The 57,162-nt window shown below is 44.7% G+C and carries 48 protein-coding genes and 1 pseudogene; 25 read left to right on the forward strand and 24 right to left on the reverse strand.

Features of this window, described 5'->3' with window-relative positions; translation table 11 throughout:
* Nucleotides 1–189: 189 nt before the first annotated feature.
* Both ACVA58_RS25455 and ACVA58_RS25460 read right to left on the reverse strand, forming a co-directional pair.
* Nucleotides 190–633 carry a YtoQ family protein gene (locus tag ACVA58_RS25455; RefSeq protein ID WP_446513064.1) on the reverse strand — a complete coding sequence of 148 codons (444 nt, stop codon included), beginning with the start codon at nt 631–633 and terminating at the stop codon, nt 190–192.
* A gap of 165 nt (nt 634–798) precedes the next feature.
* Nucleotides 799–1,707: a LysR family transcriptional regulator gene (locus tag ACVA58_RS25460; RefSeq protein WP_446513065.1), complete on the reverse strand. Its 909-nt coding sequence runs from the start codon at nt 1,705–1,707 to the stop codon at nt 799–801.
* A 161-nt stretch (nt 1,708–1,868) separates the two neighbouring features.
* Between ACVA58_RS25460 and ACVA58_RS25465 the strand changes: the two genes are divergently transcribed.
* Nucleotides 1,869–3,125, forward strand: a complete 1,257-nt coding sequence (locus ACVA58_RS25465) for an adenylosuccinate synthase (RefSeq protein WP_446513066.1) — start codon at nt 1,869–1,871, stop codon at nt 3,123–3,125.
* Between the two features lie 86 nt (nt 3,126–3,211).
* On the opposite strand, the gene ACVA58_RS25470 is transcribed toward ACVA58_RS25465, so the two are convergent.
* From ACVA58_RS25470 to ACVA58_RS25485, 4 genes are all read right to left on the reverse strand, one after another.
* The gene (locus tag ACVA58_RS25470) at nt 3,212–4,141 is read right to left on the reverse strand and encodes a universal stress protein (RefSeq protein WP_446513067.1); all 930 of its coding nucleotides are present in this window, start codon (nt 4,139–4,141) and stop codon (nt 3,212–3,214) included.
* A 205-nt stretch (nt 4,142–4,346) separates the two neighbouring features.
* Nucleotides 4,347–4,589, reverse strand: coding sequence for a YdcH family protein (locus tag ACVA58_RS25475; RefSeq protein ID WP_446513068.1), 243 nt, complete (start codon nt 4,587–4,589; stop codon nt 4,347–4,349).
* A 266-nt stretch (nt 4,590–4,855) separates the two neighbouring features.
* Nucleotides 4,856–5,506, reverse strand: coding sequence for a Qnr family pentapeptide repeat protein (locus ACVA58_RS25480; protein WP_446513069.1), 651 nt, complete (start codon nt 5,504–5,506; stop codon nt 4,856–4,858).
* A 353-nt stretch (nt 5,507–5,859) separates the two neighbouring features.
* Nucleotides 5,860–7,905 (reverse strand): metallophosphoesterase, encoded by a 2,046-nt coding sequence (locus tag ACVA58_RS25485; protein ID WP_446513070.1) that lies wholly within the window; start codon nt 7,903–7,905, stop codon nt 5,860–5,862.
* A 356-nt stretch (nt 7,906–8,261) separates the two neighbouring features.
* Here ACVA58_RS25485 and ACVA58_RS25490 point away from each other — a divergent pair.
* A pseudogene (locus ACVA58_RS25490) lies at nt 8,262–8,384 on the forward strand (carbohydrate ABC transporter permease); the annotation flags it as partial.
* 201 nt (nt 8,385–8,585) lie between these two features.
* On the forward strand, nt 8,586–9,734 hold the full coding sequence (gene traF, locus ACVA58_RS25495) for a conjugal transfer protein TraF (protein WP_446513071.1): 1,149 nt from the start codon (nt 8,586–8,588) through the stop codon (nt 9,732–9,734).
* A 103-nt stretch (nt 9,735–9,837) separates the two neighbouring features.
* On the opposite strand, the gene ACVA58_RS25500 is transcribed toward traF, so the two are convergent.
* Nucleotides 9,838–10,620 carry a nitroreductase family protein gene (locus ACVA58_RS25500; protein WP_446513072.1) on the reverse strand — a complete coding sequence of 261 codons (783 nt, stop codon included), beginning with the start codon at nt 10,618–10,620 and terminating at the stop codon, nt 9,838–9,840.
* Nucleotides 10,621–10,723: 103 nt separating this feature from the next.
* A complete protein-coding gene (locus ACVA58_RS25505; protein WP_446513109.1) occupies nt 10,724–11,113 on the reverse strand; it encodes a universal stress protein in 390 nt (129 codons plus the stop codon).
* Nucleotides 11,114–11,434: 321 nt separating this feature from the next.
* Here ACVA58_RS25505 and ACVA58_RS25510 point away from each other — a divergent pair, with 321 nt between their 5' ends.
* Nucleotides 11,435–12,166 (forward strand): glutathione peroxidase, encoded by a 732-nt coding sequence (locus ACVA58_RS25510; protein ID WP_446513073.1) that lies wholly within the window; start codon nt 11,435–11,437, stop codon nt 12,164–12,166.
* A gap of 386 nt (nt 12,167–12,552) precedes the next feature.
* On the opposite strand, the gene ACVA58_RS25515 is transcribed toward ACVA58_RS25510, so the two are convergent.
* Both ACVA58_RS25515 and ACVA58_RS25520 read right to left on the reverse strand, forming a co-directional pair.
* Complete coding sequence (locus tag ACVA58_RS25515) at nt 12,553–13,053, reverse strand: hypothetical protein (RefSeq protein WP_446513074.1); 501 nt, start codon at nt 13,051–13,053, stop codon at nt 12,553–12,555.
* A gap of 54 nt (nt 13,054–13,107) precedes the next feature.
* Entirely contained in the window at nt 13,108–13,968 is an 861-nt protein-coding gene (locus ACVA58_RS25520) for an endonuclease/exonuclease/phosphatase family protein (protein ID WP_446513075.1), read from the reverse strand.
* Nucleotides 13,969–14,233: 265 nt separating this feature from the next.
* On the opposite strand from ACVA58_RS25520, the gene ACVA58_RS25525 reads away from it, so the two are divergent.
* Nucleotides 14,234–17,554: a mechanosensitive ion channel domain-containing protein gene (locus tag ACVA58_RS25525; protein ID WP_446513076.1), complete on the forward strand. Its 3,321-nt coding sequence runs from the start codon at nt 14,234–14,236 to the stop codon at nt 17,552–17,554.
* Between the two features lie 64 nt (nt 17,555–17,618).
* Nucleotides 17,619–18,041, forward strand: a complete 423-nt coding sequence (locus ACVA58_RS25530) for a GFA family protein (RefSeq protein WP_446513077.1) — start codon at nt 17,619–17,621, stop codon at nt 18,039–18,041.
* Here the strand turns inward: ACVA58_RS25530 and ACVA58_RS25535 are convergent.
* Nucleotides 18,038–18,973 carry an endonuclease/exonuclease/phosphatase family protein gene (locus ACVA58_RS25535; RefSeq protein WP_446513078.1) on the reverse strand — a complete coding sequence of 312 codons (936 nt, stop codon included), beginning with the start codon at nt 18,971–18,973 and terminating at the stop codon, nt 18,038–18,040. The genes ACVA58_RS25530 and ACVA58_RS25535 overlap by 4 nt on opposite strands.
* 640 nt (nt 18,974–19,613) lie before the next feature.
* Between ACVA58_RS25535 and ACVA58_RS25540 the strand changes: the two genes are divergently transcribed.
* Nucleotides 19,614–21,230, forward strand: coding sequence for a BCCT family transporter (locus ACVA58_RS25540; protein WP_446513079.1), 1,617 nt, complete (start codon nt 19,614–19,616; stop codon nt 21,228–21,230).
* 136 nt (nt 21,231–21,366) lie between these two features.
* On the opposite strand, the gene ACVA58_RS25545 is transcribed toward ACVA58_RS25540, so the two are convergent.
* From ACVA58_RS25545 to ACVA58_RS25565, 5 genes are all read right to left on the reverse strand, one after another.
* Entirely contained in the window at nt 21,367–22,377 is a 1,011-nt protein-coding gene (locus ACVA58_RS25545) for an acyltransferase (RefSeq protein ID WP_446513080.1), read from the reverse strand.
* A gap of 225 nt (nt 22,378–22,602) precedes the next feature.
* Nucleotides 22,603–23,250: a TorD/DmsD family molecular chaperone gene (locus ACVA58_RS25550; protein WP_446513081.1), complete on the reverse strand. Its 648-nt coding sequence runs from the start codon at nt 23,248–23,250 to the stop codon at nt 22,603–22,605.
* A gap of 87 nt (nt 23,251–23,337) precedes the next feature.
* Complete coding sequence (locus ACVA58_RS25555) at nt 23,338–24,183, reverse strand: dimethyl sulfoxide reductase anchor subunit family protein (RefSeq protein WP_446513082.1); 846 nt, start codon at nt 24,181–24,183, stop codon at nt 23,338–23,340.
* Complete coding sequence (locus ACVA58_RS25560) at nt 24,180–24,806, reverse strand: DMSO/selenate family reductase complex B subunit (protein ID WP_255043371.1); 627 nt, start codon at nt 24,804–24,806, stop codon at nt 24,180–24,182. The genes ACVA58_RS25555 and ACVA58_RS25560 overlap by 4 nt, the downstream gene beginning before the upstream one ends.
* 11 nt (nt 24,807–24,817) lie before the next feature.
* Nucleotides 24,818–27,232, reverse strand: a complete 2,415-nt coding sequence (locus ACVA58_RS25565) for a DMSO/selenate family reductase complex A subunit (RefSeq protein WP_446513083.1) — start codon at nt 27,230–27,232, stop codon at nt 24,818–24,820.
* A 411-nt stretch (nt 27,233–27,643) separates the two neighbouring features.
* On the opposite strand from ACVA58_RS25565, the gene ACVA58_RS25570 reads away from it, so the two are divergent.
* The 8 genes from ACVA58_RS25570 (at nt 27,644) to napC (ending at nt 34,844) form a co-directional block, all read left to right on the forward strand.
* Nucleotides 27,644–28,192, forward strand: a complete 549-nt coding sequence (locus tag ACVA58_RS25570) for a helix-turn-helix domain-containing protein (RefSeq protein WP_255043373.1) — start codon at nt 27,644–27,646, stop codon at nt 28,190–28,192.
* Nucleotides 28,193–28,323: 131 nt separating this feature from the next.
* Nucleotides 28,324–29,160 carry an alpha/beta hydrolase gene (locus ACVA58_RS25575; protein ID WP_446513084.1) on the forward strand — a complete coding sequence of 279 codons (837 nt, stop codon included), beginning with the start codon at nt 28,324–28,326 and terminating at the stop codon, nt 29,158–29,160.
* Between the two features lie 264 nt (nt 29,161–29,424).
* Entirely contained in the window at nt 29,425–29,685 is a 261-nt protein-coding gene (locus tag ACVA58_RS25580; RefSeq protein WP_446513085.1) for a chaperone NapD, read from the forward strand.
* Nucleotide 29,686: 1 nt separating this feature from the next.
* Complete coding sequence (gene napA / locus ACVA58_RS25585; protein ID WP_446513086.1) at nt 29,687–32,173, forward strand: nitrate reductase catalytic subunit NapA; 2,487 nt, start codon at nt 29,687–29,689, stop codon at nt 32,171–32,173.
* Between the two features lie 17 nt (nt 32,174–32,190).
* On the forward strand, nt 32,191–32,958 hold the full coding sequence (gene napG / locus ACVA58_RS25590) for a ferredoxin-type protein NapG (RefSeq protein WP_446513087.1): 768 nt from the start codon (nt 32,191–32,193) through the stop codon (nt 32,956–32,958).
* A complete protein-coding gene (gene napH, locus ACVA58_RS25595; RefSeq protein ID WP_446513088.1) occupies nt 32,958–33,815 on the forward strand; it encodes a quinol dehydrogenase ferredoxin subunit NapH in 858 nt (285 codons plus the stop codon). The genes napG and napH overlap by 1 nt, the downstream gene beginning before the upstream one ends.
* Entirely contained in the window at nt 33,805–34,239 is a 435-nt protein-coding gene (locus ACVA58_RS25600; protein ID WP_446513089.1) for a nitrate reductase cytochrome c-type subunit, read from the forward strand. Before napH ends, ACVA58_RS25600 begins: the two co-directional genes overlap by 11 nt.
* Before the next feature lie 8 nt (nt 34,240–34,247).
* On the forward strand, nt 34,248–34,844 hold the full coding sequence (gene napC, locus ACVA58_RS25605) for a cytochrome c-type protein NapC (RefSeq protein WP_446513090.1): 597 nt from the start codon (nt 34,248–34,250) through the stop codon (nt 34,842–34,844).
* A 63-nt stretch (nt 34,845–34,907) separates the two neighbouring features.
* Here napC and ACVA58_RS25610 read toward each other — a convergent pair whose 3' ends face one another.
* From ACVA58_RS25610 to ACVA58_RS25620, 3 genes are all read right to left on the reverse strand, one after another.
* Nucleotides 34,908–36,041: a DcaP family trimeric outer membrane transporter gene (locus tag ACVA58_RS25610; RefSeq protein WP_446513091.1), complete on the reverse strand. Its 1,134-nt coding sequence runs from the start codon at nt 36,039–36,041 to the stop codon at nt 34,908–34,910.
* 64 nt (nt 36,042–36,105) lie between these two features.
* Nucleotides 36,106–36,885, reverse strand: a complete 780-nt coding sequence (locus ACVA58_RS25615; RefSeq protein ID WP_446513092.1) for a hypothetical protein — start codon at nt 36,883–36,885, stop codon at nt 36,106–36,108.
* A gap of 114 nt (nt 36,886–36,999) precedes the next feature.
* A complete protein-coding gene (locus ACVA58_RS25620; protein ID WP_446513093.1) occupies nt 37,000–38,376 on the reverse strand; it encodes a serine hydrolase domain-containing protein in 1,377 nt (458 codons plus the stop codon).
* A 558-nt stretch (nt 38,377–38,934) separates the two neighbouring features.
* Between ACVA58_RS25620 and ACVA58_RS25625 the strand changes: the two genes are divergently transcribed.
* Complete coding sequence (locus tag ACVA58_RS25625) at nt 38,935–39,906, forward strand: helix-turn-helix domain-containing protein (protein ID WP_446513094.1); 972 nt, start codon at nt 38,935–38,937, stop codon at nt 39,904–39,906.
* 39 nt (nt 39,907–39,945) lie between these two features.
* On the opposite strand, the gene ACVA58_RS25630 is transcribed toward ACVA58_RS25625, so the two are convergent.
* Entirely contained in the window at nt 39,946–41,346 is a 1,401-nt protein-coding gene (locus tag ACVA58_RS25630) for a DUF1254 domain-containing protein (protein WP_446513095.1), read from the reverse strand.
* A gap of 207 nt (nt 41,347–41,553) precedes the next feature.
* Here ACVA58_RS25630 and ACVA58_RS25635 point away from each other — a divergent pair, with 207 nt between their 5' ends.
* From ACVA58_RS25635 to ACVA58_RS25670, 8 genes are all read left to right on the forward strand, one after another.
* A complete protein-coding gene (locus ACVA58_RS25635) occupies nt 41,554–43,104 on the forward strand; it encodes a sulfatase-like hydrolase/transferase (RefSeq protein ID WP_446513096.1) in 1,551 nt (516 codons plus the stop codon).
* 136 nt (nt 43,105–43,240) lie between these two features.
* A complete protein-coding gene (locus ACVA58_RS25640; protein WP_446513097.1) occupies nt 43,241–44,653 on the forward strand; it encodes a DUF1254 domain-containing protein in 1,413 nt (470 codons plus the stop codon).
* A gap of 54 nt (nt 44,654–44,707) precedes the next feature.
* Entirely contained in the window at nt 44,708–45,463 is a 756-nt protein-coding gene (locus ACVA58_RS25645) for a hypothetical protein (RefSeq protein ID WP_446513098.1), read from the forward strand.
* Between the two features lie 15 nt (nt 45,464–45,478).
* Complete coding sequence (locus ACVA58_RS25650; protein WP_446513099.1) at nt 45,479–46,624, forward strand: anaerobic sulfatase maturase; 1,146 nt, start codon at nt 45,479–45,481, stop codon at nt 46,622–46,624.
* Nucleotides 46,625–46,660: 36 nt separating this feature from the next.
* A complete protein-coding gene (locus ACVA58_RS25655) occupies nt 46,661–47,572 on the forward strand; it encodes a LysR family transcriptional regulator (protein ID WP_446513100.1) in 912 nt (303 codons plus the stop codon).
* Nucleotides 47,573–47,788: 216 nt separating this feature from the next.
* On the forward strand, nt 47,789–49,996 hold the full coding sequence (locus ACVA58_RS25660) for a bifunctional metallophosphatase/5'-nucleotidase (RefSeq protein WP_446513101.1): 2,208 nt from the start codon (nt 47,789–47,791) through the stop codon (nt 49,994–49,996).
* A 210-nt stretch (nt 49,997–50,206) separates the two neighbouring features.
* Nucleotides 50,207–50,962: an SDR family NAD(P)-dependent oxidoreductase gene (locus tag ACVA58_RS25665; protein WP_446513102.1), complete on the forward strand. Its 756-nt coding sequence runs from the start codon at nt 50,207–50,209 to the stop codon at nt 50,960–50,962.
* Nucleotides 50,963–51,129: 167 nt separating this feature from the next.
* Nucleotides 51,130–51,942 carry an AAA family ATPase gene (locus ACVA58_RS25670; protein ID WP_446513103.1) on the forward strand — a complete coding sequence of 271 codons (813 nt, stop codon included), beginning with the start codon at nt 51,130–51,132 and terminating at the stop codon, nt 51,940–51,942.
* A 19-nt stretch (nt 51,943–51,961) separates the two neighbouring features.
* On the opposite strand, the gene ACVA58_RS25675 is transcribed toward ACVA58_RS25670, so the two are convergent.
* From ACVA58_RS25675 to ACVA58_RS25690, 4 genes are all read right to left on the reverse strand, one after another.
* Nucleotides 51,962–52,336 (reverse strand): hypothetical protein, encoded by a 375-nt coding sequence (locus tag ACVA58_RS25675; protein WP_446513104.1) that lies wholly within the window; start codon nt 52,334–52,336, stop codon nt 51,962–51,964.
* 265 nt (nt 52,337–52,601) lie between these two features.
* Nucleotides 52,602–54,440, reverse strand: coding sequence for a VWA domain-containing protein (locus ACVA58_RS25680; RefSeq protein ID WP_446513105.1), 1,839 nt, complete (start codon nt 54,438–54,440; stop codon nt 52,602–52,604).
* A gap of 51 nt (nt 54,441–54,491) precedes the next feature.
* Entirely contained in the window at nt 54,492–55,871 is a 1,380-nt protein-coding gene (locus tag ACVA58_RS25685; RefSeq protein ID WP_446513106.1) for a cbb3-type cytochrome c oxidase subunit I, read from the reverse strand.
* Between the two features lie 3 nt (nt 55,872–55,874).
* The gene (locus tag ACVA58_RS25690; RefSeq protein ID WP_446513107.1) at nt 55,875–56,321 is read right to left on the reverse strand and encodes a c-type cytochrome; all 447 of its coding nucleotides are present in this window, start codon (nt 56,319–56,321) and stop codon (nt 55,875–55,877) included.
* 317 nt (nt 56,322–56,638) lie between these two features.
* Here ACVA58_RS25690 and ACVA58_RS25695 point away from each other — a divergent pair.
* Nucleotides 56,639–57,162: cytochrome c oxidase subunit 3 family protein (locus ACVA58_RS25695; RefSeq protein ID WP_446513108.1), on the forward strand; the 524-nt coding region annotated here is incomplete at its 3' end.

The following is a 57,162-nucleotide window of genomic DNA, read 5'->3' on the forward strand; positions in this document are numbered from 1 at the left end:
CGGGTTCGAGTCCCGTCCGCTCCGCCACTACAACGAAGCCTCAGCAGAAATGCTGGGGCTTTTTTGTATGCGTTGAACATAGGCGTCAGTCCTGTGGACTGATGAGTCCCGCAGGGAGGCCTGCCCGACGTTTACGACACCCAGCCCTTCGCCAATAACACTCATTTTGACCGGTATGCTTATATTGGGCTATTTGGTGCCGATGACATAGGTGAGGATCTCGACGATTTGTTCTGGCGTTTTAGCCCAAGCCATTGCAGCTGCGTCGACTTCTTTTAATGGGTGGATAATTTCCTCGCTATGTAAGGTGATATAAGACTTACCTAGCGCTGCGCAGTAGCCGGCATCAAAAGCCGCGTTCCATTGCTTGTATTTGTCGCCAAATCTAATGACAGCAATATCGCATTGTTCAATCATCAGCTTTGTTCGTATCGCATTGACTTTAGAGGATTTGTGATCGCGCCAAAAGCTGTCTGTTTCTTTGCCTAGGACATCACCTGCGGCGTCACTGGCATCGTGATCTGTCACGGCAGAGGTAAATGTTACTGGGAGGTTTTTGGCTTGGGCGCCAGCTATAATTTTCTCTCGCCAGTCGGTATGTATTTCACCTGATAAGTATACGGTGTGTTTCATATTGTTTCCCCTATATCGGTTGTGTTCAGAGGTTGATTAGATAGCTGTTAATAACACCGCTGATGGGCCTTAGACAAGCCAATAATAGTGTCTTCACATTTCTTTATTAATCACTCTCGGATCATTAAATACCATTGCACTATCTCGGCTTTTAAAGATTGGAGGTTAGTTTGCAGGGTTACCGTGGGGTGAATTGGTGATCTCTTCACTCACCCAATTCAATAGCTGTTTGATCGCCCGAGATAGCACTTGGTTCTGGCGCACGATATAGCCCAAGCTGGTGGTTGGGAAATCAGGAAGCGGAGTGATGGTGCTTGTCAGGTTGAGTTTTGGATGGAGTGAAAACGCGGGCACGATGGCAATGCCAAACCCTGCTTCAGCCCAATCGATTTGGGCATCGACACTACCGACTTCCATCACTCGGTATTTAGGTAAGTGGAGGCTAGGCAAAGCCAGATCAATCAGATCTCGGGTGCGGGTATCGTGGCCCAGTAAGATCAGTGTCGGCTCTTCATCCGATGTAGTGATCTTGCCATCCTGTGCCAGCTGCTGCCAATCACTCAGGCCATTTCCCAATGCGCACCAGCGAATTTGACGCAGTTCGGTAAAGTGCAGGGGTTGGCTTTCCTTTTGGGCGATCACAAAGCCTAGATCCGCTCTGGCACTTTTTACCAACTCGGCCGCTTGGGTTGAGGTGGTGTTGAATAGTGAGAGATCGATACCGGGAAATTCCTGTTTGAATAACTGGAAAGGCTTAATCAGTAGTAGGCGAGAGATAATGTCACTTGCCGCAATCGAGAGTGTGCCTTGTGATAAGTCATTGATTGCATTGAGATCTGATTGGCATACCTGCAGTTCTTGCAGTGTTGATTGGGCGCTTTGCAATAAGCGCTCGCCAGCTTGGGTCAGGCGAAACGGGTTGCGCTCAACCAGCTTGACCCGTGTAGCCTGCTCCAAGTGTTTGATATGCAAGCTGACATTGGGTTGGGTCATATGAAGTTCTGATGCCGTTTTACCAAAATGCTCTAACCGAGACAAAGTAACAAAGGTATTAAGCCAATTGAGATCTAACATAAAGGCTCGCTTATTGAACCGCTAACGATAAGTGGGTTTATTCTACGCCCTTTGTCACAAAATCCCATATGAAATCCTTATTGGAGTTATAACGATTATTAATTTTTCTTATTAGCTCAGTCGCCTTAGCATAATCGCATCATTGTTTGGGAGAGTTAATTATGTCGTCTATCGTTGTTGTTGGTGCTAACTGGGGTGATGAAGGTAAGGGCCGAATCGTCGATTTCCTTGCCGAGCAAGCTTCTGCGAGTATTCGTTTCCAAGGTGGTAACAATGCTGGCCACACCGTGGTTAATGATTTGGGAACATTCAAACTGCACCAGCTACCAAGCGGCGTATTTAACCCTGACTGTCTTGCGGTGCTAGGCCCTGGTATGGTGATCAGCCCTGAGCCTCTTACTACCGAGTTAGCAGAAGTTGCAGCTGCAGGGGTTAACGTTAACCTTTGTATCTCTGACCGAGCTACCTTGTGTCTTCCACTCCACGCTCTTGAAGATACTCTAGAAGAAGTGCGCTTGGGTGATGCTGCCTACGGTTCAACCCGTCAGGGCATAGCACCTGCTTACGGCGACCGCGTTATGAAGAAAGGTATTCTGGTTGGTTGGCTGAAGCAGCCTGAAGTATTGTGTGAGCGTATTCAGTTCTGGATGGACTGGAAACTGCCACAGCTTAAAGCCCTATACCCAAGTTTCGAGTTTAGCCAAACAGCACAAGAAATGACTGAGTGGTTGCTAGAAGTGTCGGCGCCATGGCGTGATGCGATTTGTAATGTGACCCTGCCGCTTAAAGCACTGCAGGCTGAAGATAAGAACCTACTATTCGAAGCACAGCTTGGTGCTGGCCGTGACTTAACATACGGTGAATACCCATGGACAACATCATCTAATGTTGTCTCTATGTATGCGGGTATCGGTAGTGGTTTGCCAGCTCTTCGCCCAGAGCGCGTTATTGCCGTAGCGAAAGCATTCAGTTCATCAGTCGGCACAGGAACGCTGATCACTGCGATGGAAGAGCAAGATGCTTTCCGTGAAGCCGCGGGTGAGTTTGGTGCGACAACAGGTCGTCCACGTGACATGGGTTACTTTGATGCCGTTGCGACTAAGAACGGTGTTGAACTTCAGGCGGCGACTGAAATTGCCTTGACTAAGGTGGACTGCCTAAGTGGTCTTAGCGATCTGAAAGTCTGTGTTGCTTACGATGGTGATCACAGCGAAAATCCAATCTGGCCGCAAACCGCTTCTCTAGCACCTGTTTATGAGCAAATGGAAGGTTGGAGCGAAGACATCACCGGTTGCCGTAAGTTTGAAGAGCTACCAGTAGCGGCACAAAATTACGTGCTGCGTATCGAAGAACTAATGGGTGTACCAGTGAAAATGGTTTCTGTCGGCCCAGGCCGTGAACAGATGATCATGCGCTAATTTCGCTTTGAAACTCTATTTATACTGAAAAGCCAGCACCGAGAGGTGTTGGCTTTTTGCTATTTGTTTGTAGTGCTCTATCAGTATTACACTGGCGATTTGAAGGAGTCAGGCTTGAGGGTTAAGACAGAGCAACTAAGTTGGTTGATCATAGACTCTGCGGTGTTGCCCATGAGGAAGCCTGCGATACCTGTACGTGAGAGTGAGCCCAAAATGACCACATCGACGCCTTTTGCCGAGGCATAAAGTGGTAACACTTCCCTCGCTTCCCCTTCGACAATCTCAATTTTGGTATTCACTGAGCTGTTTTGGTGGGGTTCTAACAAAGACTTAAGCCGTTCTATTCGCTCTGCTTTCATCTTTTGTGAGAGTTGCTCGATATCATTATCGTCATAGCCACTCCACTTTCTCAGGTAGCCTTCGGAGTCGAGTCGCCATGCATGGCATAGCGTTAAGTCAGCACCGGTTATTTCGCAATATTCCAACGCAAGCTCAACGAGTTTGGCATTAAAGCCCTGATATTCAATATTGCTAAGATCTATGGCTGCGACAACGTGATCAATAGGTTTGGAGTAAGAGCTGATTGACCAAATAGGGACTTCCGATTTACGGATGATGTTTAAGGTATTACGACCACGTTGGCAGGCTGTTTTTTTATCATCGCGTGTAGAATCAATAACCACCATACTGGCCTGTGATGACTTGGCTTCTTTAACGATTTCTATATGCGGGATACCGATACGTACAAGGGTGTTGAAGGTAATGTTGGGGTATTGAGCATTCAGCACTTCAACATGATGATTCAGCTGCTTATGGTAAAATTTTTCGGCTTCATCAATGATATTGACGGCAGTATTTGAATGCTCGGCCACCTCTTTTAACTCACATAATTCTTCAATAACAGCTAACAGGGTAACTTGCGCAGAACATTGATTAGCAAACCCAAATGCCTGATGAAAGGAATCATTGAGCGGTTGCTCAGGAGCAATGGTAACCAATAGTCGATTGAGTTTCATACGGCCTCCTTAAACACACATAAAATATATGGCTTTTGATTTCAGTGTATATCGGTTGTTTTTCTATTGCCTGCGTGGTTCATGTTTGGTAACAGAAAAGCGCATTTATGAGACGGAATATGAGGTGTGGATCGGACAGAGGCTTCTCGTCGCTTTCATTTGATGTCAGAGGCCACCATGCGGTGGCCTAAAGTGTTTTAGAGGGTTAACTTCCGTTGAGCAAACGGTGGTGAAGCGAGTCCTTCAGTTCAGCCCTCTGATGCTTGAGTTGAAGCATTGCATCATCCTCAATCGGGGAACCATTGAGTTCTAGCACACGGATTTCTTTATCTAACTGATTATATTGCTTGGCATCTTGGGCAAATGCCTCGTTGTTTGCGGATAAAACGGTAATTTTTTCTTTGTATTGCGGAAATTCATGAAGCAGAGAGTGATTTTCTCCTAACATACGACCTCCTAAACCAACCTGAAAAATGTATGTGCACCGGTTTAATTGCACATAATAGGATAGCAGCTTTGGTTATAATGACCTGACTTGCTTCTTAAAAGCCGAGATAAGTGAGATTAAACGTTCTTATTGCAATAACTTGTACCCTGGGTAAAACCAGCTTTCGAGAAGGTGATGCAGCCCTTTGAAAAAGTGATTGGGGTACTGTTTATCCGTTTCGCAGTGGCGATTGTTATTTTACTAGGCCTCTAGAGGGAGGCCTACGGTTAACCCGCTGTCACAATCAGGCCCAAAGGTTCGAGCAGTTGCTCTTGTTGCCAGTCACAGATCATGACGCCTTTGAGGCTGACTCTTCTTATGTCCATTCCAGTTAAATCAACCTGGCACAGATTACACTCTTCAATATCAAATTGTCCCCAACTCTCTGGTGAAAATTCTCCCCGGCTGAGATCTGAGCCTTTGAGTGAAGCACCAAGCAAGTTGGCACCTATCCAGCGGTTTTCAAAGAGCTCACACTTCTCCAGTTTCTGGTTTTCCAGGTTGGCGTAGGCGAGATTGCTTGCCGAAATATAGGCAGAGCAAAAGTAGCTATTTTGAGTCAGATAGTTGGCAAAGCTGGCTTGGGAAAAGTTAGCCCCTTTGAGATTACAGGCACGAAGTTCGATGCCAAAACATTGCGCCCCTCTGAAGTCTGCCATGCTGAGGTCACAGTCTCTGAAGCTGGCCTCTTTGAGCTTGGTGTATTCAAAACGGCAACCTTTTACATCGCCACGTTCTATGAATTGGCACTTAATGAATTCAGCCTCGTTCAGGTTAGTCCTGCTGAAGTTACAGCGAATGAAGGTGCAGTTTTCAAATTTGGTATATTCAAAGTTTTGTTCAGAAAAATCGTGATCAATATAGTGTTGGTCTTTCATTGGAAATGGCCAGTATTTGCGGTCTATATGCTGGCAGGTTACATGCAAAACCGGCTGTAAATCCAGAATATTTTGATGCGAAAAGTGATTTTTTCGAGTGTTAATAAATGGCGACAAATAGCCATCAAACAAGCCACCTAAGCCTTTATCTTAAATTGTTTTAATGGGCGTTCCTGTGCTCTCTAAATCTTCGTATAGACCGCCTTAGGGGGTTGCATGTCGATTTGTTTTTTCAGTACTTAGGTTTGTTCTTTGATGGACGCCTTGAATGGTGGAAGGGGGGGGATTCGGATGTGTGAAGGACGCATTAAGAGGGAAGCCTGGTGCCTGTCACAGGCACCAGGAAATGGGCATTAAATCATTTTATTACCGGTGAGATCTTCAACTGTGCCATTTTGTAGGTCGACGTAGAAATGATCTGCTGGTTTAGCTTTGCTCAATTGGTGATAGATTCGAGCTAATGACGCGAATCGTGTTAATAGTACCGACAAGGTAACTTGCTCTAGCTTAATACCGCCGCCACTAGATGGGTTTTGGTCTACATAGTCAGTTTCCCAATCAATATTTTCCAGATCGCCATTAGCATCATTGTGCTTGAACATTTCCATTGCAACACGTATTGGTACTAATAGTTGATAATTCAGATCCTGCAGTGCGAGTTCGTCACCATTGCGTTGATAGAGGGTAGCAAGGCACAACTGCTCAAAACCTACCGCAATCATTTGTTCACGTCCCAGCAGGAACTTGGTGTTGTGTGCATCAACGTTATCAAGGGCAGTGATGGCTTCGTGTTCTAGACCCCAATCAGCGAAGATAGCAATAATCTCGTCGTTGCTTGCTTCTGCAGTCATTGCTTTAATCAAGGTTTGAATCTGCGGGTTATTCAACTTTCCTTCATAGCACGATAGCATCATCAACCAGTAAAGCGGCGTGGCAGCATCAAATAATGCGGTGACATCATCACCCCAGCCATTTTTAAGTCGCATGTGCATTAACACATCCAAATGGCGGTACATGAAGTCACGGTAGTCGGTTGCTTCCAGCATTTTTGCCCACTGTACGTCTGCACCGGCCCACTCACGGTGATCTTTCTCGCGCAGGTAGTATGGGAACAGGGCATCGAAGTCGCGCACGTCCTGTAAGGTCTTGGTTTCTACTTCGAACAGTGTTGGTGAGTGGCAGGTCACTACTTTGTATGATGGCGTGTAGGCAGCCAGAGATGGTGCCTGAATATTGACCAAAGTGCCGTTTTCACCCTGATGGATAGCGGTATCGTTAACATGGATGTGACCGCCGAACTGCACTTTCACACCGGCGTCAAGCACATGCTGCGCAGTATCGCTTGAAGGTACGCGGGTGTTGTTGTATGAACCATCGTTGAATACATAGTAAAAGTCGTTTGCGCTCGAGTTGAGGTACTCGGTTGCTGGGTAATGGCTAAATACAATCAGCGTTTTGCCCTCAGCTTCAGCACGTGCCGTTACATTGGCTAGCCAGTCCATTACCTGAGGCTTGTATTTCTTGCCTTCTTCCCAGCCGATAGAAGCGTGGCTCCAGCTGGTACCGTCTTCAGTAGGCAAGTAGATATTCATGTCGACAGAAACAATCCAGAGGCCTTCAACTGGCTCGGCCAGATAGGTGGCATCTGGACACCAGAATGTTTTACCACCGTCTTCCTTGCTGATCATAAGACCGCGATCTTCAAACTTATCGCTGCCCCAGGGTGTTTCGTAGCTGACATAGCTTGGTTTATTCTGAAAACCGTAGTACCCCAACACGTCAAACATTTCCTGATAGCCCGTGGCCCACATTCCTTGCGTAATGTGTTGGCCTATCAGTACATTATTTGGTGTGAAGTTGCGGTCCTCATCACTGGTTACCGCGATGCTGGCCCCGGTGTGATGTAAGAAGTTCTTTGTTTGGTGGGCACCATATGGCCGAACAGGATCATGGTTGCCATTAGTCAAAAAGAATTCAAAGCCGTACTTTTCAATATATGGTTCTACAACACGGTTAAACCCTTTTAAGGTGTCTACTTGGCCATCATCAGAGAAGTCGCCTAGTAAACAAATATATTTAATGCCTTGTTGACCTAACTCTTCTAGTGCTTCAATAAAGGCAAAGTAGTTTTCGTTGAACATACGCGTTGATTCACATGAATCTTGCATGCTCCGAATTGTCACTTCATTGTTAAATTTAGAAAACTCATAATCACCAAACACATCATGAAAATGAACATCGGCAAGCATTGCAACTTTCACACCAGCAATATTGGTTTTACTATCTGAGGAACTGCTGCTGTTACAAGCGGTTAGAATTGATGCGGATGCTGCAACGGTGCCAACCTTAGCCACGCCACCAATAAAACTACGGCGGGTAATATTTTTTTTATCAAACATTTTTAGTTCTCATTCTGAAAACGCTTAAAGTATTTTTGAAATATTTCAGAAATATAACGAAATGATTTCATTTCTATTGATGAGATACGGTGTTAGCGGTTGAATTGATATCAGTCAATTAAAGGTGTTTAAAATTGATGAAGTTTCAATTTTATATGCCTGTTTTTATCAGTGCTTTTATAGGCTTTTTGTTGTTTTTGAGATGAGGTGTTTTATACGTTTCTATATTTGGTTATCACTAAAGTAAATTGCTCCTTAAGAAGTAACTAATGATTTGTGGGGGGTAACACCATTTAACCGAATGAATAAATGTTGCAAATCACTGCTCTATTGATGGGAGATACCGCAGTATGAATGAGTTACCATTTGGTGCGATTATGGCTGCATCGGTCATCGTGACCGTACCGTTGATCTTATTGGTGTTGGTATTCCAACGGAAAATAGTATCAGGTTTAACCGCTGGGGCTGTTAAAGGATAAGCCCATTAGCTCGCCTAAAGCGAGTACCCGAAAAATAAGGGTGCAGTAAAAAGCTGAGTGTATAGCTCAGCTTTTTTGATCTGTTACCCGCATCACTGTTTATCAACTTGAAACAAAAATGTGACTAGCTCAGTGTTCAGAGTCATGTTTTAATTGCACAATATTCAAAAGAAAAAATGATAATAGACTTCAGGGACTAACATGGTGACAGTGAAAAGAGCAGCAGCAGGGATAGCAATGGCTTTTTTGTCGTATTCAGCAGCGGCTTCAAACACGCTTTCTGATACCCGTAGTGTTGGTATGGGTGGCGTTGGCGTTGCATCAGCCAGCTACCTGACGGCGAGCTTTCATAATCCGGCATTGGCAACACAGAATAAACGCCATGATCGTTTTGGCATGATCCTCCCGGTAGTCGGAGCTCGTGTATTCGATGGCGATGATCTACATGATCGGGTTGATGAGTTTCAGGATTTGAATGACCTATTGGCTGCCAATCCCAGTGACCCTGCTCTACAGGAACAATGGAGAGCGGCACTGCTAGACCTAGATAATGAGCGTATTGATGGTGATGCCAATGTTGGAATGGTCATTGCCATCCCAAACCGTGTGATCAGTACCAACTTCTTTGTATCTAGCCATGCTATGGCTCTTTTGACTACAGATATTGACGAGAACGATCTCAATCACAATGAGATCGCGAACTCTAATGCTCAGGGCGTTGTGGGTGGAACGGTCGATATTGGCTTTACTTTTGCCAAAGAGTTTATCTTTTTAGATCGAGACTTGAGCTTGGGTATTTCGCCGAAGTTCCAACAACTATTGGCTTATAATTATCAGGATAACATCGATACTTTCGATGATGATGACTTTGATTTTAGTTCTGATTATGTCGATAAGTCTGCGTTTAATGCTGACTTGGGTGCTGCCTACGCGCTAAGCCGAAATGTGATGCTGGGCTTGAGTGCGCAGAACGTATTCTCTCAGTCACTAAAAACCAATGTCAGCAATGGTAACCAAGATACTTTTGAAGTTAATGCCCAATATACTGCAGCGGTGGCTTATAATCACCCGCGTTTCACTGTAGCGGCGGATGTTGATTTAAACAGCAAAAAGCCATTTAAAGAGCAGGCTTACAAAACTCAGTTTGCCCGTATTGGTTTTGAAGCGGATGCATGGCGTTTGGCTCAGCTGCGTTTTGGCTACATCCATAGCATGACGAATTATGCCGATGATCTGTTTACAGCCGGTATTGGCTTGAAGCCCTTTGGCAAGTTCGGGTTAGATATTGCAGCCATTTACGGTAATGAAGATAACTACGGTGCATCAGCTCAATTAGTATTCCACTTCTAATTTCACCTGAAGTGTAAGTAGAAGACGATTGTTTGTCAGCGTTAATCATTAGCTAATTATAACAATCGTCTTTTTTTCGCCTTTCTTAAGTCGACGCACAATATTATTTTGAGTGATTCATGAAGCCTTGTAGCTCAAGGTAGTGAAGTACGGTCTCTGAATAGTCGACGTGTGATTCTCGGGTATATTTCAGGCTGGTGTAGATTTGTGCAAGATTCTTCACATCCGACTCTTCTATTCTCGCTTTTAGCTCCGGATAAGACATATACCGATTCCAACCATCGGTTTCTCGCTGGTGGTAGATAGCCTGTATTTCTTCATCACTATAGTCATGGTAGGTTTCTTTATGGACCAATCCTTCAAGCGGCAAACGGTCTCTTATTTCAGGCTCCTCAGCTGCATACCCTAGTGAGTATCCCACGATAGGGACGACACCCGGTGGAAGTTTTAAAATTTCACCGATTTGGTCGCAGTTTGCTAGTGTTGAGCCCATGTAGCAAAGTCCTAATCCTTTGGCTTCGGCAGCTATTGCCACATTTTGCGAGACCAAGGTGGCATCAATTGCAGCAATCATGAAGCTCGCAAAATTATCGAAGTTCTGGCTGGCATCGTTGAGTGTTAGCCATTTTTTCATCCGTCTGAAATCGGCGCAGAAAGTCACAAGCAAAGGTGCATCAACAACCATGTTTTGCTTCATATGCGGCCCGAACAACGCTTCACGACGGTCTTTGTCTTTGGTGACGATAACGGAATATGCTTGCATGTTCCCGGATGATGAAGCTCTGATCCCGGCTTGAAGGATCTCATCTAATACATCGTCACTAATGGGCTGGTTGGTATATTGGCGAATAGAGCGGTGAGAATGGAGGTGAGAGAGAATATCCACAGTGTATCCTTACAACGTGATGGAAAACAAATAACCAAGTTATCACGAGACTTGATATTAATAATCTAAAAGAAATCATCACGTATTGTAAGAGGTTCTGCTGTCACTTATTGAGGTAAACTACTAATAAATCAGCCTCTACGGCATTGGCCAGCTTAGGTACGGATGAGAATAATCGGCTGAAGAATTTATGATGATGGCCGCAAACCACTAAATCGATATTCATTTCCTTAACGATGCCCGAGAGCTTTACATGGAGATCGCCAACCACTACTAAGGTGTCTTCTACAGGGTAATTGCACTGTTCAGCCAGAGTTTGTAACTCTTTCTGTCGTTCGAGTTTTTCTTTTTGTTCCAGCATAACTCGATCAACACCGACATAAACAAAGGTAAGTTTACAATTCGCGTTTTTAGCTAATGAGACCGCTTTATCAATCACTATCTGGCTGGATTGAGATAAATCAACAGCGACTAATATATGCTCATAGCTCATCATGTTTCTCCATGCTTATTGTTAGATGTTCCTCTTAAGTCTAGCCGTAATCCACGATTGGTCAGCGGTGTCGTTCAACTCCCTTCTCTTTTTACTTATCAGTCATCACCTTGCCGGTATTATTTTGTGGATTTAGCTTTATCAGGTTGTGAGAGTGTTTTGACTTATTTTAATGGTTTATCAATAGGTATAAGCTATTGAAATAGTGGGTTTAATCTGCTTGACCTAAAGTGATAAAAGAGCATACTAATCTCATCGACAGGGAACAAAAGATTGAGTTCCAGTTGTAGTATTTTCTGATTAAAACCGAAGGAATTGATTATGTTCGAGTCAAAAGAAGGCCAAACTGTACCACAGGTCACTTTCCATACCCGTCAGGGCGATCAGTGGGTAGACGTCACAACACAAGAGCTATTCGCAAATAAAACCGTTATCGTCTTTTCATTGCCAGGTGCCTTCACACCAACGTGTTCAAGTTCGCACCTTCCTCGTTATAACGAACTCGCATCGGTTTTCAATGAACACGGTGTTGATGATATTCTTTGTGTCTCAGTAAATGACACCTTTGTTATGAATGCGTGGAAAGCAGATCAAGAAGCTGAAAAGATTACTTTTATTCCAGACGGTAATGGTGAGTTTTCTAAAGGTATGGGGATGCTCGTTGCGAAGAATGAGCTAGGTTTTGGTGATCGCTCATGGCGTTACAGCATGCTGGTTAAAGATGGCGTCGTAGCGAAGATGTTTATTGAAAACGATGAACCGGGCGACCCGTTCAACGTTTCTGACGCAGATACCATGTTGGAGTACATTGCCCCGCAACATAAGCTACAAGAATCGATTACGGTGTTCACTAAGCCTGGTTGTCCGTTCTGCGTCAAAGCGAAGCAAAACCTTCTCGATAAAGGCCTTCAGTATGAAGAAGTTGTACTAGGCAAAGACGCAACAACCGTTAGCTTACGTGCTATTTCTGGTCGTAGTACTGTTCCACAGGTATTCATCGGTGGTAAACACACTGGTGGTAGTGAAGAGCTTGAAGCTTTCCTAGCGAGATAAAACGTATGCTATAAAAAGTGGGCAGGGCATTAGTTCTGCCCATTTTTTTTCAAAAATAGTCATCTTACTTTATTAGTAATAAAAGCTATTTGCTCAATACTATACCCAATAAAATTAATTCATAATCTCTTGCTGTGATGATGGTAAGAAAGTAGTTGCTAATTCGCAATGCTAAATTTCATTTTTAATTGTTTAATATAATTTGTTACCGAGTATTATATTTGTAGCGCAAGATAATTGTTCTATTTGGATTATTCCTTTCCTTGTCATTTGGCCCGTCCTTTTTTATGAAATTAATTTTCAATATAAAAAAGCACATCATTGATATATCAAAGATGTGCTTTAATTATAAAATACTATTAGTTTGTGACTAAATAATGGATATGTTAATTATTCAACCATTTTGAAATTATCTCGCCAACTTGAGCAGTATTTTGGTATTGATGATGCTCGCCAATAACCTCAACACAAGTGATATGCTCCATACCTAAAATTACATGGTTGATATCTTGATATGATCCAAAAGGATCATGGTCCTCTTGGATAATCAAAACTGGTAACCCTTGGTTATTTAAAGTCGGTAGTAATTCCTTTTCTTTATTTGAATACAGACTCCAAGCAATGCCAATAAAAATCAATCGATCCCAGCTGATCTTTTGTAGTGCTTTTAAAGTAATCAGCGTTCCAATGGATTTGGTAATAATCACATCATAATGACCCGATGGTAGGTATTCGACTTCTGCTTGTATGCTGAATTCACTCTCGTCATCCCAAGCGTTATAACGATGAATATCAACATCTTCATTTATCCAAGGTGTTTCATCAATAATATCTTCTAACCATGATTGAGTTGCAGGCATTTTTCCTGGTATTGCTAAAATCTTCATATTTGCTCTTTATCTAATTCAAATCATTGGTCTTTATGAACGGTGATTGGAAAATCACTGTTCAATCATTTTCATATCAATGATTATAGGAAGATGATCGGTAACGGCTGGCCAATTAAAATTTGCATATTTAGTATTACTTTGTGGCACTACAATCTCTTCAATTTTCCACCTTTGAGCTTTACTCGTCATTACATAGTCCACTTGAATTTCGGGATTACTTGCAGGCCAACTACGGAAATCTACCTTTTCATCATTAAGGTTATTCCAGTAACGTGAAAGTTCCTGATAGGTGATGGATTCTGGCACATCGTTCATGTCACCCATCAAAATCTTGATACCGCGTGTATCAATAGCTGTATCGTTCAGTGCACGAACTTGCTCCACTCGCATTGATGGGTTTTCTTTTGTATCTAGGTGTGTATTGTAAACCGTTATAGGAGCCTCAAAGCCTGGGACATCAATATGCGCTTCAAAGGCTATTCTTTGTTCTCTATTACCTGAAGGAAGTTCAATAATGTCAGTTTTGAGAATAGGGTACTTAGAAGCAATGGCAAGACCATATTGCCCACCATCAAAGTCGATGGCTCTGCCAAATTCGATATTCAACCCAGTCAATTCTGCTAGTTTCTGTGGTTGGTCGACGTTTCCACCTCGATGAGTTAATACATCAACTTCTTGAATAGCGATAACATCGGCTTCTAGCGCTTTAATTGCTTTGGCAATTTCAGTTAGAGATGAAACTCGTGATGCAGCCATATTAAAAGTAGCAATACGTAACTCAGGTGCTTGCTGTTCAGAGAAATTTTTATTTATTAGATCTGACTGGGCTTGATAAGGCTCTCGGTGTCCCCCAGCGAGTGCTGATGCAGAAATAACAAATGACAATGGTAGTAGCAAGCTCTTATATTTCATATATCCACTTCTTGTATGGGGTGTAGTTATTTATTTTTCGTTGTGAATTATCCCTGTTGTTAGCAAGTTGATTCTGAGATCTAGATCACGAAATTATTGTGTTTGGTGTCGGTATTGATCAATATTAATTAACGTAGTATTCAGTCATAATTAATTACTGAGTCTTGTTTTTTTTGTTTCAGTTATTAATTATTACTCTTGATACCCCCTATATTTCAGCGACTTCTACACTTTAATATTGTCTGTGTTTGCGGAGGTTGTGCGGGTGCGGAATCTGGTTAGAAAGCTCATCCTTTGCCTTGGATTGTCGTTGTTACTCACTGCAGGGCTAGGTGCGCAAACGCTGCCGGATATCGACTTTGTCGATAGCGAAATCGAGCGTTTAAATACTGATAACCCCAAAGATGACGATCTTATTGGGCAATATCAAAGCTTGGCGCAGAGTTTAAAAAGCCAGAAAACGTTGGCTGAAGAACAAGAGAAGCTGCGTACCCTCATTACTCAGTTTCCTGAGCAGAGAACGCTGTTGAGCAAAAAGGTCCAAGAGGCTGATCAGCTTCCTATTTTCCAAACCAATCAGCTTGAATCCTATGATGATTTGTCCCAAGCTTTGGCGCGCTTAAGTGCTTCGCTCAGCGAATGGCAGGCTGCATCGAAAGCCAATGCCGACCAACGCAAGAAGCTAAACGATTCAAGAATTACATTGCCAAAAGAAATTGCCAGCCTTAACAGCCAGTTGGAGCAAACATCGCTAGCGGTGATAGATAGTACTGATAAGCTGCGAGTGTGGCTTGCCGCAGCTAATTCAGCAACTCTACTGTTGGAAAAAGACAAGAAGCTTCTGGAGCAGCAAACTTTGGATGAACGCAGTGAGTTGCTTCAGCTTGAGAAGACGTTACTAGTAAAGAAAATTGATTTGGCGACCCCATTACAAGTTCAACTGCAAAAGCGGCTGACCGTTATAGAGCAGGGATCGGCCAAGGCGCTGATCATCAAAGCTGAGCAAATCACTCGAGAGCTTTACCATGACAAGGTTCCACAATCGGAAGAAAACACACCTCGGCAAGAGAAGGCGGGCAAGTTGCTGGCCCTTGCCAAAGAGTTAGAGCAAGTATTGCTGGATGTGGATGGTGCTCGGGTTGAGATTCACCGCATCCAAGCGGAAAGACAGAGCCTCACCGATGAGCAAGTGCTTATTAGAAACAATTTGGATTGGCTGAGAGAAAGTACGGCCTTCGGTGCCTCTATTCGGGCTCAGTTACAGCGTTTACCGACTCGAGTCTCTGTGAATGTGATCCCTGATCAAATCGCCAAGGCTCACATCAGAAAGTATGAAATCAGCCAGCTTCGCTCGGATGTCATGCTTAATGAGCAAGCAATTAGCTATAAGCCAATGGCTAAGACCGATGTTGAAGAAGATGAGTTAACTCAGCTTGAACAGCAGAACAAAGAACTGCATAAAGAGTTACTGAGTCGGTTAAGCCAAGAGTACGACAAACTGATCACCGAACTGAGCCGTCTGCAAGCAGCGAGTATCCTGTATAAGGATGAGGTGAATAATGCCCGTTCTTTTTTGCGCGAACAGCAGTTATGGATTCGCAGTAACCTGCCATTATGGAAGAACCTTACGCGCTTTGAGATGGACGTGTGGTTCGGTGCTCATACTCCTCTCAAGGTTATGTTCGAGCGCACAACACAACAGCAACAGATGACATTGGCGTTATCTGTTGCTGGCTATACTCTGCTGTTTATTTTATTGAGAATGAAGCTATCTCGCCTGAGTGATCGGCGCAGACTGGAGTATAAAAGCCTCTTCGGGCACCCGCTTAAAGATAAATTTCGATACACCTTGATTCTGTTTTCTCTCGCCTTGTTCCGAGCAGTGATTTGGCCGCTGTGGTATGGATTGACTGCCCTTGGCATTTATTGGCTATGGCCTCAACCTACCTCCGGTGATCTGCCATCGCTGATCACGGCCAGTGCGTGGGGATTATTTGTACTGGAACTTATTCATGGCTTAACCGCGAAGGATGGGGTGTTGGATCTACATCTTAATTGGCCATCGGAAATTTGTCGGTATCTACATCGTGAAAGCCGCCGACTTCGCTGGCCTTTAATCGTTATTCTGCTTGCTTTGTATTGTTCTGAATTGGTATCTGGCGAGAAAGAAGCCGAAGCCTCGCGGGTGCTATTTTTGCTGTTGGTTAGCTGCATGACGTATATCTATGCTTTTCTGTTCAAGCGAGAACGGTTACCCATGGTGTTGCCGACGCCGCTGCATCAGGGCTTTCCGTTGATGTTGATCCGAGGTTTAGTGATTGGCTCGTTTGGGGCCATTATGTTGATGTCGATCCTCGGTCTGTACCTCGCCTCTTGGGTGCTACTCAATTACCAGCAACTCACCTTATTTTTGATGCTGGGGGTGTTATTGGTTTATCAAATGGGGGAGCGCTGGCTTAAGCTGGAACACCGGCAACTCAGTTATCAGCGTCTGTTGGAAAGGCGTGAAGAGCTTATTGCCCAGCAACAAGAACAAGCCGAAGAGCCGCCAGAATTGGCAGAGCTGCGAGAGGTGATGCCAGAAGTAGAAGAGAATAGTCTAGATGCTGAACAGGTAAGTGAGCAGTCGCTTACGCTGCTGCGAGGACTTTCTTTGATTGGGTTGGTAATAGCCATGCTGACTCTGTGGTCGAGCGCTCTTGAGATGACAAGTTGGCTCGGTAAAGTGGTGGTGTGGCAGGTGAGTGAGCTGGGTGAAACGGGTGTGGTGATGGTTGATATTACCTTGCAGTCGCTGATTTATGCGCTGATCACCTTGCTGGTGACCTTCATCGCGGTGAGAAACCTACCCGGAATTTTGGAGCTGCTGGTATTACGCCGGCTAGATCTGTCACCAGGAACAGGCTACGCTGCCACCACTGTCTTACGCTATTTACTGATGCTGATCGGGGTGTTTAGTGCTTGTTCGTTGACCGGCTTTCAATGGTCGAGCCTACAGTGGCTGGTCGCAGCATTCGGGGTCGGGTTGGGGTTTGGCCTGCAGGAAATTTTTGCCAATTTTATATCGGGTTTAATTATTCTATTCGAGCGGCCAATCCGGATTGGTGACATTGTGACGATCAATGATTTGTCGGGAACCGTCAGTAAAATCAAAACCCGGGCGACCACCATCATTGATTGGGATAACAAAGAGATAGTCGTTCCCAATAAAGCATTCATTACCGAAAAACTGATCAACTGGTCATTAACCGATCCGATCACCCGTATCGTGATCCCCATTGGGGTCGCCTATGGTTCGGATATCGAGAAAGTTGAGCAGTTGCTGTATCAGGTCGCTAATGAACATCCTCTGGTGCTCAAAGATCCTCCTCCTTCTGTATTCTTTCTGGCATTTGGTGCCAGTAGCCTCGATTTTGAATTGCGGGTTTATATCACCGCCATTGATCATCGCCTGTCTACTATTCACCTGATCAACAAGAGTATTGATAGCCTATTTCGTCAAAATGGTATCGAAATTGCCTTCCCGCAAATGGATATTCACGTACGTGATGTGAAGCAGGGAAAAGAGAACCCGCCTGGCGATTAGAACTTGTTGTAACAACCATTTAACGTCATGATGAATAGAGAATTAATGCTAGAAAGGAAGCAAAATGACTCAGCAAACCTATCCCATTACTGGCCAGTGTCAATGTGGTCAAGTGAGCTATACCCTCAAAGAAGCACCGCTTATGGTCGCTGCCTGCCATTGCCAAGAATGCCAGACGTTAGCTACTGCCCCGTTTAGTGTGACAGCAATTGTTGCTGCTTCGTCGATTGAGTTTAAGGGGGAGATGAAAGAGTGGTCTCGACCTACTGATAGTGGTGGTGTCAGTGCGGCTACATTCTGCCCGGACTGCGGCAACCGTGTTTACCACTACGACCCGAATATGCCCGAGAAGATCAAACTGAAATTGAAATCTCATCAGGACGCTGATTCCATTTTGTATAAGCCGACTGTACATATTTGGGTCAGTGAAAAACAAGACTGGTATCAGATCCCTGAAGGGGTTAAAACCATCGACGGCCAGCCTTAAAGTTGTAGCGAGATTGATAGCGGGCAATGGTCACTGAGTTGAAACTGTTTAAGCTGTTGGTCTGAGAATAGATACTCAGAAAAGGATACACCGTTATCCTTTTCTGTCATCCGGCTATCAATAATGAAGTGATCGATAAATTCGGGGTATTGCCTTATTTCCCATTGTCGTTTTCGCCTGTTATAGCCCTGCGAGCTGCATTGGCTTGCTATTCCCTTCGTCATCAATATCGGATCGGATGACACCGAAGTCATTAGTGTCTGCCAATGTTTGTCTCCCTTGCTCGCCAACCGGCGGTTAAAATCCCCCAAAATAACAAAAGGCTGTTTTTCCGCTTGGCGCTGTGATATCCATTTGGCCAACACCTTGAATTGCTTAAGTAGGACCGTACAGTTTTTATTGCGGTGACGGTTATTGTAACAACCGCTTTTAAGATGCACGTTCAATACCCTCAATGAAGGTTTAGCGTTGTGATATACCGATACATCGACACCATAGCGCAGGTATTGGTTTTTCCAGATATCGAGCTGATGGAGATCGGGATGTCGCTGGTAATCTATTCCTTTCCTTATCGCAAAGCCGATAAACTGCGGCCATATCTCGTGGTTGTTTATTGTTTGCCTGCTTGATAATTCAATCTGATACTTGTTGAGTGAGATTATCTTGCCTAACGATTGGTGGTTAGCCACTTCTTGAAAAGCAAAAACGTCAGGTGAAATATCATTGATAATACTTGCCAACGCTTGATAGTCGCTGGTGGTTCTCGTTGGAATGTTCGCGTGGTTCTTTTCTTTAGGGAGCTCGTCTGAGAGCCAATTGAGGTTCCAGGTGGTGATGGTTAAAAGTTCAGAGGCATTGTCCTTGGCGAAGCTATGAGCAAGAGGGGGCATCATCCCAATGAGAAGCAGAAAAGCTAAACGGTGGTATTCCATCAAATTATTTTCCTCTAGAAAAGAGATTATTAGGTTGGCATAGAAAAGAGAGCAATCAATGAACTGGCAAAAGAGATGCGAAGGATAAAGGCTTTTACTGCAACGAGTTGATAGTTTGCAGAGGAAACTTGAGTATTATTATTCTGGTTAAGCGAGATCTCTTACTCAATTCATAAGGTTGCAATTTAACCAACGTTTACTTATGCGTATTTAGTTGATTCTGGGTTGGGGTGAAATCAGGGATTCACAAAAACAGACATTTAAAAGAGTGAGCAGTTATCTCTGGTTACAAAAAAGTGAGAACGAATATATTATCAACTTGTTCAATCATGAATTAACTATTATCAACGACTCTATGTCGGGTGGATTACAGTAGGTGGTTAATTTTAAACGTTTTAACTTGACAGTTAATGAACTGATTTGCATAAATTATGTTACTTGGTAATTTTAATTTTCAATGAGAAAAAAAGCGAATATAACGAGTTGTTTTTTGCGATTTCTCAGGCTTGCCTTGAATTTTAATCAAGCAATTGTTAGTCTCCGCGCCTCATTATTTATGCCCACCTCATTGGTATGTGATGGGCATTTCGTTTTTACTTTTCGATTAAAAAGTATTACAGGATATTCTTAAACAAAAATTATGAGTAGTACGTCAAAGAGACACCACTCCATAGATACATATAATCCAATAAATAAATACAGTATTGACACCACAGATTACCAAGTTGGTCAGGATAATATTCAAAAATGGGGTATTGATATACATAATGCCGTTTTTGGAATTAGCGCTGGCCTCATCATTCTCCTCCTCTCTGCACTCCTCCTCGTTGATCCAACCACCGCCAATGAAACACTAAGTAGCGTTCGTAACAGTATTATGGCGGAATTCGATGCTTTCTTTATGTGGTCAACGAACTTCTTTGTTTTATTTACTATTGTATTGATTATATCGCCATTTGGTAAAATCCGGATTGGTGGTAAACAAGCAAAAACTGAGCACTCCACTCTGTCTTGGGTAACGATGTTATTCGCTGCCGGTATGGGTATTGGACTCTTGTTTTGGGGAGTTGCTGAGCCAACAGCTTACTTTACTAATTGGTGGGGAACGCCCTTAGATGTTGAACCCTATACGGCAGAAGCAAAATCATTAGCACTTGCTGCGACGGTCTACAATTGGGGTATCCATGGTTGGGCTATTTACGGCGTTGTCGGGCTTGGTCTGGCTTTCTTTGCATACAACAAAGGGCTTCCACTCTCAATCCGTTCGGTATTCTATCCGATTATTGGTGACAGGACATGGGGCTGGGCAGGACACGTCATCGATGTAATGGCAGTACTTGCAACGTTGTTTTCTCTCGCGACATCACTTGGCCTTGGCGCACAGCAAGCCGCGAGTGGTATTAATCACGTCTTTGGAATTGAAAGTGGTATTGGCTTACAACTATTGGTCATTGGCTTAGTTACCTTAATTGCTATTGTCTCGGTTATTCGTGGCATTAATGGCGGTGTCAAAGTTTTGAGTAATACCAACATGTTGTTTGCATTTGCCTTACTGGCATTTGTATTGGTAATTAATTCAGATGTTATTGTCGTCTCCATTCCTGAAACTTTTGTTGCATACGCAGAAAACTTTGTCGCTTTGAGTTATCCACATGACCGCAATGATGTTGGTTGGATGCAAGGTTGGACAATATTCTACTTCGCATGGTGGATTTCATTAGCTCCATTTGTTGGTATGTTCATAGCGCGTATATCGAAAGGTCGAACAGTTCGTGAATTCTTGTGTGCTGTTATCTTTGTACCTACATTCGTTACATTGGTATGGATGGCGACGTTCGGTGGTATTGCTATCAATCAAGTGATAAATAAAGTCGGTGAACTAGGTACGAATGGTTTGACTGATATATCGTTATCCTTATTCCACGTATTCGATGCGATGCCATATGGTAATGTGTTGTCAATGCTGTCTATCGTATTAGTGTTAGTCTTTTTTATTACGTCATCAGATTCTGCTTCTCTTGTTGTCGACAGTATTACGTCGGGCGGGAAGGTGGATGCACCTGTAGCACAGCGTATTTTCTGGGCGATAGTTCAAGGTGTTATTGCTGCAGCAATGCTATGGCTTGGCGGTACCGAATCGTTGCAGGCCCTGCAAGCGGGGGTTGTAACAACGGGATTACCTTTTACTCTTGTAATTTTGATTATGAGTGTGGGTTTGATTAAAGGCTTGAACTCTGAACGTTCGCTATATAAGTGATGATTAAAGTGGTAGGGGTTATGTCTGTAAGCTTATGATATAAAAATTAATGTAATAATTATAACGGTCTCAAATATATATTTGAGACCGTTTTTCCATGGGGTTGAGTGAACGTAAAAGAGGCCACATTTCCGAACTAAATACATCGATTCAAATATCGCATCTTACTCATGAAAAAAGTAGTTATATACGATAGAGCAATAGTTAAAAGTGCTACAAATGGTATATAAATATATACATCCATTTTGTTGAGTAACCACTCTTCACCAATTGAGGATATTGACTTAATAAATAGTGGATGAATAAGATAAATTCCGAAACTAAGCTCGGAAAAATGACTTAATTTCAAATCTATGTTAGATTTTTCCTTTATTATGAAAAATAAAGCCACGGATACAGCAACAATATTAATGCTTAAATACGAATAAAAATAAATATGAGTAATGAAATAACTACCCACAATGGTTATTAATAAAGCAATTGCGGATAATGGCAAGCAATGACTCGCTTTTATATTTACATTATATTTGGCTATATACCCACCTAAACAAAAATATCCTAAGTAACTTAAAAAATCATTTGTAAATAAGCTAACCTTCGCACTTAAATCAAAATATAAAAGAACAACATTTGAAAGAGCAGAGAGCATCGCTAATATAAAGCAAATGCTAATAAAAGCAGAGAGCTCTTTTCTTGTGATTGAGTTTTGAATTACCCTCAAAATAGGCGTCATGAGATACAAAAAAGGTATCATAAAAAGATACCAAAGGTGATAGTAAGGCTCACCAAGTGCCCATCCTCTAGCAACGGTAAAATAGGCTGTAGACATATCACCTTTAAGAAAGTATTTTAAAAGTACCCATAGGGAATAAAATAAAGACCAAAATATTAGAGGGATCAGTATTTTCTTCATTCTTTTTTTGAAAAAAACAGAATTTGGTTCGTTTTTATTGAGTAAAAAATAACCGCTAATCATGATAAATAACGGAATACACCACATAGTTAATGATGCATATATATTGCCAGCCCACCAGCTACGACTTCCGTATATAGGGTTGGAAATATCAATATCACCAACAAAATCAGAAGCGACATGTAATAAAACAACTGCAAAAACAGAAAATACTCGTAAGTTATTCGCCCACAAAGAAAAGAACCCCGTCAATTTTTATCAAAGTCTAACACTGAAGTTGGATTGATTACACTTATCCCAACGAGTGCTGTTTAAGGTTAATTCTAGCATTGGCTCAGTTTTGTCCAATAGCATTACAGTAAATTGCTAGTTGGTCGTTTTGCTGAAGAGCAATTATAAAAAAGGGCAGATAACCTGCCCTTTGAGTTAGCTATTTAAAAGTGTTTTCTCCTTGTTTTATCAGCGGTACAAGGGAACGATAAGGTATTTGGCTTGTGTTAATTGGGCGAGCTGGCGGAGTGTTCCTTCAGCGATAAGTGCAATGCCTTGGTAAAATTCTGTTTCAGCGTTTTTGCTCATTAACTGCAACATGCGAGGTGCCCATGTAAGAACATGCTCAGTAAGGAATGTTGTTAACGGCAATACTTCCAGCGTTTCATCGCTCTCTAATTGTTCGGCAATGCATTCACACAGATGAGCAATAAAAGAGAATATCAACCCGATATGATCATCAGGCTCACGTTCTCCTGTATCCACTTCTACACCGAACTGGGCGTAGAAAAAGCGGATGTCGAGTGTTTGAATGCCAAAGGTGGTTTGTTCTTCATTAAGGTACACCGATGCCCAAGGCGCAGCACCTAGAGTGTTTGGCCCGACAAAGAGGTTTGCAAAGTCAGCGTTAACATCACTTAACTGTGCTTTTGACATGATCAGAGAGATTCCGTCGGAGAGTGTTGAGTTCGTTACTTTAACAGGCCAATCATTGACGATTTTATCATCGTAGATCGAGTTTAAAAATTCTTGGGTCGGAGCTTGATGCAATGAGCGATACAAAAATCGCGATACCAGCGATAAGCCGATGAAGGTTTGGCTGTTTTTTTCTAGCATAACTCTTCCGAAAATGAGAGGACTGAATACTCAGCCCTCTAAATTACTTGTTAATTATAATAATCGCATAGCGGTGATTAGTGGTTGTTACATACCGCTACTTGCGCTGATGTATACATCGTAGAAAAATATTCGGCCGACAAGCTCAGAGCTTAGGATCAAAGCGAAGCTCAAAAACAAAAAGGATGTACTTTGGGCTTTTACTTTTGCATTACTCATAAGCCAAAGGGCTAACCCAGCAAATAGCAGGCCGATACGAGCAGCGATTAAGCTGACCGAATTGCTCACAACGTCAAAGGGATTAAACGATACATCGAGTCGTCCAAGCCAAACGAGGTAAGCCGCATAGCCTGTTAGTGCTATCAGTGTGAAAAGCGCTGCTGATAATGCAAGACCGCGCTCAGTTTGCGCAGGTGCTTCATGATCTAACGCTGATTGGGCGCGCAAAATAAACGCCGCTGCAACTGGACCAACAACGGCTGCTGTCATTAAGAACTGGAATGGGGTAAAGCCAGTGCTCCAGGTCGGAACCGTCGCTAGCGTATATACGTTGGCAATGGCGAGGACAAACACTATACCAAGCCCCATGGCTACCGGTAATAACAGCTTTTGCAGGCGAGGGTTGTAGTCAATGAATCGCATGCCCGTGTAAAGAGCGGCACTACCTCCGAATAGACTTAACGCGACGATTTCAAGGCTGAGCGCACTTCCATGGGCTAAGCCAAACGCAACATTGAACATCCGAAAAGGTTGTCCAAGGTGCGTTATTGAAGCCGTAGCCCCGATTGCTAATAGTACCAATGCAACCATAAAGCTGCGGGTCATTATTTTTTGATCTGGCTTATACAGTAGCTCGATAAGTCCAAATGCGATAAACATGCCAACAGCACTTTGGGCTAATACGGTAAAGAAAACGAGAGATAACTGGCTCATACTCCGACCTCCGTTGGGTTTTGAATACTACCTTTCTTATCACCCGTGAGTTTGCTTCCTTTGCTTGTGGTGATGATAAGGTTAGGACTTGTCAATCGAGGGTCTGGTAATGGAGCAATATCTGCTCGTGAACCATACTTCTCAACTAATTCATGCATCGGCCCGAAGTCTAGGGCTCGAAGTGGGCATGACTCGACACAAACAGGTTTCATCCCATCCGCAATTCGATCATAGCAACCATCGCATTTCGTCATGTTTTTCTTGGCTGGATCATATTGAGGAGCACCATAAGGGCACGCCATTTCACAATAGCGGCACCCCACACACACATCTTCTTGAACGACCACTAAGCCATCTTCAGAACGCTTATGCATTGCACCTGTCGGGCAGGCTTTTACGCAAGCAGGGTTATTACAGTGGTTGCAACCAATAGACATATAGTAAGCAAATACGTCATTGGAGTAGGTGCCATCACTGTTCATTACCCAGTCACCGCCCGCATACTCGTAAACACGGCGCCAGTTCACACCAACGGGAAGATCTTTTCTATCTTTACAAGACACTTGGCACGTTTTACAACCCGTGCATTTACTTGTATCAACGTGGAAACCATATTGAATCATTTATGCACTCCTTATGCCTTGGCGACGTCAACTAAGATGGAATGCTGACCATTCCCTTTTGACAATGGTGTAGCTCGTTGGGATGTGAGCGTGTTAACACACCCACCTTGGTCAACCCCTTTCTTATCAGGGCTGTACCAAGCCCCTTGTCCTAGAGCCGCAACACCAGGCATGATGCGTGGTGTGACTTTTACTGCCATTCGTAGCTCTCCGCGATCATTCCATACCTTGATGGAGTCACCACTGGTTAACCCGCGTTTCTCTGCATCAATAGGATTCATCCATAACCCATCGAATACGACTTCACGTAGCCACGGTATATTGTGGTAAGTAGAGTGGGTGCGTCCTTTGGTGTGGTAGCCACAAATTTGCAGTGGATAGTCTTTTGCTCGAGGGTCTAAATGACTGTCCCAAGACACGACATATTGCGGCAGTGGAGTGATGATATCGCCTTCGACCAACTCCCATTCTTTGGCAATTGTTTCCAGTTTGGTGGAGTAGATTTCGATACGACCAGAAGGTGTGCCAACTGGGTTTGCTTTGGGATCTTTGCGGAAGTCCTCAAGGGCAATACGTCCCTCTTTGGGGGCGACGACTTGATATGGTCCTTGCTCACGAAGTTCAGCCAAAGAAGGGATATTTGGATCTTGCTTCATTCGCTCTGCGTAAAGGTACTCTAGCCATTCATCGTGAGTTCGACCTTCGGTGAACTCATTATGTAGATCAAAGCGCTTAGAAAGTTCAGAACACATTTCATAAACACTTTTTGTTTCATATAACGGCTGAATTGCACGTTCTAGAGGGAACAGTGCCCCCATTGAGCCTGAAGAGTAGCCGTCTGAGCTAACTTCGGTATTTTCTAGGTTAGTGACATCAGGTAATAACAAATCAGCATAACGTGCAGACGCGGTCATGTGGTTATCACATACAACAATGAACTCGCAAAGTGATTCATCACCAATGATTTCGGCTTGGCGTTTTAGTTCGGCATGTTGGTTCATCAACACATTACTGGCGCAGGAGATGATGAACTTAATGGGGTTATTTAGCTTTTCGCCACCTAACAAGCCAGCTGTTTTATCAGTCATCTCTTCATGACGCCAAATCGCCTCAACCCAGTTAAAGAAGGTAACACGGGTTTTGATCGGATTATCGCCGACAGGCAAACGTGGGGCAGGGTAACCATAGTTAGCAGGCATATCCCCGGTGTTGGTTCCAGAAAGGCCAATATTACCGGTTAAGATAGGAAGCATTACAATGGAACGTGATGTTTGTTCACCGTTGGATTGACGTTGAATACCTGTGCCTTGGGTAATGAAACACGGCTTTGCCGTTCCAATTTCACGGGCAAGTTGAATAATCTGCTTTTCTTGTATCCCGGTAATTTGCGACGCCCATTTAGGTGTTTTTTCAATACCGTCAGGGCCCATACCTAAGATATGTGCTTTGTAATGACCGTTTTCTGGTGCGCTTTCTGGAAGTGTTTTCTCGTCATAGCCTTGGCAGTAGGCATCAAGGAACGCTTGATCGACCAAGTTCTCAGTGATCAGGACGTGTGCAATACCTTCTACCAACGCTGCATCAGTGCCGGGACGGATAGGGATCCACTGATCTTCTTTACCCAGCATGGTATCGGTGTAACGGGGATCGATGATGATGGTGCGGATGTTACGTTTTCTCTGGGCACTAATGTGTTCATGGATCTCGCCACCACCACTCATACGTGTTTCTGCTGGGTTATAACCGAACATGACGAGTAGCTCTGCGTTTTCTATCTCTGAGGTATATGATCCATAGGCTGCTGCTTTTTTATTACCATACGTAAATGGCAATGCAAATTGGATCTGACCCCAGCTGTAGTTGCCGTAGTAATCCAAAAAACCACCAGTGAGATTCATCAAACGCTTGAAACAATCCTTACCATCGGTACGAATACCCTGGGTACCTGACCCATAGGTAATGTGTACCGCGTCGTTGCCATACTCTTTTAGCGTGTACTTGAGCTTATCTGCCATTAGATCAAGAGCTTCATCCCAGCTAATGCGTTCAAATCGGCCTTCTCCTCTTTTACCGACACGCTTCATCGGGTATTTAAGACGGTCTGGATTGTAAGCCCGATGCTTGATTGAGCGTCCACGGAGACATGCACGAATTTGATGTTTGCCAAATTCAGTATCATCACCGCGATTATCCGTTTCGATCTGGGTGATCACGCCATTTTCGGTGTGAACACGTAGGGCACAGCGGCTACCACAGTTTACTAAGCACGCCGACCAAAATGTTTGCTTGTCATTAGGGTTTGCCGTGGTGTCGGGTGTGCTTGCGATAGATTTAAATGGAAGTCCTCCAGCTGCAGTGGCTCCCCACTTCATGAATGTTCTGCGCCGAATCGGTGTCAGAATAGTATTTTGCATCCAGTTTTTCATAAGCTATCCAATGTGAATTGATCTTGTATCGGTGCTTTACGTTGGGGTAATGACCCAACACGTCGTATTGGAAATTTGGTTTATCGAACAGGCTTCAGCGTAAGCAAACGTATCAATGAAGCTGTTGACCCTTTTCCTTTTTTGTTTTTGTCTTTGCGTCCAGGCGAAAAGTTGGTGGTAGACTCTATGTCGACTCATTGTGTGCAAAGAAATCATGCGTTTACTCTTTATCACGCTCAATTGGACGCTATAACGGAAATCATTGTACGTTATAGCGAACAAATGGTGTTATGTGACGGATCAATTTTTATGATCTTTAGAGTTGCATTTGGTAAGGTGTGCGACATGAAAGTTGATGAGCATTTTAATGACGGTAATCTCATCAAAAGAATAAATACAAGGTAATGAAATATGGGTGATTTTTCTGCGCTAGGTGAAAAACTAAAGGCGACCCGAAACAAAATGGGATTGAGTCTGAGCGATATGTCGGCTAAAACCGGTGTGAGTAAGACAATGCTCAGTCAGATTGAGCGTTCGGAATCGATGCCAACGATCGCCACTGTTTGGAAAATCGCGAATGGATTAAAGATTAAGCTTGAAACCTTGTTGGATGATTCAAGTCAGCTGTACGAAGTCAAAAGCATTGATGACAAACTTGCTATCAAAGATGATGATGGCCGTATGATCATCCATAGTATTTTTCCATTTTCTCCAATCAGTGGTTATGAAGTTTTCTACGGTGTTTTTAAGCCAGGTTGTAATTATTCCGATGATAACCACACTAACAGTACAACCGAGCAACTGTTTGTCACTGATGGGGAGTTAGAAATGATCGTTGGACAAAATACCTATCGTATTACCGCTGGCTGCTCCCTCTCATTTGATTCGTCGGAAAAGCACCGATATATCAATAATGGGGACATCGACGCGAATGTTCTCATCATCGTAAATTATGAGTAATACACAAGTACGAAAAAGGGCAGAGTGATCTGCCCTTTGATTTTTTATTTGTGAATTTTGTTACTTTTAGCCCAATAAAAATAGTGGTGTAACTTTAAAATGGATAAAAAAATCAGGTAGGGAGATGAAGCATGCAAAGTCAAAGTGTCAGCTATTTTGATAAGGTGTTTGAATACTATTATTTAAATGCGCAGCAAAATTCTACCTACCCAGCGGTATTATTTATTCACGGAATTCTTAGCAGTGGCCAGCTTTTTACCCATGATTTAATGCCTTCTATGGCTACCGAAGGCTTTTCAGTTTATTCACTAACACTTCGCGGCCATGGTTCTCTCAAAGGCAAACCGTCATCACAACCCTTTCAAGATCACATTGATGATGTGGCTGCCTTTATTGAGTTTGTCTCTCTGCAAGAGAAAAAGCCCGTGGTAGTTGTTGGATATTCTTTAGGAGGCTTGATTGCGCAGCATGTTTGTCTGCGCGAATCGATACAGTCTAAATTAGCCGGTTTAGCATTAATGGCGTCGGTACCACCGCAGGGCTTTACTCAACTCAATCAGACAATGTGGTTTGATCACCCCACGCTATCAATGGTGCTGGGGCAGGTGATGGCATTCCCCCATATAGCGCTGCTTAATCCTTACTTTCGCCATGTGTTAATGGATGCGTTATTTGCCACCAAGCCGAACCAGCGGCAGTTGGATGCTTTGTTTTTAGAGCTGAAAGCGGAAGATTTCCGATTGTTTTTACAACCTCATCCTATTGCTGTTAACTCCCCTTTAAATTTTCCCGTACTTGTTGTTGGTGGACGAGAAGATAAGTTGGTGCCCGCTTCCCAAGTACAGGCAACCGCGGATTTCTATGGTGTCGAACCTGTGTTCTTTACCCCTATGGGCCATGCCATGCCCGTTGAAAAAGAGGTGACAAAGTTTGCTGCTCATCTTGCCAATTGGTGCCGCACGCTCTGATCTCTGTTTTGCCTCTCTCTTAAACCTACCCACTGATAACTTACTGTTTTACATTAATGTGAACTCAGCATTGCTGCTTTATTGATCTAAAACAATCAACCTCACCAATACCCCTTTATGGGTATCCAATCTATCCAGATTAGGCATAAATTAATTAATAACCACTAAATTTGTAAGTGTTAATTACTGCACCTCTATTGGTATAGCTTGGCACTTGCTGATTTAGGAAGGATTCGGTGGTGTGCCTTGAAGGGGGGCTTTGTTGTGAGTGATTTCCATGTCTGCAGCTTGATTGTCTACGTTGTGGCTGAGCAGGTTGAATCAATAAAAAAGACCATAGAAAGCTTACCGGGGGCTGAAGTACCGATTTTTGGTGAATCAGGAAAATTGGTTGTCGTGCTTGAGGGTGAACAGCAGAACAATATTGTTGGTCATTTTGATTTGATCAAGCAATTGCCTGGAGTGCTCGATACCACACTGGTTTACCACCAAATGGAAGAACAATCTGAGCTAAAGGAAGCGTAACATGACAGTTACTAGACGTAGTTTCTTAAAGGCCAATGCAGCAATAGCCGCAGCCAGTGCAGCAGGGTTAACCATTCCTGTGTCGGTGGCCAATGCGGCAGGCGACGATCAGGAAGTGAAGTGGGATAAAGCCCCATGCCGTTTCTGTGGTACGGGCTGTAGTGTACTGGTCGGTACCAAAAATGGCCGTGTGGTAGCCTCGCAGGGGGATCCGGATGCGCCGGTAAACAAGGGCCTCAACTGTATCAAAGGCTACTTCTTGCCTAAGATCATGTATGGAGAAGATCGCCTGACTCAACCGATGTTGAGAAAGAGGGATGGAAAGTACCACAAGGAAGGAGAGTTTACCCCGGTCAGTTGGGATGAAGCCTTTGATGTGATGGCTGACAAATTCAAGCAAGCCCTGAAAGACAAAGGTCCATCGTCCGTTGGGATGTTTGGCTCTGGTCAGTGGACAGTCTGGGAAGGCTATGCTGCAGCCAAATTGTACAAGGCCGGTTTCCGCTCCAACAATATAGACCCGAATGCCCGCCACTGTATGGCCTCAGCCGTTGTTGGATTCGCCCGTACTTTTGGTATGGATGAACCTATGGGTAGCTATGACGATCTCGAGCATGCCGATGCTTTCGTGCTTTGGGGATCTAACATGGCAGAAATGCACCCGATTCTCTGGACCCGTCTGACGGATCGCCGTTTGTCTTCCGACAAGGTGAAAGTGGCCGTATTGTCGACCTTTACCCACCGTAGCTATGAGCTGGCGGATAATCCAATCATCTTCAAGCCACAGACAGATCTTGCCATCCTTAACTTTGTTGCCCATTACATTATTTCGAATGACAAAGTGAATCAGGACTTCATGGACAAGCACGTTAACATCCGCAAGGGTGTGACGGATATCGGCTATGGTTTGCGACCGACTCATCCTTTGGAGAAGGCGGCCAAAAACCCGGGCAATGGCGATTCGACGCCGATGAGCTTTGACGATTATGCCAAGTTCGTCTCGACCTATACCGCTGAATACACTTCAGAGATGACCGGTGTTCCGGTCGATCAGCTTAATGAGTTGGCTGAGCTGTACGCTAATCCGGAGACCAAAGTCGTTTCTTACTGGACGATGGGCTTCAACCAGCACACCCGTGGTGTATGGGCCAATAACCTGATTTATAACATCCACTTGTTAACAGGTAAGATCTCTAAGCCGGGCTGTGGTCCGTTCTCGCTTACCGGCCAGCCATCAGCATGTGGTACTGCCCGTGAAGTCGGTACCTTTGCCCACCGCTTACCTGCCGACATGGTGGTAATGAACCCTAAACACCGTGAAATGTGTGAAACCCATTGGAATATTCCTGAAGGCACTATTCCACCGAAACCGGGTTACCACGCTGTTCTGCAAGACCGAATGCTCAAAGATCGTAAGCTCAATGCCTACTGGGTGATGTGTAACAACAATATGCAGGCTGGTCCAAATATCAATGAAGAGCGCCTGCCGGGCTATCGTGACCCAGCCAACTTCATTGTGACCTCCGATCCTTACCCTACCGTAACAGCAATGGCATCGGACTTGATTTTGCCGACTGCGATGTGGGTGGAAAAAGAAGGGGCTTATGGTAACGCCGAGCGCCGTACTCAGTTCTGGCATCAGCAGATCAGTGCGCCGGGCGAAGCGAAATCAGACTTGTGGCAGTTAATGGAATTTGCCAAGCGCTTCAAAGTCGAGGAAGTGTGGCCGCAGGAACTAATCGCCAAGAAACCTGAACTTAAAGGCAAAACTTTATTCGAGGTGTTGTTCAAAAACGGTAAGGTCGATAAGTTCAAGCTCGAGGAAATCGCCGCTGACCAATTGAACGATGAATCAAGGGACTTTGGCTTCTACGTCCAAAAAGGCTTGTTTGAAGAATATGCTTACTTTGGCCGTGGTCACGCTCATGATTTGGCACCGTTTGATATGTATCACCAGTCCCGTGGCCTGCGTTGGCCTGTGGTTGATGGCAAGGAAACCGTCTGGCGTTATTCAGAAGGCTATGACCCGTATGTGAAGAAGGGCGAAGAGTTTTCCTTCTACGGTAAGCCAGATAAGAAAGCGGTAATTTTTGCTTTGCCTTACGAGCCAGCCGCGGAGTCGCCAGACAACGAATATGATCTTTGGTTATCGACTGGGCGGGTACTGGAGCATTGGCACACTGGATCAATGACTCGACGGGTACCTGAACTATACCGATCCTTCCCTGATGCCGTGCTGTACATGCACCCACTGGATGCCAAAGAGCGTGGGATGCGCCGTGGTGATGCGGTGAAGATAGTCTCGCGTCGTGGAGAGGTTCTTACTCACCTTGAAACTCGTGGGCGTAACCGAGTACCGCAAGGCTTGGTGTATATGCCTTTCTTCGATGCCGGGCAGCTGACCAACAAACTCACGCTTGATGCGACCGATCCACTTTCGAAAGAAACGGATTTCAAGAAATGTGCAGTGAAGGTGGTTAAAGCCTAACTATTGGAAACAGACTGATGAAGCGTTCACCTCTCAAATCATCGGAAAGTCGTCGCCGTTTCCTTCGGGATGCAGCGCGAACGGCTGTGGGTGTCGGAGCGGCTGCGACCGTACTCGGACTTCAGAGCAAACAAAGCAAGGCTGATAGTAGCGGGGTGCCGATTAGGCCTCCCGGCGCATTGCCTGAGCCGGAGTTTTTGCAGGCTTGTTTGCGTTGTGGCTTGTGCGTTCAAGCATGCCCCTACGACACTTTGAAGCTGGCAAGCTTATTGTCGCCAGTGGCATCGGGTACGCCGTATTTTACTGCCCGAACGATACCGTGTGAGATGTGTGAAGATATTCCTTGTGTGGAAGCTTGCCCAAGCGGCGCGCTGGATCATGGCTTGATTGATATTGATGACTCCCGAATGGGAACGGCGGTATTGATAGACCATGAGACCTGCCTCAACTGGTTGGGCTTACGCTGCGATGTGTGTCACCGGGTCTGCCCGTTGATTGATGAAGCCATCACTCTTGAGCCAATCCGTAACCAACGAACAGGTTATCACGCCAAATTTATCCCGACCGTGCATTCAGATGTGTGTACTGGTTGCGGTAAATGCGAGCATGCCTGTGTGTTGGAAGAAGCGGCTATCAAGGTTGTACCGACGGCATTGGCCAAAGGGGAGCTGGGGCATCATTACCGCTTAGGCTGGGAAGAGAAGTCCAAGAACGGGGAAAGTTTGGTCCCTGAAGATCTTACTTTACCTGCTCATAAGCCGGGTAACCGTGGAGGAGGTCAGTAATGGCTAAGCATTTGGCAAAAGATGCTGGTAAAGCGGCTACCGCTTCTCTGGGCTGGTGGAAAGCACACCGCTTTTTGCTGCTACGCCGTAGTTGTCAGTTGCTAATCATTGCGTTGTTCATGATTGGCCCGACATTGGGCGTGCTACGGGGTAACCTGTCGGCAAGCACCTTGTTCGACACTATCCCACTGACCGACCCGTTGATCTTACTGCAGACCCTTGCCGCAGGCCACTGGCCAGAACTGGCTGCCCTGTTGGGTGGGGCCATTGTGGTGGGGTTTTATGCCTTGCTCGCGCCGCGCGTATTTTGTGCCTGGGTTTGCCCGCTGAACATAGTGACGGACTTGGCCGCATGGCTGCGCCGTAAACTGGGGGTCAAACTGAGCTATCGCTGGCCATCAAGCTTGCGTTACTGGTTGTTGCCGGTATTGCTGATTGGTAGTGCGATCTCCGGCACGGTGCTGTGGAGCTGGATTGACCCTGTGGCAGCGCTGCACCGTGGTTTGGTGTTCGGTATGGGCGCAGGCTGGGTGTTGATTCTGCTGGTGTTCTTGCTCGATCTAGTGCTGGTCGAACATGGTTGGTGTGGCCATTTATGTCCGCTGGGCGCGACATATGGCGTGATCGGCCGCAAGAGCTTAGTGCGTATCACCGCCACCAACCGGGAAGCCTGCAATAAGTGCATGGACTGCTTCAATGTATGCCCAGAGCCTGAAGTGTTGCGGCAACCGCTAAAAGGCGGGGACCGTAAGGTGATGAGCCAAGACTGCATCAGTTGTGGGCGCTGTATCGATGTCTGTTCCGAGGAAGTGTTGGAATTTAAAATAAGAATTGGAGCCAATAAAGATGAAGGGTAAGTATGTTGTGTCTGCGCTGCTGGCGGCTGTCGTGAGCCTTGCCGCATTTGCAGAAGTTACCTCGTTACGTGGCGCGCAGGATATAGCGGAAACTAATACCGTTGCGCCAATCAAGCCGGTGCCAAAAATGCAAGATAAGCTGGCCTTGGAATATGTTCATCAACCCCCTTTGATCCCGCACTCAACGGATATGGTGCAGATCAACCCGAGCAACAATGGCTGCTTGCAATGCCATGATGTCGATAAGTACCGCAGAACGGGTGCCCCAAGGGTTAGCCCAACTCACTACATGGACAGCAACAACAAGATCTTGAGCGATGTTGCACCACGTCGTTACTTCTGTTTGCAGTGTCATGTATCGCAATCTGATGCCGCACCGCTAGTGGAAAATACCTTTAAACCGGCTGGTAAATTCGGCCAATAGGAGGGGCTATGGAGAGTCAACGACCTGGTATCATCCGGCGTTTTTGGCAGTGGTTCAGAAAGCCCAGCCATTTTGCAATTGGTACACTCCTGACCGTGGGGGTTGTTGCGGGTGTGATCCTCTGGGGGGGCTTTAATACTGCTATGGAGTACAGCAATCAGGAAAACTTCTGTATCAGCTGTCATGAAATGGAGAACAACGTCTATCAAGAATACGTTGGAACGGTTCATTACAACAATAGCAGTGGTGTTAGGGCGACCTGTCCGGACTGCCATGTACCAAAAGAGTGGGCGCCGAAAATGGTGCGTAAGATCCAGGCATCGAAAGAGCTTTATGCCAAAGCGCTAGGCATTGTCGATACGCCGCAGAAGTTCGAGGATCATCGGTTTGAAATGGCCTCCCGCGAATGGGACCGCATGAAAGCCAATGACTCGCAGGAGTGTCGCAACTGTCATAACTTTGAGTATATGGATTTCAGTACCCAGAAATCGGTAGCCGCAGGGATCCACAGCCGGGCAATTGAAGACGGCAATACCTGTATTGATTGTCACAAGGGTATCGCCCACCAACTACCGAAAGGCCATAAGATCGAAAGCGCGATTTAACGTAAATGCTTAATAAATCCCCCCTTTTGCATTGAAATGCTTTTAGGGGGGAATCTTTGTTAATTAATATGTCCAATCAATGCCAATCATAATACGATGGTTATCGCGTTCTTCCGCTTGGCTTCGTTCATATAGGGAGTAGTTGTACTCAATCCCCAGAGTCAGGTTGGGTTTTACCGTCCACATTAAGTTGGCCAGGCCATATTGGGTAGAAGTAAAGGTGTCGTGGTTCAACTCATCTTGCCAATCTAACGCTTCTGTTGATACTTTGCTGTAAGCAAACACCGATTTTAAGTTAGGCTGCCACTTGCGGGTGTAAGAGACCATTGTGCTTTCTGCTTCGCGAAGGTCAATGGTTTGTGTTTTGGCATTCCATGTCGGGCCTGTACTGTTCAAACCCAGTAAGTAGCGGTCAGTACCTTCTCCTCGGTAGGTTAAGAATGAGATACGGTCATTGTTGGTGAAGTCCCAGCCAGCAGAAAGCTGAACGCCATACCCGGGTTCTTTGTGCTCTTTAGCTTGGTATGTGAGTTGCGACTGGTTGAATAGGGCCGTTGCTCTGAACCAAGCATCTTCATCAGCCCATTCACCGGCTAGGGCGATATCGGGGATGGTGCCTGATGTATCTAGCTTGTCCTCGAACTGGTTTATAATATCATCGTTGGTACTGCTTTCTAACGCTATATCATATTTAATAGCCCCAAATTCTTGCGACCATCTAATGAGTGGCTGACGTTTAAATACAACACCACTCAATGTTGCTTCCGCTAATGATTGAGGGATATTACGCATATCCATAAAGGTTGACCATGTTTGACCAGCAAGCAGTTGACCTTGCTCTGTCGACCAGGTGACATAAGCTTCACGTAGGCGAGGTGACATACCACCATCGTTATTGGCGTTAAAATCCAGGACGGCATGTGAACTAAGGTTTGAGCCATCATCAAAGGTTTGCGATGCGCCAAATTTAATTTGTGAGAGTGATGCATCTATTTTAGTATCACTGTTAGCACTTTTATTAAATAGGCTATTTCCAGGAATATTGATGCCGGCCCCAGCAGTATCCGTATCATGAACGATGATGGTTTTTATAGAACCAGAAAAATTAAAATCTATATCGGATGCTGGGGTAGAGGTGTAGCCAGACGCGCTTGCTAGCGAGAGACTGAAAATAAGGAAAAGTCGGATAATTTTCATAAATATTGATATGCTAAAAAGCCACCGCTAATAAGAGGTGGCTTGATTTATTAATTATTGTAACTTAGAAGTAGTGGCGAACACCTAGCCATGCTTGAGTTTCCCAATCACCGCTTAAGTCATTGCCATTAACTTCAAGGTCTGATTTAGTAAAGTCGTATCGGGTGTTTAACCACCAAGTACGGGCACTGTTTAGTGGGACGTTAATGGATGCTTTAATTGATAGGTTTTGCATCTCAATTTCATCACCCGATAAGTCTTGCCACTCAGGAACGAGTGAAAGGTATGAACCGCCATCACCCAAGTAAATCGCAGTAATTAGTCCTAGGCTATAACCGGTTAGGTCATCTTTACCGTTCATACCCGCATCTAGCACCTCCATGCTACCTGTCATCACACCAGCGCGTGGGAAGACCAGTATGCCGCCAGTGTAGGCTGGGTTTATTGCGGCTACAGCGCCGATTGACAGCAAATCATTCTTCACTGAATTGGTGCGGGTATTTACGTAATCTAGCGAGGCGCCTATTTTTGGTAGGGTTGATGAACCAGAGTTAAATACATGGAAGTACTGGGTACGAGATGTTTGATAGTCAAAGCCAAACTTATTTCCGTCGTTATCTTTGTTGTCAAATGTCGCTTCACTTAATAGAGCGAACTGCTGGCCGTTTTCTAGGCCGCCTGCAATTTGACCTTGCCATTGAAATTCAGAGTTGCCACTGAACATTAATGCCGACTGCGTATACACTTTGGTAACGTCAGCAGGATCGATCATTTGTTCTTCTTCGGCCATAACAGGTGAAGCAATGCATGCCGCAAGAGGTGCTAATAAAGCAAACTTTTTCATTTTATTCTCTGAGCTTGCTTCGTCCTTGAAGCGGTTTTATATTAGGGTGAATATTCAGTAGCGACTTAAAGCCAGCCGCTACAGGATATTGAGAAGGAATTTCTTTGCCCGTTATTATTTGTTGGCTAGAAGTTTTGCTGCCTGACGCATAAAGGTAGGAGCTTTGAATTCACCGTAACCTGAATGGTATGGGTTGGTTGAGAACACCACGCCGACGAAATCACGGTTAGGGTCAACATAGATGTATTGGCCTAAGTTACCGCTTTTCGCCATAGCACCATCTTCAAAGATGAAGTCAAACTGGTATGACTGAGACACAGAAGCTTCGCCAGCTGCGCTTACTGCACTCTCCTGTTTAGTGGTATTGGTGTGAGTTTTAGGATCCCCACTAGTTAGGATGCGATCAATCACTGCTTGTGATACGACAGGCTCAGTTGCCGCTGCTTCCCAGCTAGGTGTGTATAGCATGCCATAGCGCGCCATATCTTCTACTGTGGTTAGCATCAGACCGACTGCAATCGCCATACCGTCTGGGGTTTGGTTGAATAGAGCAGGTTGACGTGCAGTCATCTTGCCCCAAACTCGATCTTCAAATACTTGGGTGAAGGTTGTGCCTTCTAGGTTTTCGATCATTTTGGTTAGCACGATGGTGTTCATTGAAGCGTAGCTAAAGCGTGTGCCTGCAGGCTCGTCCACTTTTTTTTCTGTATCTTTAGCAACATCCACCCAGCTTTCAAGTTGGCCGGTACTAAAACGAGGTGACCCGAACGCTGACGCAAAGAAGCGTACAACGGGTGAGTCTGGGTTCAATACTGACTCTAGGGTTTCTTCGTTATCGAAGCCGGTTGTGTGGTTTAGAACATTAAGGACAGTGACGTCATCCCAAACGGTGTTTTTAAGCTCAGGAACGTAGGTACTCATTGGCTTACTTGGGTCTACTTTGCCTTCTTCAACCAGTTGAGCCACGATAAGGCCAACTGTTGTTTTCGCAGCAGATGCCCAAACGTGGCGATCCGTTGGCTTCATACCAGGGTAAGCTTCGTATACGATTTTACCTTCGTGGATCAACATGAATCCTTGAGTACGGAAAGCGGGATCCGCTAGGTACTCATCCATCGTTAACTCGCCTTTAGCCTGCGTATTAACTGTTAGCTTGTTCAGTTCAGGGTTAATGGCTTTGACAAGTGGTTTGTACTCTTCATTTGGCGAAGCGATAGCCGTTGGCATGAACTCATTCATGCTCTTGTGATAATAAAGTGCGTGGTCCCCACCCATTTGCCAATGGAAGTTATTAAAGTTAGTGCGAGCCGCATCAACAAACTCAGGTGAAAAAAACTCTTTAGCTGCTTCGACTGGAAGAGTAACTAGTGCTCCTTCAGCTTTAAGCGCTGCTTCAACAGGGTTTTCAGTAATTACATCGCTAGAGCTAAATGCATAAGATGTTGGAAGCATTAACGTAGAGGCCAATAGTGCAATGGCTTTAAGTTTCATAGGTATCCCCTTGTTTTAATCGGGGAGATTATATTTTTCTTAATAAATGCCTATAGGTCAAAAAACGACATTAGGCCGTACTAGTGACGTTATATCTATTGATTGTTTTATTCGTCACAAATATTAATATGCCACTCCAGAAAGTAGAATGGCTTATTATATCAATGGCTGTATACAACCTTAATGAAATGACTAATTATCTTGGGGTTATTAATTATATTGTATCAAGTTATATCCTCGTCCATTTTAGTCAAGATAGACATCAAGTGTTATATCGCTATTAACTTTTCATGAATTTGTTGGAATTGTGCGGAGAAACTAGATGTGATTTCACTGGTTGAGTATGTAAGCTTCATTTTTCAGTTTGATGCGAAGCCCGCAGAAGGTGCACCCATTTTATAGGAGATCTTGTCTATTGATAGCGAAAAAAGAGGGGCTACTACGGATACTCATTAGGTCATTTGGCGACATTCGTTGCAAGGTATGGTGTCAGATATTGATAACATGATGCTGTGCACTAGTATAGGTCAGTAGGTAACAAGAGTATGAGCCAATAGTATGAAACCAACCTCTTCAACAACAGATATACTGCTTACTTCAACGATGAATATTTGGCCTTTTATTGAATACTGTGAAAAAAAGGGGTTTGATTGGAAGTCGGTTGCCGATGAATATGGTTTACCTATAGAGGTGATGGACAAGCAGCATTGGTTGCCGACCAAAGATTTGATGCTGTTTTTGTTTGGTTTGGAGAGGCAGTTTGGTTATCAAGTAGGTATAGATGTTGGCCGGTTTATCTCTATTAGACAATTATCGCCTGAACTTGATAATAGAATTAAAGGTTGTCGTAATTTGTCGGAAGGTATTCAGGTACTGGTGGCAGAAGTCCCTAAATTAAGTAACCACGTGATTATTTGGACAGAGAAAAACGACGACCGATGGTGGCTATGTCACCGAACTGCTTTTCGTGAGTCGACTCCGGGCTTTGAACAAGCTGAATGGTTCAGAACGTTAGCGATGATAAACTTTTGCCGGCGGTTTATTGAGGGCGACTGGCAACCAGAGCAAGCTAAACTCGTTTCAGCCGATATCAATGCTGACAAATTGCCTCAAACATTCCGAAAGACAGAGATTGAATTTGGCCAGCCTTTTGGCGGTTTTACGATCCCACTCCCCGCTGATTTCCATCAAATAACCGAGCAACCCACACAGGCCAATTGGCACCATTCCATATGTAAGCTTATTGAAACCTATGCTTTATTGCCTTGGTTCAACATCTCGTGGTTCTCGAAACTGTTAGGTATGACGCCGCGAACCCTACAGCGAAACTTGAGTCTCAAAGGCTTAACCTTCAGGGAATTGCGCGACAATGCAAGGCGAGATCACGCTGTAAAGCTCCTTGGCCAAGAAGGAGTCAGTACCCAAGAGGTTGCCTGGCGAGTAGGGTTTGATGACCTCAGTAACTTTAACCGCGCTTTCAAAAAATGGACGGGATATACCGCGCCTGCATATCGGAAAAAAATGCAGTGAGAGGATTTGGTGTGGGCCTCTCACTGGCTCAATTTTTCGCTACATCACACGTTCAACTTGCGGAAGTGGATACGTATTGTTCAGAACCGCTTGGGTTGGCTCGTACAAGCGCATATGTAGGTAAAAGTCATCTTCTGGCGCGGGAAGCCAGTTGCATCCACTGTCTTTAGGTTGCTCGTTCTGAATGCAAACCGTCAGCGTACCATCAGGGTTGTATTCCAATTCATCCTGACGGTTGGTTGAAATCGAGTAACGGTTAATTGCATTCTCTACCATGTAGAGATCGCTGGCATCGTACATGGTTAATGACCAAAACGCCTCTGCTGGCGCATCGGCAGGCATGGTCATGCGGTATTGGTGATCACCCGAAAGCTGGATGCCATCCGCATCGGTATAGCGGTTAGGGTAGAGTGCTCGCTCTGGAACGTTTAGCCCAGCTGCGCGAAGGTTGATACTGGCGCGGCTCAAGTAGTCGTTACCATATTGACCACCCTCGAACATCATTGACCAGCCATTGTTGCTGGTACCAACACTGCGACCGGCATAGTGGATGATCTGCTGGGAACTTTTCAATGCTCGCAGCAAGCCTTTCTTTTGTTGATCAGACAGACGCTCTGGATTAAATGGTTTTTCGCCGCCAATACCGATGTATTTAAATTGTTCGACAATCGCGGCATCTTCTGCGATTGGATTTTTGCGAAGCTCCCTATCGATTAAAGCGTACCACTCGAGTCCTTGTGGCTTGGCCATCGGGGGGATACGGCCGGTGGCTTTTTCCAATGTGATAGGACCGTGATTGGTGCCAAGCTCGGCCAATGGATAACTGATAAATTGGTCATGAACTTCAAGCGCAGCTTGGGTGTCTTTGTCACCCGCAACGCCTGTTCGTTGGATCAGCCATACCATTGGGGTTCTTGATTCGATAAGCCCGTCTATACCTGCGGGTATGTCTCCTTCCCACCCTTGGTTTACAAGCAGAAACTTAGCGCCGTTACTTCCTGCATTTCTACGGTGGATGTCGGTAATTGAATCTGAATAAGCATCAAGTAATTGGACGATGTAGTAGCGATCGTTGGTTCGGGGGATTTCAAGTACCATCGGGCCTGAAAGGTCAAGATCATAGTGAGCTTGTGAATATAAGGTATCGTTATTGACGGTTGGTACAATTCTATCTTGCGGCCCTGATAGTACACGTGTTTTGCCCATTTGGTTGAGCGGCGCCATCGCATTATCCATTGGAGCATCAACCGAAGTGGATGTTTGGCGCACCGCGGCCACAGTGAGGGGACCTGCGCCGTAGATGAATGCTTGAACACCCAAATTATAGGCCAGCTCTTCTTCTGCGGAGGGAGGGACAGTTGTAAAAGACTCAGCCGCTGCGGTCATAGGCAGTAGTCCAACCGATGTATACACCATCGTAGCCAATAGCACTTTATTCATATCAGACCTTTCGTTATCGTTATTTATTACCCTGAGAATAAATGTTTGTCGGCTTTGATGGATTAATATCGGCTATTAGTATTTTAGATAATTGGCCAGCTGTTATATAAAGGGCTCTTGAGCATATTGGAAATCTTAATAGATGCTATTTCTCTTATTTAGAGGGGGTTTCTTTATGCTATCTCCGTCCTTTAACGGAGAAACTTTATGAAAACTAATAATAAATTTATGAAAAGTGCCGTTGCACTTTCCATAGCTGCAGCCACATCGGCGGTTGCCTTTCCGGCCTTGGCGGAAAGCCCGAATATTGTCGCTATCATGGTTGATGACGTTGCCCCGATGGATCTGTCGGCCTATCACCGAGGCTTAGGCGCAATAAAAACGCCCAACATCGATCGCATTGCTGATAAAGGACTAATGATCAGTGATTATTATGCCCAGAGCAGTTCGACGGCGGGGCGCGCAGCATTTATTACTGGCCAATATCCTTTCCGCTCGGGATTAACCTCTGTAGGTCAGCCGGGCTCTAAGCTAGGGTTGAAAAAAGAAACCCCGACGCTCGCGGAGCTGCTAAAACAAAAAGGCTATGCCACCGTTCATGTTGGCAAGTCCCACCTTGGTGATAACAACACTCATTTGCCAACTGTGCATGGCTTTGATGAGTTTTATGGCTTTTTATATCACCTAAACGTCATGGAAATGCCTGAGCAACCGGAATTTCCAAACGATCCAAATTTTGTCGGTGTGCCACGTAATGTGCTTCATTCGACAGCAAGCGATAAGTTCGACAAGACCGAAGATCCGCGTTTTGGCGTAGTGGGCAAACAAGTCATCACTGACAGAGGTGCGCTAGGTAAAGATCGCATGAAACAGATCGATGAAGAGTTCCTCAATTTTGCCACTGACTGGTTAGATAGCCATGAGTCAGACAACGATGAGCAACCCTATTTCATGTGGTTCAACCCATCGCGAATGCACACTATTACCCATGTACGAAAAGAGTATGAAGGCGCAAGCCAAACCTCGACTTACTATGACGCACTAAAAGAGCTGGATGATCAGATCGGTGTTTTGTTCGATAAGTTGGAGTCTTTGGGTGAACTCGATAACACCATCATTATGTTTACCTCTGATAACGGTGTGAACACGGATCACTGGCCAGATGCCGGTGCTGCGTCGTTCCGAGGTCAAAAGGGTACAACGTGGGATGGCGGATTCCGGGTGCCGATGTTAGTCAGTTGGCCGGATAAATTCCCTCAGGGAGAATATGTTGATGGCATGATGTCTGCCGAAGATTGGCTGCCAACGTTAATGGCTGCCAGCGGCGAGCAAAATATCAAACAACAGCTGCTTGAAGGAAAAGAGATAGAAGGCGTTGAGCGTATCGCCCACATTGATGGTTACAATCAGATGGAGATGTTAGCAAATGGCGGAGAGAGTAACCGCCATGAATTCTTCTTCTACAACGAAACCGAACTTAATGCTGTTCGTGTGAATCAGTGGAAGGTTCATTTAAAGACCAAGACAACATGGACAGAGCCCGCCAAAGAATGGCCGTTTGGGGTACTGGTTAATATCAAAGCTGATCCTTACGAGCGTTCACCTGACACCCACGGTTGGTATCACTGGATGAAGCAAAAATCATGGGTACTTCCTGATTTCTACCAAGCCATTGGTAAATACCAAAAGTCGTTAAAAGATTATCCACCAGTTCAGAAGGGGACGGGGGTAGGTATGGGTAACGATACCATCAATTGATGCAAATAAGCGAAGCATAACCTCTGCGCCATGGGCTTCATCTTCCCATGGCGCTATTAGAAATTCCAATATCCGCTATTCACCATTCTTTTACCGGTTTTGAATACTCTGTACCCAGTAGAAGGGGGACGACCTTATGATAAAAAGAACAATGACAAAAACGGGCATTGCCATCTTATTGGCACTATCAGGTTCATTGGCAGTAACACCGAGTATTGCCGCAGTTGACACGACAATTTCCACACCCCAGCAAGCACTTGAAAATGAGAGTTATGTCTTGGGTATCAATGCTTATATGTGGGGCTCGACTTTGGTCCGGATGGAGCAAATCGCTCGCCAGTACAGCGATGTCTCAGAGACTCAGGTCGATACAAGTTACCGTGGCCCGCTCAATGAATTCGGCCACGCCCGCCGTTTGAGCAGCCCCGCTGATGCTGACATGCCAACGGCCAACCGTGACACCCTGTACTCCAGTGCGGTGCTGGATCTTAGTCAAGGTCCACTGGTGCTGTCGGTACCGGATGTAACCGAACGCTATTATGTAATCAACATGTTCGATATGTGGCATAACCTGTTCCAGTACGTGGGGACACGGGAGACAGGCTCACTCGAGAAAGAAATCCTTATTGTGCCACCGGGCTGGAAAGCTGACGGTGAGATCCCTCGCGAACTGAATGTTGTCGAAGCGCCTACTAGCAAAGTATGGTTGTGGGGGCGAACTCAGATCATGGGCGAAGATGATTACGCAGCCGCCCATGCGATTCAGGATCAATACACCCTAACTCCACTGAGTGAATACATGGGAGGGGAGAAGTTGGTGCCTTTGCCACTATCTCCGCGCCCGGGGAGTGCCTCTGATCCGCTACGCTTTTATGTTGAGCTAGGTGAATACTTGAAAGAGAACCCAGTTGATGAGCGCCAGCAAGCGATGTTGGGACAGCTCAAAAAAATTGGTATCAGCGAGCAAGGGTTTGATCGCAGCGTATTGAATGAATCAACTATATCTGCATTGCTTAAAGCGCTAGAAGACGGCCAGAAAATGGTGATGGCGCAACAGGCAAATCCTGCCGCGGTAGAAATTAAAGATGGCTGGGTTTATGCCTTCAACCTTGATGGTTTTGGTGATGATAACGCGATGCGATCCTTGATTGCCCATCCATATTTGGGCGGGCAAGGTGCTAAAGAAGCCGTTTACCCAATGGCTGCGATGGATAAGCAGGGTAAGCCCCTGACTGGCCAGAACAGCTACACCATGAAATTTGATGGTGAGCCGCCGGTCGATGCCTTTTGGTCGGTCACCGTCTACGATACTAAATCTAAACTGCTGATTGATAACCCAATCAATCGTTATAGCCTGAATAATTTATCCGATCTCAAGACGTCTTCTGACGGCTCGTTTGAGATCACCTTCTCTCATGAAAAGCCTGCCGGTGACACCAACTGGCTACCGACGCCAGCAGAAGGGTTTTATGTGCTGACGCGATTGTACATCCCCTCTAAATCAGTCTTAAACATGGACTGGACGGTTCCTGGTCTGGAAAAGCAATAATACAGCGCGGGGTGCTTGGTCTTTGTCGCTAAGCACCCGGTTATCGGAGTAAAAATGAAGCATGTAGTTTACTTGGGCGCTTGCCTAGTATCAGTCACGGCTATTGCAAATGAAGAGGTTGTGCAGGATATGTCCGATCCCCTTGCGGTTTATACACAAGTAGGATCAGGTGTTACTGATAAGGGACTTAACCTTAAAGTGGGTCAAACGTACGATACCGGCAAGGATGACACGGCTGCGATTAACATTATTGAGGTCAAAGGCTTTCTTGGAGAACAAGTTGGCTGGAATGATAGCCGTGATGACAGTGTCGATAGTTTGCGGTTTAGGAACTTCAGCGCCAACATCGCCAATGGTCGAGCTCGTCAAATCGATGTTCAATACGATCTGAAAACTGAATCCGGCACTGCTTCCTATAGCTTGATTCAAGCACTACCTAAAATGGGGCCGGTTAGCCTGTATCCACTAGCGGGACTCGGCGCTAGCTTTATCAATGCCAGCAACGGAGAAGGTGAACAGCTGTCTGGCTATGCGCTACCCGGTACATTCGCCATGGTGGGTACCTACGGTAAGTTAGCAATTAACGACAAACTTTGGCTGAACTACAACCCGATGTGGTTTACCACCTTGTCAGGTAGCGATAGTTATGTCGATTTTGGCCTTGAAGGTGATAGCAGCGTGCTGAAGCATGAGGTTGCGCTTTCCTACCAGTTTACCCCTCGCTTCAATGTTCGTTATTTCGCCAATTGGTCACAAAACGAAGACTTCAAGGACGGTGGACACAGACTCGAGTTTAATTATCAGCTTTAACGTTGTGGAGAAAATATGACGATCGCATTGCCTTATAGTCTATCCATTAAGCCGGTAGGCTCATCCTGTAACCTCGACTGTAGCTATTGCTATTACCTGCAACAGCAGTCAGGCAGTGGGAACAATATGGACTTGGAGACGGCAGAAGTGTTGATTAAAAATCACATACACTCTCAGCCTGAAAATACCAATGTAGTTGATTTTATTTGGCATGGTGGAGAGCCATTGCTCCGAGGCAGGGACTTTTACCGCCAAGTGATATCGCTGCAAGACAAGTGGGCAAAGAATAAGCGAATTGTTAATACTTTTCAGACCAACGGCACCTTGATAAATAAGCGTTGGGGTGAGTTCTTTAAACACCATAACATCATGGTTGGGGTCAGCATCGATGGCCCCAATCTACTCAACGATATAGCTCGAATAGATGGTAACGGCGAGTCCAGTTTCGAGAGAACCATGCGAGGCATCCGTGTGCTTCGTGATCATGAGGTCGAGTTTAATACCCTGACTGTGGTTAACAACCGTACCTATCGTCATGGCAAGCAGATCTATGACTTTCTTAAACAAAACGGCAGCCATTATATGCAGTTTCAACCGTGTATTGATCATGAGTTAGATCGCCGCTCTGACGTTGATTGGTCATTATCTGGCGAGCAATGGGGGCAGTTTTTATGCGATGTCTTTGATGAGTGGTGTAAAGGCGATGTTGGCAAGGTGTATGTGCAGTTTTTTGAAAACTGTCTAATGGTACTGATGGGGCGGCCGAGCGTGATGTGTCACCATGCACAAACCTGTGGGCAGCAATTAATGGCTGAATCACAAGGCCAGATCTTTAGCTGCGATCACTATGGTTACGCCCGTTATCAAATTGGTGATATCCATCATCAATCATTGGCCGAGATGGTGGTAAATCCACAGCAAATTGGGTTTGGCCAAAGCAAACAAAATACACTGCCGCGTCACTGCAAAACCTGTGATTTCTTGCCATTGTGTAATGGTGGCTGTCCTAAAAACCGGACTTTAGAGACGGCGGATAAATTGCCGCTAAATCAACTTTGCCAAGGCTATAAACAATTCTTTCATTATGCACTGCCAAGTTTGATAAAAATGGTTGATGTCATGAAAGCGGGCTACCCTCCACAGTATTACAGCTTGTTTTAACCTATATTGGGGAGATTCTGAGTGTAGAGAGTTGAAATGATTAAAGATTATAATCTGTTAAGATTGCTGGTGGTGTTATATGAAACGCGCCAGACAGTAACGGCGGCGAAAAAACTTAATATCAGCCAGCCAACTGTGAGTCTTATGCTCAAAAAACTTCGCGTTCAATTTAACGATGAGTTATTTGTGCGAGATGGAAACCGGTTTGAACCGACACCGAAATGTAATGATTTAGTGGAAAAAATCCCCTCTATTCTCGATCAGTTAGATGAGCTTTATTTAGGCGATGAGCAATGGAAAATCGAGCATATGCGTGGGGAAGTGACGCTGTTTTTTCCTGCGACCTTGATGGCGCCTGTCGCTGCCCCCCTTATTGCTAAATTAACTGACGTAGCACCGGATTTGACTGTCAACTGTCAGCCTTGGTCTCCGGAGAGTTTGCATGACTTAGCTAATAATCGTGGCTATTGGGGTGTTAGCTATTTGCCGATGGAAACCAATAAGAATGTGGTGCAAAAGCCATTACCTGATGACAAATTTATGTTGGTCACCCGTAAAGGGCATCCACTGAGAAAAAATAATATCCAGGAAGTATTGAAATACCCACTTTGTGTTACCGTGATCCCCGGTTATATAGAAGCATCTAAAGTTGAGATGTTGATAAAAAAATATAAGCTGGAGAAAAACGTCAATGTACGTTCGAGTGATATTAGTATGATGCTTGAGCTAATCCGTCTCAGTGATTCTGTTGGTGTTATGTCGGCGAAAAACCAGCACCTGCTGAACGAATCCTTCGAGACTTACCCTCTGCCTGTTTCAATTTATCAAGACACATTCCGCCGCCAGACAGCATTTTATTGCCACCTCAGAGATCGTAACTCACCATTTACCGAATGGTTATATCAAGAGCTGAAAAGCATATTTAGTGAGAGCGATAAATTGCCATAACTGTATTTTATTGCTTGCTCGAGATGTATCCATAAATGTGTGCTTAACATGTTGCAGGTTAACAATTGATTATCATGCAACGGTTTACATTTAACGCGGTATTTATCCAACTTACCGAATTTACAATTAGAAACAGATAGGCTGAATTTTAAGTATTTATTCTATTATTTCGCCCTATATTGCCTACGTTTATTCCAAGACATTAGGCTCTGTGAAATGAAAAATAAAACCTTTAAACTTGCGACGTTAAGTGCCGCTATCCTACTTGCTTCTGCTGGAAGCTATGCACAAAGCATGGCTCCTGCAGCAATTGCTGAATGTAAAACCTTTGAACCGACTCCATCGGTTATCGTGAAAGGCGACAATAACGAACTAACAAGCCAGACGATCACTATTGGTGCGACCGGTGATATGCACGGTCGTATCTTTGCCTATGACTACGCGCTTGATGGTGTTGATAGAAATGCCGGTTTCTCGAAAATTGCCACCTTGCTGCGCAATGAGCGCTCAAGCAATGACAACTTCTTGCTGATCGACTTGGGCGATACGGTTCAGGGCAACTCGGCAGAGCTGTTCAATAACGATCCAGTTCACCCTGTGGTAGAAACCATGAATACCCTGAACTATGACTTGTGGGTACCGGGTAACCACGAGTTCGATTTCGAGCGTGCCTTCCTAGAGCGTAGCCTTGAGAACTTCAACGGCTCGGTTATTTCTTCCAACGTTATTTGGGATAAAAACTCGGTTGACTGTAAAGCCAACGAAGAAGAAGTCCCATTCCTACGTGGTTACCAGATCTTCAATTACAACGGTGCCAAAGTGGCTGTTGTTGGTTTAACACCGTCTTACGTTAAAGTATGGAATGCCTCTAACCCAGAAAATTTCCGTAACTTGGACTTTAAAGATGAACTGGAGTCAGTTACTGACACGGTGAACACGGTTATCGAGCAGTACCAGCCTGATGTGGTGATTGGTGCCCTTCACCACGGTCGTAAAGAGCACGGCCGCGGTGTTCATGAAATTGCCTCTGAGCTGGCTGATAAGTTTGATGTGATCTTCATGGGCCACGAGCACGCTCGCTTCATTGAGCAGGTTGAGAAAGGTGCAGATTTTACTGCAGAAATGCCTGAAATTTCTGTCGACGGTAACAGCGAGCAAGAAGATAAGACTAAGTCGGGTGTCTACAACGCTGAAAACCGCCACGAGAAAGTGAAAATCATCGAGCCGGGTAACTGGGGTTGGGCACTGGCTAAAGCTGAAATCGAGCTGGAAAAAGATCAGCAAGGCAAGTGGCAGATTGTTGATACTACGTTGTCTAACCGCAAGGTTGAGAACGTACAAGAAGACAAGACACTGCAAGAACAAATGCAGCACATTCATGATGCCTCTGTTACCGACGCCAACATCAAAATTGGTGGAGTAAAAGGTAACTTTACCAACTCTCAAGGTGGTTTTGCTGACGAAGCGGTACTTGAAGAGCAAGTGCTAAACAGTGAAGGTCTTCGCCTTTATAGTTCGATTCATACCGGCAAGTTGTCGGATATGCCGATCACTGATTTGATCAACCAGATCCAAATCATGAACATCGAGCAGAAAGGATCTGACTCTGAAGGTAACGCAATTGCAGTCGATGTATCGGCCGCAGCTCTGTTCTCCGACGGCTCGAACCTGTTCGATGGTCAGGAATACCGTAAGAAAGACAGTGCTAATCTTTATATGTATGACAACCAGTTGGTTGCGGTAAGCATCAAGGGTGAGCAGCTGAAAGAGTACATGGAGTGGTCTTACGGTTACTTCAATACTTACCAAGCAAACGACATTACAGTTTCTTTTGATCCGGCGATCCCTGCTTATAACTACGATATCTTTGATGGTTCTATCCAATACAGCGTCGATCTGAGCAACGCGGTGGGTGAGCGTATTGATATTACTGAGATCCGTGGTAGTGAATTTAACCCTCAAGCTAACTATGTATTGGCGATCAATGATTACCGCCTAGGAACTCTGCTTGGTGAAGAGTGGATCACCGGCGAGCAGGTGATTTGGGACTCATCGAACGAGCCGGTTTACGCGGTACGTGACATGATCACTGAATACGTTGAGAGCGAAGGCGTATTGGATCGCAGCAAATTCGAGAATGTAAACTGGTACATCAAACAGTACGGTCCATCGAATGCAGCTGGTGAGGTATCTGATCAAGGTGACATCCTGTCACTGCGTGAAGGTGCAGGTGCAGAGCTGTGGAATAAACTGCAGAGCAAAGAAATTTGTGTGATGCGCTCAGGTCCAGGTGCACGTGATTCTATCAATGTGTCTGTAAACCTTGCTGATGAAAGCACATGGTTTGCTAACCCTAACTACTCTGCAGAGGCGACTCAGGAAGCCCTGTATGAAGGTTGTGCATACAGTAATCAGCCAAAGTAATCGACCTCTCTGTTAAATGATAAAAAGGCGCTTCGGCGCCTTTTTTGTGCCTAAACAAGACGAAGATCACTATTGATCCCTTCACTCTGTTTGAAATCTTCAAGAAAAGTGTTATTGTAATACAATATTATTGATTGCTAGATGTCGAAGAGAGTCCCCTTCATAGGTCCCTTTGGCATAGCCATTAACTAACTCAAAGAGAACATTGATATGTCTAATAAAGTTGCTTTTATCTCTGGTGCTACAGGTGGTATCGGTTTCCAAGTTGCTAAGCGTCTTGGTAAAGATGGTTACACTGTGATTCTGAACGGTATCGAAGACACCAAGGGTGCAAGCTGTGTTGCTGAACTTACAGGTGAAGGCATCGAAGCGGAATACCGTGGCTTTGACGTTACTGATGAGCACGCAGTAACTGAAAACATCAATGCTATCGGTGAAAAATTCGGTAAGATCGATGTTGTTGTTAACAACGCTGGTGGTCTAGGTGGCCGTAGTCCAATCGAAGGCATGGAAACTGATTTCTTCCGCAAAGTTATGGCGCTTAACCTTGATAGTGCTTTCTTTGTTTCCCGTGCTGCAATTCCGTTCTTGAAGAAGTCTGACAACGCGTCAATCATCAACTTCACTTCTAACGCAGCTTGGAACGCAGGTGGCCCAGGTGCGGGTATCTACGGTACATCTAAAGCAGCTGTTCACACGCTAACGCGTGCACTTGCTAAAGAACTAGCACCAGCTAACATCCGTGTTAACGCTGTATCTCCTGGTACTATCGATACGCCGTTCCACGCACAAATCAAAGAAACGAAGCCAGAAGTATTTGCTTCTTGGGCTAACAGTATCATGCTTGGTCGTCTTGGTCAGCCAGAAGAAGTTGCTTCTGCAATCTCTTTCCTAGTAAGCAAAGACGCATCATTCATCACCGCTGAAACACTACAGATCGGTGGTGGTCAGGCTCTGGGTATCTAATCCCTACGGTGCTGTAAAACGAGAGATAGATCTCTTCGTTTTAATCCTGATAAGTGTGAAGCCAGTTGGTATACCAACTGGCTTTTTTATTAATTTCCTACACGTAACTTGTTAGGCTTGTATTTAATGCATATGGTTTATTTAGTTAGATAACTTTTGGACCTCCAATGCCTTTACCGCGAAAGACAGAGATACCCAATAGCGACAGTGATTGTTTTTATCAGCCACAAGGCAATGAAATTGAATTATTTGAGTATGCATATTCCCACAATTTACCTCTATTGATTAAAGGTCCTACAGGGTGTGGTAAAACACGATTTGTTACGCATATGGCAGATAAATTAGGTCGCCCCCTATACACTGTGGCATGCCATGATGATTTAACTGCGGCGGATCTAGTCGGACGACACTTGATTGGACCTAATGGTACTTATTGGCAAGATGGCCCTTTGACCAAAGCCGTTAGAGAAGGTGGGATATGCTATCTCGATGAAATTGTTGAAGCGCGTAAGGATACCACGGTTGTGCTGCATCCCTTGGCTGATGATCGTCGAATGCTGCCGATAGAGCGCACTGGAGAGTTATTAGCAGCAACTGATGGATTTATGTTGGTTGTCTCTTACAATCCGGGCTACCAAAATATCCTGAAGGGAATGAAAGCCAGTACTCGGCAGCGATTTGTCGCCATGCGTTTTGATTACCCCGAGCCTCTATTAGAGCAACAAATCTTGACTGGTGAGAGTCAGATAGATCAATTGCTTGCATCAAAATTAGTCGACTTGGCCGGTGCTCTACGCCGGTTAGAGAGTGATTTAGATGAGGTGGTATCCACGCGCTTACTGATATACGCAGGACGCATGATATCGAGCGGAATGTCCCCGCAGGAAGCTTGCCGAAGCTGTCTTGCCGAACCGTTATCTGATGATGTCAGTACAGTCGATGCGTTGATGGATGTGGTAAAACTCTACTTTGATCATTAAAATTACTGATTATGTCTCGTTACTGGTTTTTGTAGCCAAATTTATGTCCAGACCATGATCGGACTAATGCCCAGACCGCGATTAAAATAAATACTGTATGGATAAAGACGAAGTAGGTGATAACGAAAACCCAAGTCCAACCGGAATTAAAACCACCAAGTGAGATCATGAGAATACTCACTAAAATAAGTGCTATTGCCGCAATAAGATTAAGTCTTATCGCAAACTGCAAGTGATAATAAGCAAAAGACTGTTTCTTGATCTTTTTTAACTTCATCAATAAAAAAGCAAATGCGATCACGGGGAGAAAAGTTAGATTCAGCAAAGACAGCAAAGCGATATTCGATGCTGATTTTATTTCTTGCTTATCGTTAGTTTGTAAAAGGGTTCGCATAGTGGATAGCCTCAAAAGTTATTATCTGGGCAAATAAATGACCATGATGGCACAGAAGAGACAGATGCAGATGAAAGCACCAACAAAAACCTTGGTACGGTATTGTCGGCTATTTGGATGGTGCTTGGGTAATGGCATCCCACAATGACTACAGGCTTGTGACTTACTCTGGCTATGGGAATCCTCATCGACCCTATTCTCTGTCTGACAATATAAACAGTGTATGAGCTCTCTCATAAACCCCTCCATTGATTATTCACCATATTCAATGGTGATGCGTTAATTGATGGTACAAAAGGGGCAACTTTTTCGGCAATTGGCTAGGGTTGTAAATGGTCGTAAATCCGTTGTGTCCAAAAATGTAAGGCAGATATTCATCTGCTTTTTGATCGATGGTGATGCAGAAGGGGATGAGCCCTTTTTTACGAGCCGCGATGATAGCTTGCCTTGTGTCTTCTATGCCAAATCGTCCTTCATAGTGGTCAATATCGTTAGGCTTTCCATCGGTTAGCATCAATAATAATTTTTGAGAGTGCGGTTGCGGAGCAAGAATATCACTTGCCTGGCGAATGGCAGCACCCATACGAGTGTAGTATCCAGGCAGCAGTCCCAATATCCGGCCTCGTATATTGTCGGTGTATTGTTCGCCAAAGTTTTTCAGTATTGTGAACCGAACGTGCTGGCGTTTAACGGATGAAAAACCATAAATAGCAAAAGGATCACCAACCGCAGTTAAGGCTTCAGAAAATAGCAACATACTTTCTTTTATGACATCAATAACGGTCTGTTTATCATTGATGTGGGCATCTGTTGACATCGAAAGATCAGACAGCAAGAGGCAGCAGATATCACGATTTCCATTTTTGAAGTGCAGGTAATAATCAGAGTCTTTTGAAACTGAGGCTTTACTCTCAACATAAAAATCAATCCATGCAGATAAGTCGATATCACTACCGGTAGGCTGGGCTTTCAGCCAATGCTTGATACTTGTTAAGTGTTCAAACTGGTGACGAATTTTATTTGCATTGGTCTGGAGGTTAAAGGGGAGTGACTTGGGTTTAGACTGCCTAGGTAACATGGGTTGTACCAAGCAGCGGTCTGGTACCAGTTGCTGGGTTTTATAATTCCACTCTGGTTGCTTTAGTCCTTTGCCAAGTGGGTAGTCATCCTCTATAGCTGCAGGCAGATCGAGGTCTATTTTTAGTTTGGCAGTTTGTTGCTGACTGTCTTTGGCGACTGTAATGAGATTTAAATCTTCGGCAACACGCTTTGAGTCGGTATCTTCCGTGTCATCTTCTGCCCGATTTACCTTAGAAAACTCACTCCAAGAAAATAGGTTTTCTAAACGAAAAACCATCAGACTGTCTTTGGTATTGCTGTCATCAACCCGTTCTGTTTTTTTCCGAGCTTGATGGCTTTCAAGTTTACGGCCTTCTGAAGGAGAACTTGGCTCAGGAACTGAACTCGCTGACTCTTTAAAGGGGTTAGCGTTGATGTGTTCGCTAGGGTATAGCCAAAGATAAATGGCTTGTGGTGCATAGTTAGCCTCAGGGAATTCCATGGATAACTCTGGATATTTAAGTGCCTCAATTACGGCTTTTTCTAAAGGTTGCATGCCCTTAGGTAACTTATTTATGGGAACTCGTTGTTCTAATACCGCATCAAGAAGGCCCTTGTAGCGAGGTCTTAAATTTGGATATCGGTTTAATATCGTTGCGACGATAGCTTGATTATCTTTAGCCCAATGGGTGAATGTTACTGGGCTATGGGCAGCTAACACTGTCAGCCACAAATAGAGCTCTCTGTTTAGGTGTTTACTATCAAAGATAGCAATTGATTGCGGTAACCGTAAACTGCTTCCATCTTGCCACGCTAGGCTTGTTTGTAATTTTGTACCCGCAATTTTGTCCAGGAGATGACGGCGGATAACATAATCACGTGGGGCTGCGGCTTCAATTCGTTTAGAAGGCTCCCCGCCGAGTGAACGAAACAGCATACCCACTGTTTTTTTCACGTCATTGAACTCTACACGTGCATTGTGAAAGTCCGTATTGCTCTTCTGGACGATAAACTTATGCCAAATAGTGCCCACCCACTCTTCCATAAGTTTCCTTTATGACCTAAGTAAGACGATTCATCAGGCTTGATGGAAAAACTATTTCTTAGCAATCCAAAAGTTTGCAAGGTAGGTGAATAAGCCAATTAGAAATATCACCCCGGCCAGCTCTCTTGCCCAGTAGAAGATGGACAGCTTATCCTGAGTTGCCATAAACCCTAATGCTTCACCGCCTTCAGGTATACGCTGAAGCCACACTTGCAAGATCCCCGCTCCAGTTAAGAAGAGAGTGATGAAGACCATGGAAACAGTCATCAACCAAAATCCCCACATCTCGACGACTTGGGCTTTTTTACTGAATGCTTCACCGGCGCCGTTCAATTTCGGCATTGCATAAGAAATAATGGTGAGTACGATCATGGCATATGCGCCATAAAACGCCATATGACCATGGGCTGCTGTGATTTGAGTGCCATGTGTGAAGTAGTTTACGGGGGCAAGAGTATGGAGAAAACCCCATACCCCCGCACCTAGGAAAGCCATGACTGCAGTGCCTAAAGCCCAAAGCGTGGCGGCTTTATTTGGGTGCTCTCGGCGACGGTTATTGACCATATTGAATGCGTATAGAACCATCGCAAAGAACGGGAGGGGTTCAAGTGCCGAAAATACCGAGCCAACCCATTGCCAATATGCAGGGGTACTTAGCCAGAAAAAGTGATGGCCGGTGCCTAAAAGTCCTGAAATCAAAGCCATTGCAACAATCACATAGAGCCACTTTTCGATGATTTCTCTGTCAACACCGGTAATTTTAATCAGTATGAAGGCTAAGATTGCCCCCATGATTAGCTCCCAAACACCTTCAACCCATAGGTGTACCACAAACCACCAGAAAAACTTGTCGAGTGCGATATTTTCGGGGTTATAAAACGAGAAGAGAAAAAACACCGCGAGGCCAATCAAACCAGTGATCAAAACCATATTGATCACTGTTTTTCGCCCACGCAAAATGGTCATACCGATGTTGAACAAAAAGCCAAGGCAGACGATGACAATGCCAATTTTAGTTATCGTCGGCTGCTCTAGAAACTCTCGGCCCATGGTCGGAAAGTACTTATTGCCTGTGATTTCAGAAAGCGTCGAGTAAGGGACTAAGAGATAGCCTAGAATGGTTAATGTTCCTGCAATTGCAAAAACCCAGAAGAGCAATTTTGCTAGTTTCGTGCTGTATAATTCAGTTTGAGATTCCTCTGGTACGAGAAAATAAGCAGCGCCCATGAAGCCGAATAATAACCAAACAATTAATAAGTTTGTATGTACCATGCGGGCAACATTAAAAGGTATGGTACCAGCAAGGAAATCACCGATGACGTATTGAAGTCCCATTATGAGGCCAAACAGGATCTGACCCGTAAATAGAATTAATGCAAAGACAAAATAAGGTTTAGCAACAGATTGAGATTGAAACTTTAATGTGTCCATTGCTTAACCCTCAATATTTGGTGGCCAGTTATTGACTTCAACTTCTGCCGTAAATTTAAGAAACTCTGCTAAATCGTCGACTTGCTGTTCATTGAGATTAAACTGTGGCATTTGACGTCGGCCTGGTACACCCAAAGGTTGTGCCTTCATCCAGGCCTTTAAATAGGCTTTAAAGGCAATGAGGTTACCCGCTCCTCGACGGAAATAGACGTTTCCTAACTCAGGCGCATAATAGGCACCTTCACCGATAAGTGTATGACAACCAATGCAATTGTTCTCTTCCCATACAGTCTTACCGCGTGCAACGGCTTCGGTCAGGTTTTCGCGGTGGTCTGTTTTTGGCATCTCTCGGGTTGTATGCAGGGTTAATGCGGCAAAGAGCAATAGAAAAAAAACACTGCCGCCATAATAAATATTTCGAGCCATGCCTTTTGTAAAATTGTCTGACATATGCCACCCCGTTGTATATTTTCTTTATTTGGCGAAATAATAGGAAGTATAGGTCAGTGAAGAGGTTTTCATTGGACGAATCGCTTAACAGTCCTGCAATGACTAACGAGTCCGTTTGGCGTCTGACCTGATTTAACCGCCAAATACCGATAATTTCGACTAACTTTAATTCATTACACCTCATGTGAGTGTTCATAGCTTCTGCTGCTGTACATATACCCTCGAAATAGGCTAACTATTACGTTCGGCTATTTTCCTTGAACTGAAACCATTGATGAAGCTCTGGATCCTGCAACTTGAAGTAACTTGGGTATACTATGAATGAACAACCACCTAAAGAGGCTCTGGGCATTTTTCCTCGTGCTTGGAGTGAAGATCGAGCAGGCAGGATTCCAGGCAATATTCCGATATGGGTTGGAATTTTGTCAGAGTTGACAGAATTCGGTATTTTTTTTGTTGCCTATTTTATAGCTAAGTTTAATTATCCGGATGTATTTTCTAAAGGGCCACATATTTTAAGTACCTCCTTTGGGGTTATCAATACCATCGTTTTACTATCGAGTAGTTACTTTATGGCAAAGGCGATGATGTATATTCGATTAGGAAAAAGACAAAAATGCCAGTTTAGTTTATGGCTTACCTTAATTTGTGGTTGTTTGTACCTGCTAGTAAAAACGACAGAGTTTTACTGGAATCATTTACAGGGGCTGCATACTGGAAGTAGTCAATTTTTCACCATCTATTACTATATGACATTCAACCACTTCCTTCATGTTGGGTGGGCGACTTGTGCCATTCTATGGGTGATCATTAGGTTGCGAAAAGGCGCTTATACTCCAAA

It is taken from the genome of Photobacterium sp. DNB22_13_2 (assembly GCF_052873915.1).

What these genes read in the sequence shown, in the direction of transcription:
- ACVA58_RS25455 (WP_446513064.1), bottom strand. Translation starts at nt 633, where the DNA reads ATGAAACACACCGTATACTTATCAGGTGAAATACATACCGACTGGCGA.
- ACVA58_RS25460 (WP_446513065.1), bottom strand. Translation starts at nt 1,707, where the DNA reads ATGTTAGATCTCAATTGGCTTAATACCTTTGTTACTTTGTCTCGGTTA.
- ACVA58_RS25465 (WP_446513066.1), top strand. Translation starts at nt 1,869, where the DNA reads ATGTCGTCTATCGTTGTTGTTGGTGCTAACTGGGGTGATGAAGGTAAG.
- ACVA58_RS25470 (WP_446513067.1), bottom strand. Translation starts at nt 4,141, where the DNA reads ATGAAACTCAATCGACTATTGGTTACCATTGCTCCTGAGCAACCGCTC.
- ACVA58_RS25475 (WP_446513068.1), bottom strand. Translation starts at nt 4,589, where the DNA reads ATGTTAGGAGAAAATCACTCTCTGCTTCATGAATTTCCGCAATACAAA.
- ACVA58_RS25480 (WP_446513069.1), bottom strand. Translation starts at nt 5,506, where the DNA reads ATGAAAGACCAACACTATATTGATCACGATTTTTCTGAACAAAACTTT.
- ACVA58_RS25485 (WP_446513070.1), bottom strand. Translation starts at nt 7,905, where the DNA reads ATGTTTGATAAAAAAAATATTACCCGCCGTAGTTTTATTGGTGGCGTG.
- traF (WP_446513071.1), top strand. Translation starts at nt 8,586, where the DNA reads ATGGTGACAGTGAAAAGAGCAGCAGCAGGGATAGCAATGGCTTTTTTG.
- ACVA58_RS25505 (WP_446513109.1), bottom strand. Translation starts at nt 11,113, where the DNA reads ATGAGCTATGAGCATATATTAGTCGCTGTTGATTTATCTCAATCCAGC.
- ACVA58_RS25510 (WP_446513073.1), top strand. Translation starts at nt 11,435, where the DNA reads ATGTTCGAGTCAAAAGAAGGCCAAACTGTACCACAGGTCACTTTCCAT.
- ACVA58_RS25515 (WP_446513074.1), bottom strand. Translation starts at nt 13,053, where the DNA reads ATGAAGATTTTAGCAATACCAGGAAAAATGCCTGCAACTCAATCATGG.
- ACVA58_RS25520 (WP_446513075.1), bottom strand. Translation starts at nt 13,968, where the DNA reads ATGAAATATAAGAGCTTGCTACTACCATTGTCATTTGTTATTTCTGCA.
- ACVA58_RS25530 (WP_446513077.1), top strand. Translation starts at nt 17,619, where the DNA reads ATGACTCAGCAAACCTATCCCATTACTGGCCAGTGTCAATGTGGTCAA.
- ACVA58_RS25535 (WP_446513078.1), bottom strand. Translation starts at nt 18,973, where the DNA reads ATGGAATACCACCGTTTAGCTTTTCTGCTTCTCATTGGGATGATGCCC.
- ACVA58_RS25540 (WP_446513079.1), top strand. Translation starts at nt 19,614, where the DNA reads ATGAGTAGTACGTCAAAGAGACACCACTCCATAGATACATATAATCCA.
- ACVA58_RS25550 (WP_446513081.1), bottom strand. Translation starts at nt 23,250, where the DNA reads ATGCTAGAAAAAAACAGCCAAACCTTCATCGGCTTATCGCTGGTATCG.
- ACVA58_RS25555 (WP_446513082.1), bottom strand. Translation starts at nt 24,183, where the DNA reads ATGAGCCAGTTATCTCTCGTTTTCTTTACCGTATTAGCCCAAAGTGCT.
- ACVA58_RS25560 (WP_255043371.1), bottom strand. Translation starts at nt 24,806, where the DNA reads ATGATTCAATATGGTTTCCACGTTGATACAAGTAAATGCACGGGTTGT.
- ACVA58_RS25565 (WP_446513083.1), bottom strand. Translation starts at nt 27,232, where the DNA reads ATGAAAAACTGGATGCAAAATACTATTCTGACACCGATTCGGCGCAGA.
- ACVA58_RS25570 (WP_255043373.1), top strand. Translation starts at nt 27,644, where the DNA reads ATGGGTGATTTTTCTGCGCTAGGTGAAAAACTAAAGGCGACCCGAAAC.
- ACVA58_RS25575 (WP_446513084.1), top strand. Translation starts at nt 28,324, where the DNA reads ATGCAAAGTCAAAGTGTCAGCTATTTTGATAAGGTGTTTGAATACTAT.
- napA (WP_446513086.1), top strand. Translation starts at nt 29,687, where the DNA reads ATGACAGTTACTAGACGTAGTTTCTTAAAGGCCAATGCAGCAATAGCC.
- napG (WP_446513087.1), top strand. Translation starts at nt 32,191, where the DNA reads ATGAAGCGTTCACCTCTCAAATCATCGGAAAGTCGTCGCCGTTTCCTT.
- napH (WP_446513088.1), top strand. Translation starts at nt 32,958, where the DNA reads ATGGCTAAGCATTTGGCAAAAGATGCTGGTAAAGCGGCTACCGCTTCT.
- ACVA58_RS25600 (WP_446513089.1), top strand. Translation starts at nt 33,805, where the DNA reads ATGAAGGGTAAGTATGTTGTGTCTGCGCTGCTGGCGGCTGTCGTGAGC.
- napC (WP_446513090.1), top strand. Translation starts at nt 34,248, where the DNA reads ATGGAGAGTCAACGACCTGGTATCATCCGGCGTTTTTGGCAGTGGTTC.
- ACVA58_RS25610 (WP_446513091.1), bottom strand. Translation starts at nt 36,041, where the DNA reads ATGAAAATTATCCGACTTTTCCTTATTTTCAGTCTCTCGCTAGCAAGC.
- ACVA58_RS25615 (WP_446513092.1), bottom strand. Translation starts at nt 36,885, where the DNA reads ATGAAAAAGTTTGCTTTATTAGCACCTCTTGCGGCATGCATTGCTTCA.
- ACVA58_RS25620 (WP_446513093.1), bottom strand. Translation starts at nt 38,376, where the DNA reads ATGAAACTTAAAGCCATTGCACTATTGGCCTCTACGTTAATGCTTCCA.
- ACVA58_RS25625 (WP_446513094.1), top strand. Translation starts at nt 38,935, where the DNA reads ATGAAACCAACCTCTTCAACAACAGATATACTGCTTACTTCAACGATG.
- ACVA58_RS25630 (WP_446513095.1), bottom strand. Translation starts at nt 41,346, where the DNA reads ATGAATAAAGTGCTATTGGCTACGATGGTGTATACATCGGTTGGACTA.
- ACVA58_RS25635 (WP_446513096.1), top strand. Translation starts at nt 41,554, where the DNA reads ATGAAAACTAATAATAAATTTATGAAAAGTGCCGTTGCACTTTCCATA.
- ACVA58_RS25640 (WP_446513097.1), top strand. Translation starts at nt 43,241, where the DNA reads ATGATAAAAAGAACAATGACAAAAACGGGCATTGCCATCTTATTGGCA.
- ACVA58_RS25645 (WP_446513098.1), top strand. Translation starts at nt 44,708, where the DNA reads ATGAAGCATGTAGTTTACTTGGGCGCTTGCCTAGTATCAGTCACGGCT.
- ACVA58_RS25650 (WP_446513099.1), top strand. Translation starts at nt 45,479, where the DNA reads ATGACGATCGCATTGCCTTATAGTCTATCCATTAAGCCGGTAGGCTCA.
- ACVA58_RS25655 (WP_446513100.1), top strand. Translation starts at nt 46,661, where the DNA reads ATGATTAAAGATTATAATCTGTTAAGATTGCTGGTGGTGTTATATGAA.
- ACVA58_RS25660 (WP_446513101.1), top strand. Translation starts at nt 47,789, where the DNA reads ATGAAAAATAAAACCTTTAAACTTGCGACGTTAAGTGCCGCTATCCTA.
- ACVA58_RS25665 (WP_446513102.1), top strand. Translation starts at nt 50,207, where the DNA reads ATGTCTAATAAAGTTGCTTTTATCTCTGGTGCTACAGGTGGTATCGGT.
- ACVA58_RS25670 (WP_446513103.1), top strand. Translation starts at nt 51,130, where the DNA reads ATGCCTTTACCGCGAAAGACAGAGATACCCAATAGCGACAGTGATTGT.
- ACVA58_RS25675 (WP_446513104.1), bottom strand. Translation starts at nt 52,336, where the DNA reads ATGCGAACCCTTTTACAAACTAACGATAAGCAAGAAATAAAATCAGCA.
- ACVA58_RS25680 (WP_446513105.1), bottom strand. Translation starts at nt 54,440, where the DNA reads ATGGAAGAGTGGGTGGGCACTATTTGGCATAAGTTTATCGTCCAGAAG.
- ACVA58_RS25685 (WP_446513106.1), bottom strand. Translation starts at nt 55,871, where the DNA reads ATGGACACATTAAAGTTTCAATCTCAATCTGTTGCTAAACCTTATTTT.
- ACVA58_RS25690 (WP_446513107.1), bottom strand. Translation starts at nt 56,321, where the DNA reads ATGTCAGACAATTTTACAAAAGGCATGGCTCGAAATATTTATTATGGC.